At 72.2% G+C, this 57,455-nt stretch carries 52 protein-coding genes and 1 pseudogene (2 of these 53 cut by a window edge); 20 read left to right on the top strand and 33 right to left on the bottom strand.

Translation table 11 applies throughout. The annotated features are described in order from the left end of the window. From ACERZO_RS46440 to ACERZO_RS46425, 4 genes and pseudogenes are all read right to left on the bottom strand, one after another. Positions 1-1,578 carry the 5' portion of an error-prone DNA polymerase gene (locus tag ACERZO_RS46440; RefSeq protein ID WP_372672381.1) on the bottom strand. It extends 1,728 nt beyond the left edge of the window, so the window shows 1,578 of its 3,306 coding nt (coding positions 1-1,578); it begins with the start codon at positions 1,576-1,578; its stop codon lies off the left edge, out of view. Next, on the bottom strand, positions 1,579-2,163 hold the full coding sequence (locus tag ACERZO_RS46435) for a hypothetical protein (protein ID WP_372672380.1): 585 nt from the start codon (positions 2,161-2,163) through the stop codon (positions 1,579-1,581). A gap of 2 nt (positions 2,164-2,165) precedes the next feature. Next, positions 2,166-3,728: a DNA polymerase Y family protein gene (locus ACERZO_RS46430; RefSeq protein ID WP_372672424.1), complete on the bottom strand. Its 1,563-nt coding sequence runs from the start codon at positions 3,726-3,728 to the stop codon at positions 2,166-2,168. 358 nt (positions 3,729-4,086) lie between these two features. Next, a pseudogene (locus tag ACERZO_RS46425) lies at positions 4,087-4,731 on the bottom strand (hypothetical protein); the annotation flags it as partial. A gap of 229 nt (positions 4,732-4,960) precedes the next feature. Between ACERZO_RS46425 and ACERZO_RS46420 the strand changes: the two are divergent. Next, positions 4,961-5,428, top strand: a complete 468-nt coding sequence (locus ACERZO_RS46420) for a GNAT family N-acetyltransferase (protein ID WP_372672379.1) — start codon at positions 4,961-4,963, stop codon at positions 5,426-5,428. 68 nt (positions 5,429-5,496) lie between these two features. Further along, positions 5,497-6,246: a hypothetical protein gene (locus ACERZO_RS46415; RefSeq protein WP_372672378.1), complete on the top strand. Its 750-nt coding sequence runs from the start codon at positions 5,497-5,499 to the stop codon at positions 6,244-6,246. On the opposite strand, the gene ACERZO_RS46410 is transcribed toward ACERZO_RS46415, so the two are convergent. From ACERZO_RS46410 to ACERZO_RS46370, 9 genes are all read right to left on the bottom strand, one after another. Then, the gene (locus ACERZO_RS46410) at positions 6,243-6,971 is read right to left on the bottom strand and encodes a hypothetical protein (protein ID WP_372672377.1); all 729 of its coding nucleotides are present in this window, start codon (positions 6,969-6,971) and stop codon (positions 6,243-6,245) included. The genes ACERZO_RS46415 and ACERZO_RS46410 overlap by 4 nt on opposite strands. 28 nt (positions 6,972-6,999) lie before the next feature. Continuing rightward, entirely contained in the window at positions 7,000-8,562 is a 1,563-nt protein-coding gene (purH, locus tag ACERZO_RS46405) for a bifunctional phosphoribosylaminoimidazolecarboxamide formyltransferase/IMP cyclohydrolase (RefSeq protein WP_372672376.1), read from the bottom strand. Next, entirely contained in the window at positions 8,552-9,169 is a 618-nt protein-coding gene (purN, locus tag ACERZO_RS46400) for a phosphoribosylglycinamide formyltransferase (RefSeq protein ID WP_086682300.1), read from the bottom strand. Before purN ends, purH begins: the two co-directional genes overlap by 11 nt. Before the next feature lie 77 nt (positions 9,170-9,246). Further along, positions 9,247-10,701 carry a cell division protein PerM gene (locus ACERZO_RS46395; protein ID WP_372672375.1) on the bottom strand — a complete coding sequence of 485 codons (1,455 nt, stop codon included), beginning with the start codon at positions 10,699-10,701 and terminating at the stop codon, positions 9,247-9,249. A 144-nt stretch (positions 10,702-10,845) separates the two neighbouring features. Beyond that, complete coding sequence (locus tag ACERZO_RS46390) at positions 10,846-11,628, bottom strand: DUF5336 domain-containing protein (protein ID WP_372672374.1); 783 nt, start codon at positions 11,626-11,628, stop codon at positions 10,846-10,848. Positions 11,629-11,835: 207 nt separating this feature from the next. Further along, complete coding sequence (gene sucD, locus ACERZO_RS46385; protein WP_372672373.1) at positions 11,836-12,726, bottom strand: succinate--CoA ligase subunit alpha; 891 nt, start codon at positions 12,724-12,726, stop codon at positions 11,836-11,838. 1 nt (position 12,727) lies between these two features. Next, entirely contained in the window at positions 12,728-13,897 is a 1,170-nt protein-coding gene (sucC, locus tag ACERZO_RS46380) for an ADP-forming succinate--CoA ligase subunit beta (protein WP_372672372.1), read from the bottom strand. A gap of 117 nt (positions 13,898-14,014) precedes the next feature. Further along, entirely contained in the window at positions 14,015-14,347 is a 333-nt protein-coding gene (locus tag ACERZO_RS46375) for a hypothetical protein (RefSeq protein WP_372672371.1), read from the bottom strand. Further along, on the bottom strand, positions 14,337-16,097 hold the full coding sequence (locus ACERZO_RS46370) for a hypothetical protein (RefSeq protein WP_372672370.1): 1,761 nt from the start codon (positions 16,095-16,097) through the stop codon (positions 14,337-14,339). Before ACERZO_RS46370 ends, ACERZO_RS46375 begins: the two co-directional genes overlap by 11 nt. Before the next feature lie 1,424 nt (positions 16,098-17,521). Between ACERZO_RS46370 and ACERZO_RS46365 the strand changes: the two genes are divergently transcribed. After that, complete coding sequence (locus tag ACERZO_RS46365; RefSeq protein WP_372672369.1) at positions 17,522-18,202, top strand: M23 family metallopeptidase; 681 nt, start codon at positions 17,522-17,524, stop codon at positions 18,200-18,202. Between the two features lie 815 nt (positions 18,203-19,017). Here ACERZO_RS46365 and pcrA read toward each other — a convergent pair. Then, complete coding sequence (gene pcrA, locus ACERZO_RS46360; protein WP_372672368.1) at positions 19,018-21,435, bottom strand: DNA helicase PcrA; 2,418 nt, start codon at positions 21,433-21,435, stop codon at positions 19,018-19,020. 253 nt (positions 21,436-21,688) lie between these two features. Here pcrA and ACERZO_RS46355 point away from each other — a divergent pair, with 253 nt between their 5' ends. The 7 genes from ACERZO_RS46355 to ACERZO_RS46325 all read left to right on the top strand — a co-directional run bounded on the left by ACERZO_RS46355 (position 21,689) and on the right by ACERZO_RS46325 (position 28,825). After that, positions 21,689-22,105 (top strand): DUF1707 SHOCT-like domain-containing protein, encoded by a 417-nt coding sequence (locus tag ACERZO_RS46355; protein ID WP_372672367.1) that lies wholly within the window; start codon positions 21,689-21,691, stop codon positions 22,103-22,105. 161 nt (positions 22,106-22,266) lie between these two features. Next, positions 22,267-22,563, top strand: coding sequence for a chorismate mutase (locus tag ACERZO_RS46350; protein ID WP_372672366.1), 297 nt, complete (start codon positions 22,267-22,269; stop codon positions 22,561-22,563). Between the two features lie 64 nt (positions 22,564-22,627). Next, the gene (locus tag ACERZO_RS46345; protein WP_364462394.1) at positions 22,628-22,942 is read left to right on the top strand and encodes a hypothetical protein; all 315 of its coding nucleotides are present in this window, start codon (positions 22,628-22,630) and stop codon (positions 22,940-22,942) included. A gap of 334 nt (positions 22,943-23,276) precedes the next feature. After that, positions 23,277-24,752 (top strand): hypothetical protein, encoded by a 1,476-nt coding sequence (locus ACERZO_RS46340; RefSeq protein ID WP_372672365.1) that lies wholly within the window; start codon positions 23,277-23,279, stop codon positions 24,750-24,752. 260 nt (positions 24,753-25,012) lie between these two features. Next, complete coding sequence (locus tag ACERZO_RS46335; protein WP_372672364.1) at positions 25,013-25,873, top strand: hypothetical protein; 861 nt, start codon at positions 25,013-25,015, stop codon at positions 25,871-25,873. A gap of 215 nt (positions 25,874-26,088) precedes the next feature. Beyond that, positions 26,089-27,717, top strand: a complete 1,629-nt coding sequence (locus tag ACERZO_RS46330) for a serine/threonine-protein kinase (protein ID WP_372672363.1) — start codon at positions 26,089-26,091, stop codon at positions 27,715-27,717. Between the two features lie 13 nt (positions 27,718-27,730). Then, positions 27,731-28,825, top strand: coding sequence for a serine/threonine-protein kinase (locus ACERZO_RS46325; protein WP_372672362.1), 1,095 nt, complete (start codon positions 27,731-27,733; stop codon positions 28,823-28,825). A 4-nt stretch (positions 28,826-28,829) separates the two neighbouring features. On the opposite strand, the gene ACERZO_RS46320 is transcribed toward ACERZO_RS46325, so the two are convergent. Both ACERZO_RS46320 and ACERZO_RS46315 read right to left on the bottom strand, forming a co-directional pair. Continuing rightward, on the bottom strand, positions 28,830-30,404 hold the full coding sequence (locus tag ACERZO_RS46320) for a prealbumin-like fold domain-containing protein (protein ID WP_372672361.1): 1,575 nt from the start codon (positions 30,402-30,404) through the stop codon (positions 28,830-28,832). A gap of 224 nt (positions 30,405-30,628) precedes the next feature. Then, positions 30,629-31,531, bottom strand: a complete 903-nt coding sequence (locus tag ACERZO_RS46315; RefSeq protein ID WP_372672360.1) for a LysR family transcriptional regulator — start codon at positions 31,529-31,531, stop codon at positions 30,629-30,631. A gap of 104 nt (positions 31,532-31,635) precedes the next feature. Here ACERZO_RS46315 and ACERZO_RS46310 point away from each other — a divergent pair, with 104 nt between their 5' ends. Next, a complete protein-coding gene (locus ACERZO_RS46310; RefSeq protein WP_372672359.1) occupies positions 31,636-32,604 on the top strand; it encodes a DMT family transporter in 969 nt (322 codons plus the stop codon). A gap of 4 nt (positions 32,605-32,608) precedes the next feature. On the opposite strand, the gene ACERZO_RS46305 is transcribed toward ACERZO_RS46310, so the two are convergent. Continuing rightward, positions 32,609-33,289, bottom strand: coding sequence for a response regulator (locus ACERZO_RS46305; RefSeq protein WP_372672358.1), 681 nt, complete (start codon positions 33,287-33,289; stop codon positions 32,609-32,611). A gap of 7 nt (positions 33,290-33,296) precedes the next feature. Next, a complete protein-coding gene (locus tag ACERZO_RS46300) occupies positions 33,297-34,592 on the bottom strand; it encodes an ATP-binding protein (RefSeq protein ID WP_372672357.1) in 1,296 nt (431 codons plus the stop codon). Between the two features lie 122 nt (positions 34,593-34,714). On the opposite strand from ACERZO_RS46300, the gene ACERZO_RS46295 reads away from it, so the two are divergent. Both ACERZO_RS46295 and ACERZO_RS46290 read left to right on the top strand, forming a co-directional pair. Then, entirely contained in the window at positions 34,715-36,004 is a 1,290-nt protein-coding gene (locus tag ACERZO_RS46295) for a PspC domain-containing protein (protein WP_372672356.1), read from the top strand. After that, entirely contained in the window at positions 35,997-36,236 is a 240-nt protein-coding gene (locus ACERZO_RS46290) for a hypothetical protein (RefSeq protein ID WP_372672355.1), read from the top strand. Before ACERZO_RS46295 ends, ACERZO_RS46290 begins: the two co-directional genes overlap by 8 nt. A 62-nt stretch (positions 36,237-36,298) precedes the next feature. Here ACERZO_RS46290 and guaA read toward each other — a convergent pair whose 3' ends face one another. Beyond that, complete coding sequence (gene guaA, locus ACERZO_RS46285; RefSeq protein ID WP_372672354.1) at positions 36,299-37,855, bottom strand: glutamine-hydrolyzing GMP synthase; 1,557 nt, start codon at positions 37,853-37,855, stop codon at positions 36,299-36,301. Between the two features lie 109 nt (positions 37,856-37,964). Here guaA and ACERZO_RS46280 point away from each other — a divergent pair, with 109 nt between their 5' ends. Continuing rightward, positions 37,965-38,510: a DinB family protein gene (locus ACERZO_RS46280; RefSeq protein ID WP_372672353.1), complete on the top strand. Its 546-nt coding sequence runs from the start codon at positions 37,965-37,967 to the stop codon at positions 38,508-38,510. 69 nt (positions 38,511-38,579) lie between these two features. Further along, complete coding sequence (locus ACERZO_RS46275) at positions 38,580-38,996, top strand: hypothetical protein (RefSeq protein WP_372672352.1); 417 nt, start codon at positions 38,580-38,582, stop codon at positions 38,994-38,996. Here ACERZO_RS46275 and ACERZO_RS46270 read toward each other — a convergent pair. Continuing rightward, complete coding sequence (locus ACERZO_RS46270) at positions 38,984-39,583, bottom strand: rhomboid family intramembrane serine protease (protein ID WP_372672351.1); 600 nt, start codon at positions 39,581-39,583, stop codon at positions 38,984-38,986. The genes ACERZO_RS46275 and ACERZO_RS46270 overlap by 13 nt on opposite strands. Before the next feature lie 74 nt (positions 39,584-39,657). Between ACERZO_RS46270 and ACERZO_RS46265 the strand changes: the two genes are divergently transcribed. Continuing rightward, positions 39,658-40,692: a zinc-dependent alcohol dehydrogenase family protein gene (locus tag ACERZO_RS46265; RefSeq protein WP_372672350.1), complete on the top strand. Its 1,035-nt coding sequence runs from the start codon at positions 39,658-39,660 to the stop codon at positions 40,690-40,692. A 55-nt stretch (positions 40,693-40,747) separates the two neighbouring features. Beyond that, on the top strand, positions 40,748-42,193 hold the full coding sequence (locus tag ACERZO_RS46260; protein WP_372672349.1) for an aldehyde dehydrogenase family protein: 1,446 nt from the start codon (positions 40,748-40,750) through the stop codon (positions 42,191-42,193). Here the strand turns inward: ACERZO_RS46260 and ACERZO_RS46255 are convergent. The 3 genes from ACERZO_RS46255 to ACERZO_RS46245 all read right to left on the bottom strand — a co-directional run bounded on the left by ACERZO_RS46255 (position 42,190) and on the right by ACERZO_RS46245 (position 46,370). Then, a complete protein-coding gene (locus ACERZO_RS46255; protein ID WP_372672348.1) occupies positions 42,190-43,716 on the bottom strand; it encodes an FAD-binding oxidoreductase in 1,527 nt (508 codons plus the stop codon). The genes ACERZO_RS46260 and ACERZO_RS46255 overlap by 4 nt on opposite strands. A gap of 47 nt (positions 43,717-43,763) precedes the next feature. Beyond that, positions 43,764-44,474, bottom strand: a complete 711-nt coding sequence (locus ACERZO_RS46250) for a maleylpyruvate isomerase family mycothiol-dependent enzyme (RefSeq protein ID WP_372672347.1) — start codon at positions 44,472-44,474, stop codon at positions 43,764-43,766. A 186-nt stretch (positions 44,475-44,660) separates the two neighbouring features. Next, the gene (locus tag ACERZO_RS46245; protein ID WP_372672346.1) at positions 44,661-46,370 is read right to left on the bottom strand and encodes an FAD-dependent oxidoreductase; all 1,710 of its coding nucleotides are present in this window, start codon (positions 46,368-46,370) and stop codon (positions 44,661-44,663) included. A gap of 163 nt (positions 46,371-46,533) precedes the next feature. On the opposite strand from ACERZO_RS46245, the gene ACERZO_RS46240 reads away from it, so the two are divergent. Beyond that, positions 46,534-46,728: a DUF397 domain-containing protein gene (locus ACERZO_RS46240; protein ID WP_372672345.1), complete on the top strand. Its 195-nt coding sequence runs from the start codon at positions 46,534-46,536 to the stop codon at positions 46,726-46,728. Here ACERZO_RS46240 and ACERZO_RS46235 read toward each other — a convergent pair. From ACERZO_RS46235 to guaB, 4 genes are all read right to left on the bottom strand, one after another. Further along, positions 46,712-47,845 (bottom strand): GuaB3 family IMP dehydrogenase-related protein, encoded by a 1,134-nt coding sequence (locus ACERZO_RS46235; RefSeq protein ID WP_086672826.1) that lies wholly within the window; start codon positions 47,843-47,845, stop codon positions 46,712-46,714. The two genes, ACERZO_RS46240 and ACERZO_RS46235, sit on opposite strands and share 17 nt — an antisense overlap. A gap of 100 nt (positions 47,846-47,945) precedes the next feature. Beyond that, on the bottom strand, positions 47,946-48,473 hold the full coding sequence (locus ACERZO_RS46230) for a hypothetical protein (RefSeq protein WP_372672344.1): 528 nt from the start codon (positions 48,471-48,473) through the stop codon (positions 47,946-47,948). Between the two features lie 74 nt (positions 48,474-48,547). Then, positions 48,548-48,994, bottom strand: coding sequence for a DUF3574 domain-containing protein (locus ACERZO_RS46225; protein ID WP_372672343.1), 447 nt, complete (start codon positions 48,992-48,994; stop codon positions 48,548-48,550). A gap of 51 nt (positions 48,995-49,045) precedes the next feature. Next, positions 49,046-50,557, bottom strand: a complete 1,512-nt coding sequence (gene guaB, locus ACERZO_RS46220; RefSeq protein ID WP_372672342.1) for an IMP dehydrogenase — start codon at positions 50,555-50,557, stop codon at positions 49,046-49,048. A gap of 129 nt (positions 50,558-50,686) precedes the next feature. On the opposite strand from guaB, the gene ACERZO_RS46215 reads away from it, so the two are divergent. Then, the gene (locus tag ACERZO_RS46215) at positions 50,687-51,082 is read left to right on the top strand and encodes a DUF5319 domain-containing protein (protein WP_003073549.1); all 396 of its coding nucleotides are present in this window, start codon (positions 50,687-50,689) and stop codon (positions 51,080-51,082) included. A 54-nt stretch (positions 51,083-51,136) separates the two neighbouring features. On the opposite strand, the gene ACERZO_RS46210 is transcribed toward ACERZO_RS46215, so the two are convergent. The 5 genes from ACERZO_RS46210 to ACERZO_RS46190 form a co-directional block, all read right to left on the bottom strand. Beyond that, the gene (locus tag ACERZO_RS46210; RefSeq protein WP_372672341.1) at positions 51,137-52,075 is read right to left on the bottom strand and encodes an anti-sigma-D factor RsdA; all 939 of its coding nucleotides are present in this window, start codon (positions 52,073-52,075) and stop codon (positions 51,137-51,139) included. Continuing rightward, positions 52,076-52,648: a sigma-70 family RNA polymerase sigma factor gene (locus tag ACERZO_RS46205; RefSeq protein ID WP_026468912.1), complete on the bottom strand. Its 573-nt coding sequence runs from the start codon at positions 52,646-52,648 to the stop codon at positions 52,076-52,078. Positions 52,649-53,035: 387 nt separating this feature from the next. After that, positions 53,036-53,632 (bottom strand): response regulator transcription factor, encoded by a 597-nt coding sequence (locus tag ACERZO_RS46200; RefSeq protein ID WP_003073605.1) that lies wholly within the window; start codon positions 53,630-53,632, stop codon positions 53,036-53,038. 131 nt (positions 53,633-53,763) lie between these two features. Next, on the bottom strand, positions 53,764-54,618 hold the full coding sequence (locus ACERZO_RS46195) for a hypothetical protein (protein ID WP_372672340.1): 855 nt from the start codon (positions 54,616-54,618) through the stop codon (positions 53,764-53,766). Between the two features lie 50 nt (positions 54,619-54,668). Further along, positions 54,669-55,574, bottom strand: coding sequence for a MerR family transcriptional regulator (locus ACERZO_RS46190; RefSeq protein WP_372672423.1), 906 nt, complete (start codon positions 55,572-55,574; stop codon positions 54,669-54,671). A 248-nt stretch (positions 55,575-55,822) separates the two neighbouring features. On the opposite strand from ACERZO_RS46190, the gene ACERZO_RS46185 reads away from it, so the two are divergent. Beyond that, the gene (locus tag ACERZO_RS46185) at positions 55,823-56,125 is read left to right on the top strand and encodes a WhiB family transcriptional regulator (protein WP_043792619.1); all 303 of its coding nucleotides are present in this window, start codon (positions 55,823-55,825) and stop codon (positions 56,123-56,125) included. A gap of 108 nt (positions 56,126-56,233) precedes the next feature. Here the strand turns inward: ACERZO_RS46185 and groL are convergent, their stop codons facing one another. After that, on the bottom strand, positions 56,234-57,455 hold the 3' portion of the coding sequence (gene groL / locus ACERZO_RS46180) for a chaperonin GroEL (protein WP_372672339.1). It continues 392 nt past the right edge of the window; the window shows 1,222 of its 1,614 coding nt (coding positions 393-1,614); the start codon falls outside the window, past its right edge — the gene reads right to left on this strand; the stop codon is at positions 56,234-56,236.

Below are 57,455 nucleotides of genomic sequence, written 5' to 3'. Positions count from 1 at the left end.
GCTGCGCAAGGAACCCCAGCGGTCGATCTGCTTGCTCCAGGCGTCCTGCTGACCCGGCGAGTAGCCCAGCGCGCGGGCGGCGTCGCGGACAGCGGACCGGGCGCGGTAGGTGATGACGTTCGCGACCTGCGCGGTTCTGAGCCGGCCGTGCTTCTTGAATACGTACTGGATGGCTTCCTCGCGGCGGTCGGATTCGATGTCGAGGTCGATGTCCGGGTAGCCGTCGCGGTCCGGGGCGAGGAAGCGCTCGAAGAGCAGCTTGTTGGCCACCGAGTCGACCTTCGTGATGCCCAGCGCGTAGCAGACGGCGGAGTTCGCGGCCGAGCCGCGGCCCTGGCAGAGGATTTTGTTTTCGTTGCAGAACCGGACGATGTCCCAGACGATCAGGAAGTACCCCGGGAAGCCGAGCTGCTCGATGATCGCGAGTTCGTGCTCGATCTGTTCTTGCGCTTTTTCTTCGTGTTCCTTGCCTCCGAAACGCTCCTTCGCACCTTCCCGCGTGAGGTGGCGGAGGTAGGTCGTCTCGGTGTGGCCGTCGGGGACGTCGAAGGGCGGCAGCTCCGGGGCGATCAGCTTGAGCGGGAACGCGCATTCCATGCCGAGGAGGGCCGAGCGGCGGACGGCGCCGGGGTAGCGCCGGAAGAGGACGTCCATTTCGGCGCCGCTGCGCAGGAAAGCGGTCCCGGCCGCGGGGAGCCAGCCTTCCAGCTCGTCGATGCCGCGCCGGGCGCGGATCGCGGCGAGGGCGTCGGCGAGCGGGGCGCGTTCCGGACGGGCGTAGTGCGCGGCGGTGGTGGCGACGGTGGGGAGTTTCAGTTCTTCGGCGAGTTTCGTGAGGACGTCGTTGTGGGTGCTGTCGAGCGGCTGACGGTGGTCGGTGAGCTCGACGTAGACGTTGTCGTGGCCGAAGCGGTCTATGAGGTGTCTCAGTTGTTCGGCGGCGGCGCTCGGGCCGTCCGTGACGAGGGCCGAGCGCACGGCGCCCTTGCGGCAGCCGGTGAGGACAACGCACTGCCCGGCAACCTCTTCGGCGACGGCGCCGAGGTCGTAGATCGGCCGGCCCTTTTCGGCTTTTTCGTGGATCTGCCCGGCGGTGATGGCCCGGCAGAGGGCCCGGTAGCCCTGGTCCCCACGGGCGAGGAGCAGGAGGTGCTCGCCTTCGGGGTCGGCGACGCCGTTCTGCGGATTGGTGAGGCCGAAGCTGAGCTCGGTGCCGAAGACGGTGTTGACGCCGAGTTCCCGCGCGGCTTCGGCGAAGCGCACGACGCCGTACATGCCGTCGTGGTCGGTGAGGGCGATGGCGTCGAGCTGCAGGCGAGCGGCTTCTTCGACGAGCTCTTCGGGGTGGCTGGCGCCGTCGAGGAAGCTGAAGTTGGAGTGGCAGTGCAGTTCGGCGTAGGGGACGCGGACGGTTTCGCCGCCATCGTCGTTGCGCCGGGTGGGGAGGTCCCCGGGCCGCCGGTAGGCCTCCCGGCGGCGGCCCCAGGCGGGGCTGTCGCCGTGATCACCGGGAGGGACCCCGCCGGCGAGGGTGCGGGCGAGGTCCTTCCAGGGGACGGGTGGGTTGTTCCAGCCCATTCAGTGGCTCCCGGGCTGGTCGGGTCGTTGTCCCTCGGCCCGGCGGCGGCGGTGCCAGTTGCTGGGGTGGTTCCAGCGGCTTCGCGCTTCGGCTTCACTCATGCCGGGCGGGCTGGCGGGCAAGCGGCGGGTTTGGGACCGCTCGGCGGTTTCGTTCGCGCCGAGCTGGTCGGCGGCCGGTTGGCCGGGCAGGCGCCGGGACCGCTCGGCAGTTTCGCTCGCGCCGGACTGGTCGGCGGACAGGCGTCGGGCCCGCTCATCGGCCTCGCTCGCGCCGAGCCGGCCGCCGGGCAAGCGGCGGTTTCGGGAGCGCCGCTCGTCGGCGCCGCTCATTCTGCAGCCGTTCTCCTCCGATGCTCGCGGGACCGGGAGCGCGGTGACCGGGCACACCCACTCCTCCTCGAGTTCCTCGAGTTCCGCGGCCGGCTCGCGCGGTAGCCGGCCGCGGACCGTCCACCGGTCCGGGTCCGCCTGCGGTGCCGGTACTTCGCGCAGCCACTCGCGCTCTTCCTCCGCGCCGCGCGGGGTTGCCTCCGGCTCGGCGCTCAACCAGGCGCGGAGCTTGCGTGCGTAGTCCTCGTCCATGCTCAGTCGTACACTCCCTCGACCGTCCACAGTGGATTTTCCGTGCCCGCGCAGTGCAGCAGCACCGCCTCGGGCGGGTCGTCCGGTTCGCCCGCGAGCAGCAGCTGCAGCCGCGCCCGGTGCGGGCCCGGTCTTCGGCGGTCGCCCGCCAGGGGCCACGGCCCCGCCCACCCCACGATCGCCCGCCGCGGACCGCCGGTGATGCTCAGCCCGTGCGGGACCGCCGTCAGCTGGTCGCGCGCCGTGATGCCGACCGGCGTGCCCTCGGCGTCGAACACCTGGGCCGGGACCGGGCGGTCGAGGACCGTCGCCGGGGACGGGGCCGGTAACCGTCCGGGCCACGTCGCTCCCGCCGGCGTCGACGGCTCGCGCGGGTCGCCCCACGGCACCAGCCGGACGCGGCCCGCCGGGTCGCGGCCGCCGTCGAGCAGCGGCGTCACCACGCCCTCCGGCCCGAGCAGGCCCTGGACGCGCACGAACGCCCGCGCCGCGCGCTCGTCCTCCTCTTCGGACCCGCCGTTCTGCCACAGGTCGAGCTGCAGCGACCGCCCCTCGACGACCTCCTCGGGCTCCAGCCGCAGCCGCACCACGCCGGACGTCGGGCGCTGCCCCGGTGCCGCGCGCAGCCAGCCTTCGAACTGCCAGCGCACGCGGTCGGCGACGCCGGCGGGCGTCAGCGGCTCCGCGCACCGCCACGCGCGGCCGAGGTGTTCGCCCTCTTCGGTGACCGCGTAGATGCCGAGCCGGGTGCAGGCCAGGCCGTGGCCGGCGAGCGCGGCGCAGAACCGCGTCGCGAGGCCCTTGGCGAGGAACGCGGCGACGTCCACCCGCTCGACGACCGGGTCGAACTCCTCGGTCAGCGTCAGCTCGGGTGGCGGGCTCCGGCGCAGCGGCGGCCGTTCGGACCGGCCCCGCGCCAGCCGGTGGGCCAGCACGCCGGCAGCGCCGAACCGGTTGACGACGTCGCGTTCCGGCAGCTCCGCGAACGCGCCGAGGGTGCGCAACCCGAGGCGCCGCAGCAGGTCGACGAGCTCCGCGCGGTCGGCACCGGGCTGGTCGAGCTCGGTGACGGGCAGCGGGGCGAGGAACTCGGCGACGCGCCCCGGCTCGACGAACTCCCCGCACCGCGCGGCGAGCGTCGCGGCGAAGAGCCCTTCGGCGACGCCGACCTGGCATTCGACGCCGGCTGCGGCGGACACCTCGTCGACGAGCCGTTCGACGAGCGCGTGCTCGCCGCCGAAGTACCCGGCGGCGCCGTCGACGGGGACGGCGACGAGCCCGGGCCGCACGACCTCGACCCCGACGACGAGCCCTTCGACCGCCCGCGCAACGGCTTCGAAGAGCCGCGCGTCCCGGCCGTCGTCGGCGGCGAAGACGGCGAGGTCCGGGCAGTTCGACTGCGCTTCCCGCCGCCGCATCCCCCGCCGGACGCCGTTGCGCCGGGCGCCGGCGTTGCTCGCGACGACGCGGTTCGCGCTGAAGACGGCGGCGGGCGCGGTGACGGGCACGCCACCGACGGCCGCCGCGGCGACGACGGGCCAGTCCGGGCACCAGAGGACGAGCATCCGGGTGGCGAGCTCGGCGGACCGCCGTTGCTCGGGGACGGTCACGCGGCCTCCCCGCGAGGAGTGCGGGAACGGCTCGCCAAGCCGGGTGATTGGGCAGTACACAGTGGACCGGCGGTGATCATGCAGTCGCCTCCTCGCGGAGGGGGATGGGAAGCGAATCCGCGGGGGACCCGGAAGCCGTGGCCGCGCGGCCGGAAAGCGGCGAGCCGGCGGCCGCGGGGACCGAACCGGGAGCAGCAGCCGAACCGGCACGGCCAGGAACCAAGCCCTTGGCACCGAGCGAGCCGGTAGCGGCGGAAGCAAGTCCGGCAGCCGCACCAGCGCTGCCCGCAATCCCGCCGGAAACACCCCGCCCACCGCCCGGACCGGGCAGCGCCAACGACGCCGTCACCGGGCGAGCCGCGGCCCCCCGGCCGCGGGCCCGCACTGTCACCTCCCGCTCGCGCAGGTGCCCGTAGCCGTCCTCAAGCCCAGCCCACGCCGAATACCGGCACGACAGCTCGACGTCGGCCCCCGGCCACGCGCCGAACGACAGCAGCACCGCCCCTCGGTGCCGGGCCCGGGCAGACAACCGCCGCGCCACGGCTGCCTGGACCGTCTCCGAGTGGACCGCCACCAGGTCGACCCCGTCGAGCAGCGCTGCCACCACCGCCGGGAGTTCCGCCCCCGGCCGCGGGACCAGCGCCACCCGGCCGAGGTCCACGCCGTACTCGGCCGCCGCCGCCAGCCCCAGCGACGGCATGCCGACCACGGCCGCCCACGACCCGGTGGCGGTCGCCTCGGCGAGCAACGCGAGCAGCAGCGACGTCCCCCCGTGGACCGCGACCGTGCTCCCGCGCCGGAGCCCGGCGGCCGGCAGCAGCCCGGCCAGCGCGGGGGCGACCGGGAGCACCCTTCCCGTCACCCGCGCACGCTCGGCCTGGGCCGCGACCCGGCTCGCCGTGCTGACCCCGGGCAGGGCCGCCAGCCGGGCCACCGGCGGCTCCACCACAGCGGTCACCGCACGCACCTCCCCACCACGGACTAGGCCGGCGGTCGGGCCTCTCCCAAAAACACGACCGACGGCACTGGTTCGCCGCGGGGAAGGCGGCGGTTCCACGTCGAACACTTGTTCGACGTGGACAAGTCAACCGCGAACCACCCGAGGTGTCAAGTCACCCACTAGTGGCTTCCCGCCCGGGAAACAAAGCAGTTGCCCACGCCGAACCCCGCTCGCTAGACACACTCCCGTGGAGCTCACCGAAGCCGGGCCCGAAGACTGCCCGGAACTGCTCGTCCTGCAACGCTGCTGCTGGGTCCAGGAGGCCGTCCTCAACGACACCCTCGACATCCCCGCGCTGCACGAAACCCTCGAAGACGTCCGCGACTGGACGAAGACCTGGTCGGTGTGGGTGCTGCGCGAGGACCACCGGCTGGTCGGCGCGGTGCGGGCCCGGCTCGAAGGCGACCGCTGGGAGCTGGGCCGCCTGATGGTCGCGCCGGACCTCGCCGGGCGCGGGCTCGGGAGGCGGCTGCTGGAGCACGCCGAAGCGCACGCGCCCGCCGAAGCGCGCCGGTTCGCGCTGTTCACCGGGGCCCGCAGCACCCGGAACATCACGCTCTACCAGCGGGCGGGTTACCGGCTCACCGACGCGCCCGAAGCCGACGGGCACATCAGCGGCGCGGTGTACTTGGAGAAGGACGTCACACTGCGCTAAAAACCCGGTCCGCCCGCCTGACGCTGCGGCGTCGGCTAGATTGCCCGGTGGACTTCTGGGGGTGGGCGATGACCAAACGGCCGGTTCTGTGGGTCGCCGGAGCGCTGGTCGCGGCGGGTGCGGTGGCGGCCGTCGTGCTGAGTGCGGGCGGCGGGGTGCCCGGCGCCAAAGCCGCCGCGCCCGGGCCGACGACGATGGGCGCCGAATGGCGCTCGTTCCGCGCCGACGTCACCGGGATCCGCCCCGGCCAGGACGACGTCAGCCTGTTCGTGCAGGTCGCGCTGCCCGGCAAGGATCCCGGCTGCGTCCGCGAGCCGCGCATCGAACAGGTCGTGGAGACCAAAACCGACGTGCGCGCCGACGTCGTCTATTCGACGCGGCCCGCGTCGGGCGGCTGCCAGGACAAGGTGCCCGCGGAGCTGCGGCTGACGACGTCGTCGCCGGTCGCGGACCGCACGGTGGTCCTCAACGGCGACAACGGCAACGCCTGGCACAAGCTCGGCGCCGGCTGGGGCCACTGCGCGCCCCAGGGCACCTGCGCCCCGCCCGCCGACCACTGCGACCCGGCGTGGATCGGCGCCGCGGTGTCCGCGACGGGCGCCGAGAGCGCGGGCACCACCCGCGCCTGCGACCCGGGCTGGCTGGTCCTCGACCTCCTGCTGCGCCAGACCGACCCGCCCGCCCGCGCGGTGTTCCGCTGGAGCGACACCGGCTGGACGTCGTTCGCGCAGGTCAAGACGGCCGGCTGCGCGGACATCCGGGCGGCGGACCCGAAGTTCCCGGTCGCGCTCTGCAAGACGCTGCCCGCGCCCGCCTAGCGCCCCAGCTTCTTGAGGACCTCCGCGCCGACCGCCTTCACCGCGTCGTCGGTCTCCTGCTGCGGCATCGGCGAGTTCGAGAAGAAGCCCTTGTCCCAGCCGGACACCTCGACGATGACGACCGTCGTGCCCTTCAGGATGTGCAGTTCCGACCCGCTGAACGCGCTCTGCGTCACGAGCCGGACCAGCGTCGCCTTGTCGCCGAGGCCCTTGACCTCCGTCGGCGGGACCGCCGGGGCGATCGGCTGGTACAGGTGGTTCGCCGAATCCCGCGCGTTCTCCCCGGAGTACGCCGTGAGCCGGACGCTCAACGTCGCGTCGCGGACGTTCTCATCCGGGCCGGGCTTCCAGCTGCAGTTGACCTGCTTCAGTCCGGGCACGTTCGCGGTGCCCGGGCCGCCCAGCGCGAAGCTCGGGAAACCCGCCTTCTCCAGGGTCTGGGCCGGCACCTGGCACTCGGCGGGCACCGGCGACGACGACGGTGCCGCGCCGGTGCTCTTGAAGTAGTCGCTCGCGAAGATCGCGCCCGGGATGCCCACGCCGAGCAGCACCACCACCGCGCCGACGATCCCGAGGACCAGCCCGGTCCGCTTCTTCTTCGGCGGCGGCATCGGCGCGCCGTAGCCGTAAGCGGGATAGCCCTGCGGCGGGTAGCCGGGCTGCTGGGGATAGTGCTGCCCGTAGCCCGGCTGTCCCTGCCCGTACGGCGGTGGTGGTTGCTGCATCGAGCCCTCCCTCTCGAAGCGCGCGGGATCAGTGCGCGAAGTGGCGCGTTCCCGTCAGGTACATCGTGACGCCCGCCTTCTCCGCGGCCGCGATCACCTCGGGGTCGCGGACCGAGCCGCCGGGCTGCACGACCGCGCGGACGCCCGCCTCGACCAGCACCTCCAGGCCGTCCGGGAACGGGAAGAACGCGTCCGACGCGCCGACCGAGCCCTTCGCCCGGTCGCCCGCCCGCGAGACTGCCAGCCGCGACGAGTCGACGCGGTTGACCTGGCCCATGCCGACGCCGACGGTCGCGCCGTCCGCGGCGAGCAGGATCGCGTTCGACTTCACCGCGCGCAGCGAGCGCCACGCGAACTCGAGGTCGCGCAGGGTCTGCTCGTCGGCCGGGGTGCCGGTGGCCAGCGTCCACGACGCCGGGTCGTCGCCGGGCGCGTTGATCGCGTCGACGGTCTGCACGAGCACGCCGCCGGAGATCTGGCGGAACTCGATCGGGGCCGGGCGCGCGATCTCCGGCAGCTTGAGCAGGCGGATGTTCTTCTTGCGCTGCAGGATCTCCAGCGCTTCGGCGTCGAAGTCCGGCGCCAGCACGACCTCGGTGAAGACCTCGGCGATCTGCTCCGCGGCCTCGCGGCTGACCGGCCGGTTCGTAGCGATGACGCCGCCGTAGGCCGAAACCGGGTCGCACGCGTGCGCCTTGCGGTGCGCCTCGGCGATGTCCGTGCCGACCGCGATGCCGCACGGGTTGGCGTGCTTGATGATCGCGACGGCGGGCTCGGCGAAGTCGAACGCGGCGCGGCGGGCGGCGTCGGTGTCGACGTAGTTGTTGTAGGACATGGCCTTGCCGTGCAGTTGCTCGGCGTGCGCGAGGCCGGCCCGGTGTCCCTTGTACAGCGCGGCCTTCTGGTGCGGGTTTTCGCCGTAGCGCAGCACTTCGCCGCGTTCCCAGCTGATGCCCGAAAACTCGGGGAAGCCGGAGTCGTCCGCAGGCGCGTACACGTTGGAGAACCAGGAAGCGACGGCGATGTCGTACGACGCCGTGTGCGCGTACGCCTGGGCCGCGAGGCGCTTGCGGTCGTTCAGGTCGAAGCCGCCGTCGGCGACGCGCTCGAGCACCCAGCCGTAGCGGGCCGGGTCGACGACGACCGCGACGCTGCCGTGGTTCTTCGCCGCCGCGCGGACCATGGCCGGACCGCCGATGTCGATGTTCTCGACGCAGTCCTCGGGGCTCGCGCCGGACGCGACGGTCTGCTCGAACGGGTACAGGTTCACGACCAGCAGGTCGAACGCCGCGATGTCCAGCTTGCGCAGCTGCTCGACGTGGTCGGGGTTGCCCTGGTCGGCGAGCAGGCCGGCGTGCACGCGCGGGTGCAGCGTCTTGACGCGGCCGTCGAGCGACTCGGGGAAGCCGGTGACGTCTTCGACCGGCGTGACCGGGACACCGGCGTCGGCGATGACCTTCGCCGTGCCGCCCGTGGAGACGATCTCGACGCCGGCCGCGTGCAGGCCGGTCGCGAGGTCCAGCAGGCCCGCCTTGTCCGAGACGCCGATCAGCGCCCGGCGGACCGGGCGCCGTCCCAGGTCAGTGCTCACGAAATGTCACCTTTCGTCCGTCCACGGTGCAGCCACCGCGGCCGAGTCGCTCGATCGTTTCCACCAAAAGCCTGCGCTCGACGGCCTTGATCCGTTCGTGCAGGACGTCTTCGGTGTCGTCGTGCTCCACGACGACGGCCTCCTGGGCGATGATCGGCCCGGTGTCGACCCCGGCGTCCGCGAAGTGCACGGTCGAGCCGGTGACCTTGACGCCGGCTTCGAGGGCGTCGCGGACCGCGTGCATCCCCGGGAACGACGGGAGCAGCGCCGGGTGCGTGTTGACCACGGTGAACCGGCCGAGGAACTGCTCGCCGAGGATCTTCATGAACCCGGCGGAGACGACCAGGTCGGGCTGGTAGGCCGCGACGGCTTCGGTCAGCGCCTTGTCCCAGGCGGCGCGGTCGGGGTGGTCGGCGACGCGGACCGTGAACGACGGGATGCTCACGCGTTCGGCGCGGGTCAGCGCTTCGATGCCGGTGCGGTCGGCGCCGACGGCGACGACCTTGGCCGGGAAGCCGGACCGCGCGGTGGCGTCCAGCACCGCCTGCAGGAGGGTGCCGGAGCCCGACGCGAGCACGACGAGCTTCACCGGGGTGGGCAGCTCCAACCGTTGAGACAGAGCGGGCTCCTTGCCGCGGGCGGTGCGCAGCCGGGCGCACGGCGCTTCACCAGGTCACGTCAACCCTAACGGTCGGTCTCGTCCGGCTCGACGTCGCCGCAGGTCTCGGTGCCTCCGGTCACAGCTTCGTCCTCGGCCGGGACGTCTTCGAGGCCGAGTTCGGCGTCGGCGTCGGCGTCGAACTCCGTGTCCTCGCCGGGTTCCTCGGTCTCTTCGGCTTCTTCGTCCTCTTCGGACGCTTCGGACGCTTCGAGTTCCTCGACGGCCTCGGCCGCTTCTTCGGCGTCGACCTCGTCGGCGTCTTCGAAGGCTTCGTTGTCCTCGAGGGCCTCCGGCGGCGCCGGCGGCTCGTGCTCGCCGGTGAAGAACGCGACGAACGAGCCCGGGATGACGATCCAGCAGAACGCGACCACCGACGCGACCCCGACCGGCACGCTCACCGGGTCGAACGGACCGTCGCCCAGCCGGCCGCCGGACAGCGTGCCCAGCAGGACGCAGCCGAGCGCGACCACCGCGCCGGCGACCGCGACCGCGCGGATGCGCTGCGCCGGGTCGGCGTCCACCTTGCGCAGCGACCAGCCGACCAGCGCGCCGGTCGCCGCGGGCAGCACCAGCAGCGCGGGCCACCACGCCGCGTGGTGTTCCGGCAGGCCGCCGAGCAGGGGGACGCCGGGTACGGCGCCGCCGCGGTAGCCGAACATCCCGACGGTCAGGTCGCCGATCGAGAACCCCGGGCCGGTGACGAACGAGAGCGTGGCCGCGACGGCGTTGGGCAGGTAGAGGACGGAAAGCAGGAACATCCCGAAGCTGCTGCCGAACCCGGGCTCGTACATGTCGGCCACCGTCCGCCAGGACAGCGCGGTCGCGACGGTGAACACGACGCCGCCGCAGGCCACCAGCACCGCGAGCCCGAGCGCGCCGGCCCGGACCCCGCGCACGGCGAGGGGGTCGACGCGCTCGGCGACGACCTCCGGCAACCCGCAGCACCAGACGATGCCCGCGCCCGCGGCCAGCGCGGCCAGCAGGCCGGGCACGGCGAACGCGACCAGCGGGTCGGCCGTCACCGGCGAGCCCTGCGCGCCGAGCGCGACGGCCAGCCCGAACAGCGCGTGCGCGCTCGCGATCGTGCCGAACACCGGCAGCGCTTCGCGGGGCGACCGGCAGCCGAGGCGCGTGGCGGCGCCGGCCGCCGTCCGCGCGGCCAGCGCGAGCGCGCCCAGTGTCGGCAGCAGCGGCAGCACCCCGATCGGGTGACCACCGAGGTCGAGGCGCACCTGGTGCGCGGCGAGCCAGCCGGGGCCGGCGGCCAGCAGCACGCCGGTGCCGGAGAAGACGGTGCGCTCGGCGGTGAGGGTGACCAGCGTCAGCACGGTCGCGACGGCGGCGTAGCCGGTGACCAGCGGGCCGAGGGCGGCGGCGAGCAACACCCGCACCCGCGCCGCCCGGGAGAGTTCGACGTCGGGTCCGAGGTCGCCCACCGGCTCCTCGCGGGAGTCGGTGAGCAGGTCCATGATCCGCACCCTGACATCCGCGCTGGTCCGACCGGGTGAGCCACGCCGCCGCCGGAGGGAGTGGGGAAGCTAACCCACCCGGTCGAGTAACCCCCGGAGTGCAAAACACCCGCTGTGACACTCAGCGTCACAGCGGGTGTTTCCGGAGGTGCGTCAGTTCGACTTGCCGAACCCGCCGGGCGGCGTGCCCGGGTTGTCCGACGGCGGCTGCTGGAAGAACGAGCCCTGCTGCGGGGCGTACGTCGTGGCCTGCTGCCCCGGCGGCGGCGTGGTCGACGGCGGGTTCGGCGAGCCGTACTGACCCTGCCCGAACGGGGCGTCCCCACCCGGGGTGACCGGCCCGTGCCCCGGCTGGCCGAACTGCTGGCCCTGCGGGCCCGGCTGCCCCTGCTGGCCGTACTGCTGCTGGCCGGGCTGGCCGAACTGGCCGCTGTAGGGCGCGGCGGCGGGCTTCGGCGCCGGCGGCTTGAGCACGTCGTAGTCGATCAGCAGCGCGGCGACCGCGGCGGCCATCTGCAGGATGCCCAGGATCAGGATGACGGTGACGATGCCGGGCGACGTCTGCATCCCGATCAGCTGGTCCAGGACGTAGAGCGCGCCGAGGACGCTGAACAGCGCCGCGAACGGCAGCGTCTTCGGGCCCTTCGGCAGCGCGTACATGGCGGCGAGCAGGCCGCCGCCCAGCAGGAACACGCCGCCGAGGCCGACGTCACCGGAGTCGGAGAAGCCGAGGAAGTACTGGACGACGCCGAACACCGCGACGCCGAGCGCGAGCATCAGCGGCAGGTTGTGCGTCAGGTTCGCGACACCCCCCGACTGCGCCTGGTGCGAGTGGGGCGGCTGCTGCTGCGCCGGGAAGCCACTGGACGGCGGTCCGGGGGGCTGCTGGCCGCCACCCTGCTGGGGGTAGCCGGGCCCACCGCTGGGGAAGGTCATCGGATGCACTCCTGTCGGTTCGACCGGCACTCCGGGGTACCAGGACACCCGGGGAAGACAAGGCGGCTCGTGTGCGCAGAACGCTAGCGCACTCCGAAGCCACCGACCCATCAGACGCGTGAATACCTCAGGAGGTTTCATCCCCAAACGAGGGAAGGCCGGGCACCCGTGTGGGTGCCCGGCCTCACCAGGAGTGATGCGTCAACCTCAGCCGAGGTTGTTGTACAGCTCACGCGCGAGGACGGCGGTCTCGCTCGGGGTCTTGCCGACCTTGACGCCGGCGGCCTCGAGGGCCTCCTTCTTCGCGGCGGCCGTGCCGGAGGAGCCCGACACGATGGCGCCCGCGTGGCCCATGGTCTTGCCCTCGGGCGCGGTGAAGCCCGCGACGTAGCCGACGACCGGCTTCGTCACGTTCTCCTTGATGTACGCCGCGGCGCGCTCTTCGGCGTCGCCGCCGATCTCGCCGATCATCACGATGACCTTGGTCTCGGGGTCCTGCTCGAACGCCGCGAGGGCGTCGATGTGGGTGGTCCCGATGATGGGGTCACCGCCGATGCCGACGGCGGTGGAGAAGCCGATGTCACGCAGCTCGTACATCATCTGGTAGGTCAGCGTGCCCGACTTCGACACGAGGCCGATGGCGCCGGCCTCGGTGATGTCGGCCGGGATGATGCCGGCGTTCGACTTGCCCGGGCTGATCACGCCGGGGCAGTTCGGGCCGATGATCCGGGTCTTGTTGCCCTTCGCGACGGCGTGCGCCCAGAAGTAGGCCGAGTCGTGCACCGGGATGCCCTCGGTGATGACGACGGCCAGCGGGATCTCGGCGTCGATCGCCTCGAGGACGGCGTCCTTGGCGAACTTCGGCGGCACGAAGATGACCGAGACGTCGGCGCCGGTCTCCTTGATGGCCTCCTCGACCGTGCCGAACACGGTGAGGTCCTTGCCCTCGATGGTGACGGTCTGGCCGGCCTTGCGGGCGTTGACGCCACCCACGATGTTCGTGCCGGACTTCAGCATCTTGGTCGCGTGCTTCGTGCCCTCGGAGCCGGTGAGCCCCTGGACGATGACCTTGCTGTTCTCGTTGATGAAGATCGACATCTCACGCACCTGCCGCGGCGAGCTCGGCAGCCTTGTCGGCCGCGTTGTCCATTGTGTCCACCACGGTGACCAGCGGGTGGTTCGCGTCCGCCAGGATCTTGCGACCCTCCACGACGTTGTTGCCGTCCAGGCGGACGACCAGCGGCTTGCTGGCCTCGTCGCCCAGGATCTTCAGGGCCTCGACGATGCCGTTCGCCACCGCGTCGCAGGCGGTGATGCCGCCGAAGACGTTGACGAAGACGCTCTTCACGTCGGTGTCGTTGAGGATGACGTCCAGCCCGGCCGCCATGACCTCGGCCGACGCGCCGCCGCCGATGTCGAGGAAGTTCGCCGGCTTCACGCCGCCGTGCTTCTCGCCCGCGTACGCCACGACGTCCAAAGTGGACATGACGAGGCCCGCGCCGTTGCCGATGATGCCGACCTGGCCGTCGAGCTTGACGTAGTTGAGGTTCTTGGCCTTGGCCTTCGCCTCGAGCGGGTTCTCCGCGTCCTTGTCCACCAGGGCCTCGTGGCCCGGCTGGCGGAAGTCGGCGTTCTCGTCGAGGGTGACCTTGCCGTCGAGGGCGATGATCTTGTCCTGCGGGTCGCGGACCAGCGGGTTGACCTCGACGAGGGTGGCGTCCTCGGAGACGAAGGTCTCCCAGAGCTTCACGACGACGTCGGCGGCTTCGTCGATGATCTCGGCCGGGAAGTTGCCGGCCTTCAGGATCTCGAGTGCCTTCGCCTTGTCGACCCCGGCGATCGCGTCGACCGGGATCTTCGCGAGCGCGTCGGGCCGCTCGACGGCGAGCTGCTCGATCTCCATGCCGCCCTCGGAGGACGCCATCGCCAGGAACGTGCGGTTCGCGCGGTCCAGCAGGAAGGAGAAGTAGTACTCGGACGCGATGTCCGAAGCTTCGGCCACGAGCACGCGACGCGTGATGTGGCCCTTGATGTCGAGGCCGAGGATGGCTTCCGCCTTCTCCTTCGCCTCGTCGGGCGTCTGGGCCAGCTTGACGCCGCCCGCCTTCCCGCGGCCGCCGACCTTCACCTGCGCCTTGACGACGACCTGGTTGCCGATCTGCTCCGCGGCGGTCTTGGCTTCTTCGGGGGTGCTAGCCACCGAGCCCGGCAGAACCGGTACTCCGTGGGCGGCGAAGAGATCCCTCGCCTGGTACTCGTAGAGGTCCACTACTCCAGTCTCCTGACGACACGCCACTGTGGTGGTCCGTTGCCGAACCGCGCTGTCGGACCAGTCGAGGTTAGCGACCTGCGCAGACGCCGGGGACTCCGCACCTGGTGAAGTCGGTCACCGTGCGCGGTCAGACGGTACGTCCACGGTGTGAGACCGCCCACCGCGCAACCATTCCACGGTCTTTTCGAGGTCTCCGCCGGCTTCGACGGTGAAGACGCGAACGCCGTTCAACGCTTCGGCGAGCCCGGGCGGCGGCCCGTCGCCGAGCACGCCGACGGCGTCCGGGTCCTCCTGTTCGGCGGTGCTCCGGAGCTGCTCGAGGGTGTCCAACGGACCGGCGTGGACGACTTCCATGCCTTCGTCGCGCAGGACGCGGCCCAGCGCGACGGCGGCCGGGTCGGGCTTCCCGAACTCGACGAGAAGCACCCGGAGGCGCTCACGGCTCACGGCGTCCCCCCGCTGCGGACAGGCCCGCCGCGACGAGCAGCGTCGCCACGGCGGCGAGGGTGACCCAGAAGCCGGTCGACGGGCTCGCGTCGCCGAGGGCGCCGCCGACGAGCGGCAGTTCGGCGGCGTGCAGCGCGGCGAGCAGGGCGGCCCCGGTCAGCAGGGCGGCCGCGGGCCCGGGCCGCGACCGCAGCGCGAGCGCCGCGGCACCGACGACGACCACGACGGTGGTCCACAGCCCCCACGAAGGCGTGTCGAGGTTCGACCAGAGGCCGGGTGCGACGTAGCCAGGCACGCTGAAGACGGGCAGCCCGAACCCCGCGACGGCCAGTACCGCGCCGGCGACGACCGGGGTGAGTACGCCCGCGTTGGGGGTGCCATCCCCGGCGGCGTCCTCGCGTTCGACGACCCCGGTCCCGACGGCGGCGAGCGCGGTCAGGGCGGCGAGCACGAGCGCGGCGAACGTCCAGGCGGCGCCGGCACCGAGGTCGTAGGTGAAGACGGGGGTGGCGCCGACGTCCGCCCCGCCGAAGCCGGCGAGGTTGCCGGCCTGGGTGGCGGTGAGCGCGGTGTTCAGGACGGCGGTGCCGGCCAGGACGATCCCGGCCCAGGCGACGCCGAGCACGGGCCGCGCTTTCGCGGCGGTCACCGGGACGAGCGTGAGCGCGGCGGTCACGGCGACGAGCAGGGCGGCGACGAGCAGGAACCACCGAGCGGGACTTTCGGCGGCGGCGGTGCTGGGAGCGGTGGCCCCGGGGTTGAGGGCGCTGACGGCGACCTGCGGCGCGAAGGTCCCGATCAGGGCGGCGACGGCGGTGGCGAGGCCGAGCGCGCCGGTCGTCAAGCGCCACCAGAAGACGCCGGGGATGGTGACGTCGCGTTCGGTGTTTTGGAGTTTTTCATTGAGCCGGGTGAAGGCGAGGCCGCCGACGAGGGCGGTGGCGACGAGCGCGAGGACGGGTCCCCAGGTGACGTGCAGATCTTGTCTCATCAGGCCGCCGAGGACGGGCGGCACGGCGACGGCTGCGGCACCGGCGGCGAGGCCGAGCAGCATGCCGCGGGCGGTGCTTTCGGAGGGAGCGGCGAGCGCGAGAGCGGCCCCGAGCGGCAGGGCGGCGGCGAGGAGGAGGTAGCCGCCGAGGGCGGGCCAGGGCCCTTCGAAGGCGGCGCGGGCGAGGAGGAAGCCGTTGTCGGAGGAAACGGGCGCGGTGAGCAGGCCGACCGACGCGGTGACGGCGAGCAGGGGGGCGAGCAGCCGCCAGCGCCGCCGTTCGGGTTCGTCGTCGTTCCGGCTGGCCCGCGCGGCGGCGATCCCGGCGGCCGCGGTGAGCACGTGCCCGGCGACAAGCAGCCAGAACCCGGCGCCGACGGCCGAGCCGCCGATGAAGCGGTCCGGGAAGTAGAGCTCCGGCCGGATGGCGAGGGGGGCGTTGACGGCGAACTGGAGGTCGAGGACCAACCGGCCGGGGGCCAGCGCGGCGAGGCCGAGGATGAGGCCGTTGGCGAGGGCGGGTCTTTTGCCGGCGAGCCCGGCGGCGGCCACGGCGGGGGCGAGAGCGAGGAGGGCGAGCCAGGGCCAACTGGCGAACCCGGGGGCGGCGGCCGGGGAGACGTGGGCGATGGCCGCGGCGGTGAGAGCTACGGCGCCGAGGGTGGCGAGGGTTACGGGGATGGTTGGTTTGGGGGGTTCGTCCTCGGCCCAGGTGGGGGTGGGGTCGGGCGCGGTGTTTTTGGGCCGGGGGGTGGTCACCGGGGCGGCCCCTGCGGGGCGAGGTGCGGCGGTGGCCGAGTCGGCGCCCGCAGTGCGGCCCGCGGAGGCCGGCTCGTTGCCTGCAGTGCGGGCTGGGGTCGGCTCGGTACCTGCCGGGCCGGGAGTGGCCGCCGAGTCGGCACCTGCTGGGCGGCTTCCAGCGGACGCCGGCCGCGCGCCCGCGGTGCGGGCTGCAGCGGTGGTCGAGTCGGTGCCCGCGGTGGTCGCGCGGTCGGCACCAGCGGCACGGCCCTCGGCGGAGGCCGACTGCTCGCCTGCGGAGCGGGCCGCAGCAGTGGCCGAGTCGGCGCCCGCAGTGCGGCCCGCGGTGGTCGCGGGGTCGGCACCAGCGGCGCGGCCATCGGCGGAGGCCGGCTGCGTGCCTGCAGGGCGGGCCGCGGTGGGGGCCGAGTCGGTGCGATCCGGGGCGGCCTGCACGTCTGGTGGACCTGAGGTTTCGGAGGAGGCCTGCCGGGAAGTCTGTGCGCGAGAGGGCTTCCGCTTGCCGGTGGGACGGGTGGCCGCGGGGTCCTGCGGGGAGGCCGGGGTGCCGGGGGTGTCCCCGGCCGGGGGCTCTGAGCGTGGGGGCATTGCCCGCGACGCTAGCAAGCCCGGGCGGTGAGGGACGTCCCAGCGGGGCGCGAGTCGTCGAGTGGCCTCGGCGAGCGGCGGGTGCGGGGTCGCGGAGGCCTGGCGCATCTAGGCGCCGACCGTCGCCGCGGGCCGCAGGTTGCGGGCGCGAAGTTCTGCGAAGCCGCGTGGCAGGCTGAGTCAAGAGGCGGAAATTCGGACAAATCTGGCGTCGGCGGGCCGCTTACACATGCGAGTCGGTGAACGGTTCGCGTGCGTCGATGAACGGTCGACTTCGGGCATGGCCCGCGTCGTCCAGAGCCGCTTGCTTGAGGGGCGCGAAACCCCACTGAGGCCGATCTACGCGTCGGAGATGCTTAAACATCCCCTGGCAAACCCTTATTCCGACCCTCTCCGCCCCCTCGCCCCTCAGTAGGTCCATAACCGCCCGCAAGACCTGTAAGGCAAGTCACAACCAAAGCAGTAAACCCTCTCTAACTTTGGGTAATTGCCACAGGTGAACGCAAGATCTCGTCCACCCGAACGGCCGACGCCGGGGGCAGATCTTGCTTACAGCGGTGCCCCTTCGTTACTGTCCCCCCGGTCCCCATTACAGTCAGGTCACGAAGTAGGACGACGAGCGAACCACCCCCGAGGTTGGCTCACCGGGTTCCCCCGCCCGCAGTCCTCGACCCGGCTCCCCGACGATGGAAGGCCCTGTCTTGGCTTCACACCGCTCCCCCGGCGGCCAAGCTCCTTCCCCGGCACTGAAGGACGCGCTCGAAGGCGCGGTCGTCCGTGTCCGGGGTGCGCACCGCATCGCCCCGCCCTCTTCGGCCCTTCGCGGCCGTGTCGTGGTTGCCGCTGTTGCGGCTGGTGCGTTCGCCGCCGCCGCTGCGGGCTCGACCCTCAAGACGGTCACCGACTCGAACACCGCCGTCACCCCCCTGGCCAACAGCCAGGACGCCAGCGCGTCGCTCACCGCGGGAGGTGCGGGCACCGGGGGCGCCCCCGAGCTCCTGCCCACCGGGCACGCCGTCGACGCCTCCGCCGAAGCCGCGAAGCTCTCCGACAGCGCCTCTGTCACCCAGGCCCGTGAGCAGCGCGAAGCCGACGCCGCCAAGAAGGCCGCCGAAGAAGCCGCTCGCCCCAAGACCTGCCTCCCGGCCCACGGGACCTTCACCTCGGGCTTCGGTGCCCGGTGGGGCACGAGCCACCTCGGCATCGACATCGCCAACTCGATCGGCACCCCGATCTACGCCGCCTCCGACGGCACCGTGATCGAGGCCGGCCCGGCCAGCGGCTTCGGCCTCTGGGTCCGGATCCAGCTCGACGACGGCACGATCCAGGTCTACGGCCACATGAACAGCTTCTCCGTCAAGGAGGGCCAGAAGGTCAAGTGCGGCCAGCAGATCGCCGAGATCGGCAACCGCGGCCAGAGCACCGGCCCGCACCTGCACTTCGAGGTCTGGCAGAACGGCACGAAGAAGATCGACCCCCGCCCGTGGCTCGCCGCGCGCGGCATCGTGCTCTGATCCACCCCTCGCGGACCTGAGCGGGATTCCCGCCGTAGCACCGTGATCCGCCCCTGAGGGCCGATGACGCCCCTCAGCCGGACGAACGGCCGGCGCACCGCGAAGCACGTCGGCGAACAACGCCAGCCGTGCTGCGACGCCGGGAGCCGACGCTCGCAAGCCGAAGTGGGCGAACCGCCCAATGGTCCAGGTCACCGCGGAGCGCGAACCGACTACGGGCGTAGCCGCACCAGGCCGCCCCGGCACCCGCCGGGTACCCGAGACCACCCTCAACGCCGCCGAAGCCGCCAGAAACGCCCTGAGCGCCCGGAAACGGCTACCGCTGCCCGCCCGGCAACCGCCGGATGAAGTACGCGACCGCGACCTGCCACACCGTGCACAGGTCCGCGCGCCGCCGCACCGGCAGCCAGCCGAAGACCACGCCCTCCCCGGCGCCCCCCGCGGAGCGGACACGCGCGGCACGCGTCGTCCAGCGGCGTCCCCGGCCGCAGGTGACACATCGGCCGTCGGCACCCAGCTCGTGCTGCCTGAGCAGCGCTCGCCAGGCGGCGGCCAGCCGGCACGCCTCCGCTCCCGCACGCGAAGGATTTCCTGAAGCCCCCGAAAGGCCCGGACCCCGATCCGGAACCCTCGACCCCAGGACTCCTCGCAGGTATTTCTGTACCCCTTCGGCCAGCAGGTGAAACAGCACCGCGTCCACACCGGTCTCCCCCTCCGTCGAACTCGTGTTCGATGACGGGGTCAGTTCTACCGGCGGGGTACGACAATTCCGGGGGCGATCGAAGGGATCGCCCCCGGGTTCACTCGGACGGGTGTTACAGCTTCACCATCGGGACGCTGCCGATCAGCATCAGCCGGACCTTGCCGGCCGCGCCGAAGTCGATCGTCGCCGTGGCGCGCGGGCCGACGCCGTCGCACGAGATCACCGTGCCCAGGCCGTACTTGTCGTGGCTGACGCGGTCGCCGACGTCCAGCTTCAGCGCCACCGTGTCCTTCCAGCCCTTGCCGAACGACGGCGTGCCGGAAGACGAAGGCGACGTGGTCCGCCGGCCGCCCCACGTGGTCGCCGCCCGCGGTGTCCCGCCGCCGCGCGAGCCGGAACCGAACCCGAACCCGGCGCTGGACGGCTCCAGCCGCCGCCAGTCGACGAGGTCGCCCGGCAGCTCGTCCAGGAACCGCGAAGCCGGGTTCATCGAAGGCTGGCCCCACGCCGAGCGCGTGATCGCGCGCGAGACGTACAGCCGCTGCCGCGCCCGCGTGATCGCGACGTACGCCAACCGCCGTTCTTCGGCCAGCTCGGTCGGGTCGCCCAGCGCGCGCATGTGCGGGAAAACGCCGTCCTCCCAACCGGTGCAGAACACCACCGGGTACTCCAGGCCCTTCGCGGTGTGCACGGTCATCAGCGTGACCACGCCCGCGCCGCCGTCGCCTTCCTCGCCACCGTCGGGCGAAGGGACCGAGTCGGCGTCCGCGACCAGCGACACGCGCTCGAGGAACGCGGGCAGCGAACCCGGCGCCGGGACCCCGGGTTCCACGACCAGCTCGGCGTTCTCGTCCGCGACGACCTCGGCCGTGATCTCGGTGAACTCGCGCGCGACCGTGACGAGCTCGTCCAGGTTCTCCACGCGCGTGTGGTCCTGCGGGTCGTCGGACTCCTCGAGCTCGACGCGGTAGCCGGTCTTGTCCAGCACGGCTTCGAGGACGTCGTGCACCTCGGCGCCTTCGGAAACCAGCGTGCCCAGCTCGTCGAGCATCGCGACGAACCCCTTGATCGCCTTGACCGAGCGCGGGTTCAGCAGCGCCACCTTGTCTTCGGTGACGTCCCGGAGCGCCGCGGCGAACGAGATCCGCTCGCGCTCGGCGTGCGTCGCCACGACGGCTTCGGCGCGGTCGCCGATGCCGCGCTTGGGCACGTTCAGCACGCGCCGCAGGCTGACCGTGTCGTCCGGGTTCGCCAGCACGCGCAGGTACGCGATCATGTCGCGGACTTCGCGCCGCTCGTAGAACCGCACGCCGCCGACGACCTTGTACGGCAGGCCGAGCCGGATGAAGATCTCTTCGAAGACGCGGGACTGGTTGTTGGTGCGGTAGAAGACGGCGACGTCGGAGTAGTCGGCTTCGCCTTTCTCCGCCAGCGAATCGATTTCGCCCGCGACGAACGCGGCTTCGTCGTGGTCGTTGTCCGCGACGTAGCCGACGATCTTCTCGCCGTCACCCGAATCCGTCCACAGCCGCTTGGCGCGGCGGTTCGGGTTCCGCTCGATCACGGCGTTGGCCGCGGACAGGATCGTCTGCGTGGAACGGTAGTTCTGCTCCAGCAGGATGGTGTGCGCGTTGGGGAAGTCCCGCTCGAACTCTTCGATGTTGCGGATCGTCGCGCCGCGGAAGGCGTAGATCGACTGGTCCGCGTCACCGACGACGACCAGCTCGGCCGGGTCGACGCCCGCCTCGTTCGGCGCGGTCCCGGCGAGTTCGCGCACCAGCGTGTACTGCGCGTGGTTCGTGTCCTGGTACTCGTCGACCAGCACGTGGCGGAACCGCCGCCGGTAGTACTCGGCGACGTCCGGGAACGCCTGCAGCAGCGACACCGTGCGCATGATGAGGTCGTCGAAGTCGAACGCGTTGGCCAGCGACAGCCGCCGCTGGTACTCGACGTAGACCTCGGCGACGCGCCGCTCGAGGTCGTTGGCCGCGTTCGCCGCCGCGGTCTCCGGGTCGGTCAGCTCGTTCTTCAGGTTCGAGATGTGCACGGCGAGCGTGCGGGCCGCGTAGCGCTTCGGGTCGATGTCGAGGTCCCGCGCCACGAGCGTGATGAGCCGCTTGGTGTCGTCGGAGTCGTAGATGGAGAAGTTCGACGACATGTCGAGGGTCTTGGCCTCGCGGCGCAGGATCCGCACGCACATCGAGTGGAACGTCGACACCCACATGGCGTTCGCGCGGCGCCCGACGAGCGCCGCGACGCGCTCGCGCATTTCGGCGGCGGCCTTGTTGGTGAACGTGATCGCCATGATTTCGCCCGGGTGCACGCGGCGTTGCCCGAGCAGGTAGGCGATCCGGCGGGTCAGCACCCGGGTCTTGCCCGATCCCGCGCCCGCCACCACCAGCAGCGGGCCACCGGCGTGGGTGACGGCTTCGCGCTGGGCGGGGTTCAGGTCGTCGAGCAGATCGGCCTGCCCGCCGGAAGCGGGCTTGCGCGCGGGGGTCTCGGCGGGGAGATCGAAGAGGGTGTCCATCGTCTGTCCACGCTACCCCGGGCGGGTGGGAGGGCGGCAGAGCGTGCCGACGCGGCGGGTCCGGCGGTTCGTGGGCGGCGGCGGGCAGCGGTCTTGAATGAGTCATTCAGGTCTCCGGAGGTCCTGAATGACTCATTCAAGACGCTGGGGAGGCCGGAATGCGTTGCCGGGCCTGCTACCGCGCCGGGCGTAGCGGGAGGTGTCGCCTGGCGCCCGACGCGCCGCGGGCCGTCCGCGCGGAGCATCGGTGCACATGGAAGACACCCGCATCCGCGCCGCCGACGCCGATCGTGACCGCGTCGCCGCCACCGTCCAGACCGCCGGCTCCGAAGGCCGGCTCACCCTCGAAGAGGTCGAAGAGCGCCTCACCCGCGTCTACGCCGCCAAGTTCACCGACGAACTGGCCGCGCTCACCACCGACCTGCCGCGGCCCGCGCCGGCGCCGCCCGGTTTCCCGCTCACCCGCGCCGCGCTGCGGCGGCACCCCGCGCTGCGCCTGCACCTCGCCGTCGTGGTGGCGATCGCCGTGCTGGTGGTCGTCCGGTGGGCGGTGCTGGGCGCCGGCTTCTTCTGGCCCGCCTTCCCGATGTTCTGGCTGGCGGTCAGTCTCTTCGTCCATGCCCGGGTGCGCTCGGTCCGGGAGCGCCCCGGCACCGCTGTGCCATACTGAAGCCATGCGGCACCACGCAGAGCGATTTTTCTACGGGACCCGGACTCCGGCTCCCGTGATCGCGTAGTGCCCGAACCGCCATCACGCCAGCCCCGGAGTCCACGGACCCGGGGCTGTCGCCGTCCCAGGGGCCGGATCCGGGTCCCGAGGGAGAGGTCCCGATGAACGCACAAGCGACGAACGCCGACGGCCAGCCCGCCGAGCACACCCCCGCCGGGGACGACATCGCGTCGCTCCGGGAGGAGATCGACTGGCTGGACAAGGAGATCCTGCGGCTGGTGAAGCGCCGGGTCGAGGTGTCCAAGACGATCGGGGCCGCGCGGATGGCCGCCGGCGGGACGCGGATCGTCTACAACCGCGAGATGGACGTGCTCGCGCGCTACCGCGAACTGGGTCCGGAGGGCCGTCAGCTCGCCATGGCGCTGCTGGAGCTGGGCCGGGGGAAGCTCGGCCGGTAACAGTTGGCCGAATTCCGGGTCTTCCCGGAGGCACCGGCGGCCCGGCTACGGGCAGACTGGGGCCATGGACTGGCTCGTGAACCTCATCGCCGTCATCGTCGCGCTCGCGAGCGTGCTGGCCGCGCTGGGCCATGTGGGGTATCTGGCGCTGCTGAACAACGCGGCGGGTAAGCGGGCCGGCGGCGCGCCGGTCGCGCAGTACGTCCGCAGCCGGTGGGCCGTTGCCGGCGGTACCACCGCCGCGTCGCTGTTCGCCTGGTTGCTCACGGCCGGGGGACCGACGCTCGACATCGTGGCGATCCTCGTCGCGGCCGGTAGCGGTGTGGTGGCGACGAAGGCGCTGCAATCCACGCGCGACCGTTACCGCACGGGAGGCTGAATTCCCTGAGCTGGGCCGATGGCGCTGCGTGAAACTCCGCAGCGTCACCCTCGCCCGATCGGTCGCGCCCGACCGAGTGAAACCTGTGCAACTTGCAGGTTTGGACGGGACTTTCTACGCCGGATGCTCCTAGGGTTGACGCCGTGAGGACCCTTGCGTTCGGGTCGGGCGGAGCCCGGAGGACGCGCGGGGGCATTGGCCCCGCGCGCCCGGTCTCGCATGCGCGTGCATTTGCGCAGGATTCGGAACGCGAACCCGCGCGTGAGGATGCTCCGATCGGGTTCTGTTGCCCCCCAACGGCATCAGAGACGAGCCGCCGGGTGGTCGAACCGACATGACCCACGGCACGGAGTTCCACGGACGCGGCGGCGCGCCCGCGCATCCCGGGCGGCACCGGCTCGGCGGCACGGAGAGCTGGACGCCCCCGCTGCCCCCGAACCGCGCGGGACGGCGCCACGCGGCCGGCCAAGCGCCGGTCGACCCGCCCGTGTCCGGGTCGCTCCCCCTCGCGCAGCCGGGCGCGGGTCCCCTGCCGCCGTCGTACTCGAGGTCCGGGACGCTCCCCCGGCCGGCGCCGGGGTCGTTGCCCTACGCGCAGCCGGGCTCCGGGGCGTTCCCCCGGCAGGCGGCGGAGTCGCTTCCCGCCGAGCAGCCGGGCGCGCTCCACCGGCCGATCCCGGCGGCGTTCCCCTACGCGCAGCCGGGCACTCTGCCTCAGCAGGGGTCCGGGTCCGTGTCCCAGCCGGGCGCCCTGGCCCAGCAGGTGTCCGGGTCCCTGCCCGTCGAGCAGCCGGTGTCCGGCACGCTGCCCCAGCCGTCGCTGCCGCAGCCGCGCGACCGGCGGCCCGCGGCCCCGCTCTTCCCCGCTTCGCACGGCGACCTCCCCCTCGACCCCCTCGACGACGAGGCCGAGCCGGTCGCCGAGTCCCGCGCCGACCAGGCCGCGCGGCGCACCCGCGTCTCGCTGGCCTCGCCGCAGCCGCGCCGCGCGGACACCGAAGACGACGACGTCCTCATCTACGCCGCGCCGCCGATCGACGGGCTCGGCGGCTTCACCATCGGCTCGGTGCCCGCGTCCGTGACCCCGCCCAAGACTTGGAAGAAGGCGGCCTGGTTCGCCACCGGCGCGTCCGGTGCCGTGGTCGTCGGGCTGCTCTTCGCCGGGTCCTACATGGTCGGGAAGCCACCGGTGGACCAGGCCGTGCAGGGCGCTTGGCCGGGCTACCAGGGCGCGCCCACCGTCATCGACCCCACCGGCGAGACCGGGCCGACGTCCCGGCAGGGCGGCTCCGCACCGGGCCCGGAGACGTCGTCCCGGCCGGACCAGCCCGCCGGGCGGACCAGCGGCGGTGGCGCCGGCCCCGTCGACGGCACCGTCCCGCCGCCCGCCGACGACAGCAGCGCCGTGCCGGGCACGACCGGGACCACGACGCCGAGCGCGCGGCCGCAGAAGCCCCCCGTCACGCCCGCCCAGCGCGAAACCCCGGTCAAGCCGCCGTGGTGGTACTCCTTCCCGCCGGACGCCCAGACCATGGGCGACAACTCGGAGAAGTTCTTCAACACCGTCACCACCGACCCCGCCGCGGCGGCCGCGGTGACGACCGGCGAGCTGCACGACCAGGGCCCGCAGGCGCTCGCCGACCGCTACGCCGGCATCGCCTACTTCGAGGTCCGCAAGATCAGCATCGACCAGCAGCGCGGCGTCACGGTGAACACCGTCGAGATCACCCACACCGACGGTTCCAAGACGATCGAGGAGCGCACGCTGACGTTCGGGGACGGCGACAAGATCGCGGCTGACGGCCAGTAATCGACCCTGCACGTGCGGTTCGCCCGTTCCGATGCACGTGCGGTGCGCCGAACGGTTACCCCTGGTCCGGGTGGGTGACATATGCTGCCGCTCGTCGTATCGCGACGGCATTCCGGCGACAGAGCCTGGTGATGCCCGTCCGCACAGGGTTACCTGACGACAGCGGATCCGGAACCGGCCACGAGTCGGCCGACCGGACCAACGGAAACCCGGCCGAACGGCCGAGTGGCCGTCCCCGGAACCCCAGAGCGAGGACATTCGTGCTTGATCGGCAGCGCACACGGCGTGAGGTACCCAACGCCGTCCGCGTCGAGGACGTGATCCCGGCCGAGATACTCGACGGCGTCGGCGACGCCGACCGCGACTATCTCGAGCAGGTCTTCCGCGATCCGCAGAAGTTCCTGCCGCCGCGCCCGGAACCCGTCCGCGAGCCGGAGCGGGCCGAGGACGACGGCGATCCCGAGAGCCGGTTCGTCCGCCGTGCCAAGCTGGCCGGGCTCGTCGCCGCCGGTGCGCTCGTCGCCGGCGCGGTGGTCGCCGCGCCGATGCTGACCAGCGCGCACCGCGCCGTCTCCGAAGGCGGCCAGTCCACGCCCGCCGGCTTCAGCGGCGCCGCGGAGCTCGGCGGCCTCGCCGTCCCGCAGCACCAGGCCGGCGGCGGCGCGCCCGAGCAGCCCAGCGCCCCCGCCCAGGGCACGCACTCCGGTGGCGCGCCCTCGGCGTCGGAGTCGACCGGCGGGACCCCGCGGACCGAAGCCGCCGCGGCTCCGGTGCAGGCGGTGCCGGACACGGCCGCCGACGCCCGCAGCGCCGCCCGGAAGATCCAGGCCGTCAAGGACTTCTACGCCGCCATCGCGAAGGACTCGACGGGCGCGCTGGCGCTGCTGAGCCCGACGCTGGCCGACGGCGCGGCCGGCGAGCTGGTGCGCACCTGGAGCTCGATGGACGCCATCGACGTCCAGGAGGCCGACACGCAGATCAAGCCGGACGGCTCGATCCTCGCGGTCGCGACCCTGCACCGGCCCGACGGCGCCCTCGTCCGCGTGACCCAGCTGTTCCGGGTGGCCGACACCGGCGGGCTGATCACCGAAGCCGAGCTCGTCTCGGCCCAGTACATGTAGCCCTCGGCGATCACCCCTTCACCCGTGGTTCAAGTGCCCGTACCGGATTCGTGTGCGCAGAGTGAGCGCCTAGCCTTGTCACGGGCCGGTCTCAGTGAAGCCGGCACACAGCCCACGACATGTGCATACGCTCCAGCGAAGCGGCGTGCGCGTGGCCGCGTCACCAGGCACCGATCCTCACGCCCTGGTGAAGTCGGAGCCCAAAGGGAGGTCGCGTGAGCGACGAGGGTCGTCTGGTCGCCGGTCGGTACCGCATCGTCGGCCGGATCGGCACGGGCGCGATGGGGGCCGTCTGGCAGGCGCACGACGAGGTCCTGGGCCGCACGGTCGCCATCAAGCAGCTGCTCCTGCAGCCGCACCTGGACGAGCACGACGCCGAGGACGCGCGCCAGCGGACGATGCGCGAGGGCCGGATCGCCGCCCGCCTGCACCACCCGAACGCGATCTCCGTGTTCGACGTCGTCACCGACGACAGCGGGCAGCCGTGCCTGATCATGGAGTACCTCAACTCCACCAGCCTGGCCGCCGTGCTGCAGGAACGCCGCACGCTGCCGCCGACCGAGGTGGCGCGCATCGGCGCCCAGGTCGCCGCGGCGCTGCGCGAGGCGCACGCGGTCGGCATCGTGCACCGCGACATCAAGCCGGGCAACATCCTGCTCGCCCCCAACGGCACCGTGAAGATCACCGACTTCGGCATCTCACGCGCCAAGGACGACGTCACGGTCACCAAGACCGGGATGATCGCCGGCACCCCCGCCTACCTGGCCCCCGAGGTCGCGATCGGCGGCGACCCCGGGCCGGAGTCCGACGTCTTCTCGCTTGGCTCGACGCTCTACGCCGCCTGCGAGGGCCAGCCGCCGTTCGGGCTGTCGGAGAACACGCTGAGCCTGCTGCACGCGGTCGCGGCCGGGCAGATCATCCCGCCGCGCCAGTCCGGGCCGCTGGCGAGCGTGCTGGCCGTGCTGCTGCACCCGGACGTCCAGCACCGGCCGACCGCCGAGGAGTGCGAGGAGCTGCTGGCGGCCGTCGCCCGCGGCGAGACGCCGCTCGGCGCCCCGGCGGACGAGACCATGATGGCGCCGGCCGCGGGCGTGCTCGGCGCGGCGGCCGTCGCCGACCCGAACGCCACCCAGATGTTCGACGAGGTCCCGGCGGGCCACTCCGGCAGCCTGCTCGACGGCGGCGCGGCGCCCACGCAGGCCGTGCCGTACTACGACGAGGACGACTACCCCGAGGGCACCGGCTACCCCGAGGACGACTACGACGGGTACGACCGCTACCCCGACGAGCGCCAGCAGTACGTCGGCGGCGTCCCGCCCGGCCTCGCCGCGACCCGCGCGGTGCCGGTGCCCCCGCACGAGCAGGGCGCGTACGCGGACGACCCGTACGACGACTACGAAGACGAGCCGGCCCCGCCGCCCCCGCCGCGGCGCCCGCAGGCCAGCCCGGTCGATGACGACGACGAGAAGCCCGGCGCCTGGAAGCGGCCGGCGATCATCGGCGGCGTCGTGGTCGTGGGCCTGGTCGCGCTCGCCGTGTGGCTGCTGAGCCCGAACAACCCGGAGGCGCCCGCGTCGCCGGTGTCGAGCAGCAAGCCGGCGCCGGTCGCGACGTCGGAGTCGCTGCCGTCGACGACGGAGGAGCCGACCACCACGGTGGATCTGACGTCCCCGTCGGAGACGCCGACGACGTCCTCGCGGCGCACGACTTCGCGGCAGACCGAGCCGCAGCAGACCACGACACCGAAGCCGACTTCTTCGAGGCCGACTACTTCCAGCCCGGAACCGCCGACGAGCAGCGACCCCCCGTCCAGTTCGACCTCGCAGCCGCCGGCTGGTGGATGATCAAGGATTTCGCTTGAGTTCTGAAGGAACCATCGTCGGCGGCCGGTTCCGGCTGGACCAGCCGATCGGCCGTGGCCGCGCGGGCATCGTGTGGCTGGCGTTCGACACGCGGCTGTTCCGCACCGTCGCGATGAAGCGGATGTACCTCCCGGTCGGCGCCGGCGACCGCGCCGAACAGGCGCGCGCGGGCGCCATGCAGGAGGGCAAGGACGCGGCCCGGATCGAGCACCCCAGCGCGATCAAGGTGTTCGACGTGCTGCCCGACGGCCAGGACGTCTGGCTGGTGATGGAGTACATCCCGTCGCGCAGCATGGCGACGTTCCTCGCCGAGCACGGCCGGCTCACCCCCGACCAGGCCGCGCACCTGGGCATCCAGCTCGGCAACGCGCTCATCGCGATCCACGCGGCCGGGTTCGTGCACCGCACGCTCGAGCCGGGCACGGTCCTGCTGGCCGACGACGGCGGCGTCAAGCTCACCGACATCGGCATCAGCGGCGGCGGGCCGCACGCGGCGTACGTGGCACCCGAGGTCGCGCGCGGGCTGCCGCCGACGCCGGCCGCCGACGTCTTCTCGCTCGGCGCGACGCTGTACACGTCCGTGGAGGGCGTGCCGCCGTTCGGGGAGGACGGGCAGTCGTCCGAGCGGCCGGCGCAGAACGCGGGCGTCCTGACCGCCGCGTTGCGCAAGATGCTGCGCGCGGACCCGACGACGCGGCCGACGATGGCCGACACCGTCCGTTCGCTGAACGCGATCACCGAAGGCCGCGAGACGGCGTTCATCCCGCCGACCAACCCCGGGATCCCGCCGCCCCCGCCGCCGCCGTTCAACCCGGGGCTGGCGCCCGCGGCGCCGCCGATGCCGCCGTCGGGACCGCAGTTCCAGCAGCAGATCCCGGTCGCCGCGCCCGGCTACTCCCCGGCGGAGGAGACCCAGCGGATGCAGCCGGTCCCGGCCCCGACGCAGTACGTGCCGGGACCGGGCCCCCAGCCTCAGCCGCAGGCCGGGACGTGGAACCTGCCCGTCTCGAAGAAGACGCTGATCACCGTGGCCGCGATCCTCGCGGCGGTGCTGGTCGGCATCCTCGTCTCGGAGCTGTTCTTCGTCTGACCTCTCAGGGGTCGACCACGATCACGCAGGTGTAGGTGCCCGGCTCCAGGTTCTGCGCGGTGACGGAACCGTCGCCGCCGGTGCCGGTGGACCCGCTCGCGACCGTGCAGTCGATCGTCGACGCGGTCCCGCCGTCGACCTGCGAGTTCACGCTGACTGTGAGGTCGGTGAGCGGCGTGTTGTGGAAGGACACGTTCTCACCGACGTACGGCGTGGCACCGCAGGTGGCGGTGTTGTCGACCGTCACGGACTTGTCGTTGCCGTCGACGTGATAGCCCGCCGGCACGGTCTCGTGCACGGTATAGCTGCCGAAGGTCAGGCCGTCGAAGCAGGCGACGCCGGTGCTGTCGGTCGCCTTGGTGACGCCGTTGACGGTGAAGTTCACCCCGGCGTGCGGGTGGTCGCCCGTGCCGTCGGCGGCGTGCTTGCGCGTCTTGGTCACCTTGACCGCCCCGAGCTGCAGGGTGTTGGTGAAGGTGCAGGTGACCGTTTCGCCGACGCTGACGTCGATGTTGGTCACCGGGCTCCCGTCGTCACAGGTGGCGCTGGTGAGCGTCCAGTTCGCCGGCACCGTCTCGGCGGCGTTGTAGCCGGAGCCCGCGAGGACGTTGCTCGTCGTGTCGGACTCGCCGTTCTTCAGGGAGAACGCCTTGTTCAACGCCGACGGCCCGCCGGTCAGGCTGAACGCGAAGGACGTGCCCGTCGGGTCCGGGGACGGCACGGTCACCTTCTGGATGACGATCTTGCCGCAGTTGGAAATGTTCACCGGGATCGGCGCGATGAAGTCCTTGAGCGCCGCGGTGAACGAGTCCGACGACCGGCTCTTGAGGTAGGCCCGCCCGAAGCCGGAGCAGCTGTTCGCGGGCAGGATCCCGGAGTCGGTCAGGTTGATCGCCGCTTCGCCGAAGGTGCGCGTGGACAACGTCCGCGGCGCGTTCGGCGCGATGGGGTCGGTGACCGGCGCCGAGTTGATCGAGCCTTCGAAGTTGCCGCTCAGCGTGTGCACCTTGTCCCAGCACGGGAGCGCGTTGCTGGCTTCGCAGACCGTCGCCGCGTTGCCCGTGGTGGCCCACAGGTGGTAGCCGAGCACCGGGTTGACGCCGCCCTGGGAGAGGTCGTACTTGATCAGGACGTCGCCCGCGGTGCGGACCGGTGTCACGCCGTTGCCGCTCAGCTGCGTGGACTGGTTGAACTCGAAGTCCATGTTCGTCGTGCCGGTCGGCTCCTGGACCCGTTCCCAGGCCAGGTACAGGAACTCCTTGCCGGCCACGCGTTGGTTCGCGACGTACAGCCGGGTGAGGTCGCTCTTGTTGTTCGGGATCGACCCGTCGACGACGGTCGGGACGGCGGTGTCCTCCTTGGTGCCCTGGCCGAAGGAGTCGTCGGTCTGGCCGGTCGGCTTGTCGAGGCCCTTGGCGAAGTTGGGCGCGTTCACCCAGTCCTGGGTTTCGTCGTTGAGGACGAGGTTGCCGTCGGCGGCGTCGAACGGGCTGCCGGGCAGGTTCGCTTCGGCGGAAGTCAGCACACCGAAGGTGAGGCCGATGGCACCCAGCAGTGCGATGCCGGCACGGCGCCGCACGCGTCTTGTCGTTTTATTGCTCATGGTGGTTTCTCTCTGCCGAAAAGGGAATAACGAAACGCCCTTCCACGGCTGCGCCGAAAGCCGCGGAGTCCACTGATCGCGCACCCACCGTACGCGGCGATCAGGCCCTTGAGCAGGGCCGATTGGCCCTGCTTCGGCAACAAAACGCATTCATTTAACCGACGTAAAACCTTGAAAAGAATGGGACGGCAGTTTTTCAGTCAGGCAACTTTCACCGTCGCCGCGCGCATGGCTTCCAGGAACGTCCGGACGGCCGGCTGTCCCCACGCGCGGGAGGCGACCGCCGCGTGGATCGCGCGGACCGGCTCCGGGTTGCGGATGCGGCGGACGACCACGCCGGGGTGCTGGGCGCCGAGCCCCAGCTCCGGGATGAGGCCGACGCCGATGCCGGCGGCGACGAACCCCTGCGCCGTCTGGTAGTCCTCGGACTCGACCACGACGTTCGGCGCGAACCCGGCGGACGCGCACGCGCTGTCGAGGATGTCGCGGCAGATGCCGGGCAGGCCGTCGACGCCCACCCACGGCTCCTCGGCGAACTCCGTCAGGTCGAGCACGCGCTTGCGGGCCAGCGGGTGGGTCTTCGGCAGCACCGCGCGGTAGGGGTCGTCGAGCAGGTGCACCAGCTCGACCCCCTTGCCGGGCGGCTTCTTGCGCGGGAAGACGGTGATCGCGACGTCGGCGTCGCCCGCTTCGACGTCGGCCATCGGGTCGTCCGGCTCGACCAGCTTGAGGTCGAGGCGGACGCCAGGGTGCTCGCGGCGGACCGCGGCGATGGCGGGCGGGACCAGGGACGCGCCGGCGGTCGCGAAGTAGCGGATGGCGACGCGGCCGGTGCGGCCCTCCTTGAGCTCGGTCAGCGCCGCTTCGGCCTTCGCGAGCTCGGTGCTCAGCTTCTCGGCGTGCTCGGACAGCAGCGAGCCCGCCGGGGTCGCCCGGACGCCGCGGCCGACGCGTTCGAGCAGCTCGGTGCCGGCCTCGCGTTCCAGGGCCGACAGCTGCTGGCTGATCGCGGACGGCGTGTAGCCGAGGTTGCGGGCGGCGGCGGTGATCGACCCGCTGGTGATGACGGCGCGGAGGACCTGCATGCGGCGGACGTCGAGCATGGTCCCGATCGTACAGCTGAGCTTAAGCGTCCCTGCAGTTATTTTCGCTTGTCCTTACGTCTCGGCGGCGCGAAGCTGGCGCTTGATCGGAGAAGGAGGACTGGGTGGGCGAGACGAAAACCCTGCTGAGGATCGGCGCGCTGGCGTTGATGTGGGGGTCGAGCTTCTTCTGGATCAAGCTGGGGCTGGGGATGTTCTCGCCGGTGCAGCTGGTGCTGGCGCGGCTCGTGCTCGGCGCGGCGATGCTGCTGGTGCTGTGCCGGCTGCAGCGCGCCCGCCTGCCGCGCGACCGGCGGATGTGGGGTCACCTGGCGGTCGCGGCGTTCTTCCACAACGCGCTGCCCTTCCTGCTGTTCGCGATCGGCGAGACGACGGTCGACTCGGGGATCACCGGGGTGCTGAACTCGACGACGCCGCTGTGGGTGCTGCTGGCGGCGCCGCTGATGGGGACGTCGTCGCGGATGACGGGGACGCGGCTGGCGGGCCTGCTGGTCGGCCTCGGCGGGATCCTGCTGATCTTCGCGCCGTGGCAGGCGTCGGGCCTGCTCAGCTGGGGCGCGCTGGCGTGCCTCGCGGCGGCGGCGAGCTACGGCTTCGCGTTCGTCTACGAGGGCAAGTACCTGTCGGATTCGACGTCGTCGCCGTACGCGGTCGCGGCCGGGCAGATGCTGCTGGCCAGCGGGATGCTGGTGCTGGCGCTGCCGGTGGGTGGCTTGACGCCGGTGCACGTCTCCGCCGGGCCGCTGCTGGCCGTGCTGGTGCTGGGGCTCGGGTCGACGGGGATCGCGTTCGCGCTGAACTACCAGCTACTGGCGAGCGAAGGCGCGGTGGCGGCTTCGATGGTCGGGTATCTGCTGCCGGTGGTTTCGGTGCTGCTGGGCGCGGTGTTCCTGGGCGAGCAGCTGAACGCGCGGGTGATCGCGGGGATGGTGGTCGTCCTCGGCGGGGTCGCGCTGACCCGCCTCCAGAAGCCGGAGCGAGGGGCTTCGGACGTGTCCGGTGACCAAGCGGATGGGCTTGGTGACGACACCGCCGGACGCGCGCCCCGGCCTCTCGCTCCCCTGGCGGACTGAGCGGTTACACCAGGCGGCGGTCGGACGCCCAGCGGGAGAGCTCGTAGCGGTTCGAGAGCTGGGTCTTCCGCAGGACGCTCGACACGTGCGTCTCGACCGTCTTCACCGAGATGAACAGCTCCGACGCGATTTCCTTGTACGCGTACCCGCGCGCCAGCAGCCGCAGGACGTCCCGCTCCCGGGGTGTCAGCAGGTCCAGCTCGGGGTCGTTGATCGGCGCCGAACCGGGGCGGTCGGCGAACGCGTCCAGCACGAACCCCGCCAGCCGCGGCGAAAACACCGCGTCGCCGTCGGCCACGCGGACCACCGCGCGGACCAGCTCCTTCGACGAGATCGTCTTCGTGACATAGCCGCGCGCGCCGGCGCGGATGACCGCGATGACGTCCTCCGCCGCGTCCGACACCGACAGTGCCAGGAACACCACGTCCGGCAGCTCCGGCCGGACCCGGCGCAGGACCTCGGCGCCGCCGCCGTCGGGCATGTGGACGTCGAGCAGCACCACCTGGGGCTTGGTCCGGGCGATCCCGGCCACCGCCTCCGCCACCGAGCCGGCCTCGCCGACCACGCGGACCTCGTCGGTGATCGAGTCGAGCTCGGTGCGGACCCCCGCGCGGAACAGCGCGTGGTCGTCGACGAGGAACACCTTCACCGGTTCGCGCTGGGTGTCAGTCACGAGTTCGAGCATAGCCGCCTCACGCTGCCCCCTTGCCCGCTTTCACCGGCATGGCGAGCTGCACTTCGGTGCCCTCCCCCGGCGCGGTGCGCACCTTGCACGTGCCGCCGTGGCGGGTCATCCGGCCGCGGATCGAGTCGGCGAGGCCGTGGCGGTCGTCCGGGACGAGGTCGGGGTCGAAGCCCTTGCCGCGGTCGCGGACGAACACCGTCACCGCCGTCGGCTCGACCTCGGCGAAGACGCTGACCTCCTCGACGCCCGCGTGCTTCGCCGCGTTGACGATCGCTTCGCGCGCGGCCTGGACCAGCGCCACGAGCGAGTCGTCCAGCTCGGCGTCGCCGACGACCACCTGGCCGACGGAGATCGCGAAGGTGTCCTCGACCTCGCCGCACGCCGTCGCGAGGGCTTCGGAAAGCTGGCCGCTCGCCTCTTCGGCGGTCTCGACGGGCTTGCCGTAGCCGTTCGGGCCGTAGAGCCAGCCGCGCAGCTCGCGTTCCTGGCTGCGCGCCAGCCGGGCCACCTCGCGGGGCTGCTCGCTCTGCTTCTGGATCAGGGCCAGCGTCTGCAGGACGGAGTCGTGCAGGTGGGCGGCGATCTCGGCGCGTTCGTCGGTGCGGATGCGGGCCTTGCGCTCGTCGGACAGGTCGCGGACCAGCCGCAGCCAGAACGGGATGGTCAGGACGGCGACCCCGATGAGCGTCGCGAGAACCGCGATCAGGGCGAACTGGACCTGGTCGAGCGTGCCGCTGCGCAGGACGACCACGGTGATGCCGGTGATGACCAGCGCGACGCCGGCGACGATCCGGATCGCGGCCGACCAGCCACCCCCGCCGAGGAAGGCGCCCGCGAAACCGTCCTTGGCCCCGACCCGCCAGCGGCGGCGCTGCGACTCGTCGGCCTCCCGCCAGACGACCGCGAGACCGATCATGGCGACGGCGAGCGGCACGGCGACCCAGCCGCTGATGAACCCGGTGAGCGTCCCGCTGGCGACGGCGAGGCCGACCCCCAGCGCGATCAGGCCGAACGCCTGCTGGCGTTCCTTCGACGTCGGCGCCTTCGCGGTTTCTTCGGTTTGCTGCTGGACGAAGACCCAGAGGAGGCCGTAGGCGAGCAGGCCGGCCCCGTTGAGGGCGGCGAGCAGCGCGAAGGCGGTCCGCACCCAGACGACGGGGACCCCGAGGTGATCGGCGAGCCCACCGGCAACCCCGGCGATCGCCCGCCCGGACCGGCGCCGGAACATCTTGGGCTTGTCCGGAACGGTCACCTGATCGGTGGCGACGTGGTCGAGGGCTTCTTGCACGTCGTCCATGGTCACACGCGCGGGCGTGCGCTTCCATCAGGGAAGCCCCTGATCCGCTCCCGGAGCCCCGCGCCTCCGGGAAACCTCAGGGACCATCCCGGATGTCCGCCGGCCACGGATCGCGCATGCTCTTCGGTATGAGTGGTGCGAGTGAGACGCGGGCACCGAAGCCGAGTCCGTTGAACGGCTTCGAGGAGACCGTGAAGGACTTCTGGGTCAGCCGGCCGCGGCGGCCGCACGCCGGGCGGAAGGTGGCCGGCGTTGCCGCGGCCATCGGGTACCGGTACGGGATCGATCCCGTTGTCGTGCGGGTCGCCCTGGTGGTCGCCACGATCTTCGGGGGCTTCGGGGTTCCCTTCTACCTGCTGGGGTGGCTGTTCCTGCCCGGGGAGAGCGACGAGGTCTCCGGCTTCGAAAGCCTGATCGGGCGCGGCCGGTCGTCGGTGTCGCCCGCCTTCGCCGTCGTTCTCTGCGTGCTCACCGTTGTCAGCGTCGGGGGCTCCTTCAGCGGCTCGTGGTTCGACGGTGGGGCCCTCATCTCCTTCGCGCTCATCGCCATCGCGCTCTACCTGCTGCACCGCAACCGCGGCCAGGAGAACCGGCCCGCACCGGTCGTCCCGCGGACTCGAGCCTTCACCGGGAACGGAGCCTTCACCATGACCGACACGGCCACGGCCGCCCCCGAGGCGAAGCCGGGCTGGGACCCGCTCGCCGCGGACCCGGCCGGCTGGGACCTGCCCGACCCGCCGTCGACGCAGCCACCGCCTCCGCCCACGCCGCCGATGCACCACCGCGACCGGCGGCCCGAACGGCGCCGCAACTCCAAGGTGGGCTCGGCGACCTTCGCGCTCGCCGTGCTGACCGCCGGTGGTGGCGTGCTGGCCAACCTCAACGGCGCGAGCTGGTTCTCCGCGCAGCACATCGTCGGCCTGGTGCTCGGCGTCGTCGGGATCGGGCTGGTCACCGGCGCCTTCGCCCGGGGTGGGCGCGGCCTGATCGGCCTCGCCGTGCCGCTGGCGATCGCCGGGATGGTGCTGACGACCGTGCCGTTCGAGAACTTCGACTTCCGCGGCGGGGCGGGCGACCTCCGGGAGACCCCGCACGCCGTAACCGACGTGAAGCCGCTCTACCAGCACGCCGCCGGCAACATCGACCTCGACCTGACCGAGCTGCCCGCCGGCTCGCCGATCACCACCAGCGTGATCAACGGCGCGGGCGACACCACCGTCACCGTGCCGGACACCGCGGACGTCACCTACGACTGCCGCACCGGTGCCGGCAACGCGGAGTGCTTCAACCGCGAGACCGACGGCATCAGCCAGGACGCGCTGACCGGCGTCGACTACGGCACCGACGGCCCGGGCGGCCAGCAGATCACCCTGCACGTCAAGAACAGCGTGGGCAGCGTGGAGGTGCGCCGTGGCTGAACAGAACCCCTACGCCTACGACAACGCCACGGAAACCCAGCCGCCCGCGAAGCGCGGCGTGGACGTCTTCACCCTGATCGTCGGGATCGCGACGCTGCTGATCTCCGCCTACGTCCTCTCGGACGGCGCGAGCTGGCTGCCGCAGTTCGACTTCCGCTGGGTGGTCGCCGGCGGCGCGGTGCTCGTGGGGCTGCTGCTCCTCGGCGCGTCGTTCGGCAAACGCCGCCGCTAGCACCGAAATCCCTCGAGGCCCCGGATCCCACGCCGGGGCCTCGAGCCTTGTCTACAGTGGACTCATTCCCACTCGATGGTGCCCGGCGGCTTGGACGTCACGTCCAGGACCACCCGGTTGACCTCCGCGACCTCGTTGGTGATGCGCGTGGAGATCCGCTCGAGGACGTCGTAGGGCAGGCGCGTCCAGTCCGCGGTCATCGCGTCCTCCGACGACACCGGCCGCAGCACCACCGGGTGCCCGTAGGTCCGGCCGTCGCCCTGGACGCCGACGCTGCGGACGTCGGCGAGCAGCACCACCGGGCACTGCCAGATGCTGCGGTCCAGCCCGGCCGCGGTCAGCTCCTCGCGGGCAATGAGGTCGGCCGCGCGGAGGGTGTCGAGGCGTTCCTGGTCGACCGCGCCGATGATGCGGATGCCCAGGCCGGGGCCGGGGAACGGCTGCCGCTGGACGATCGTCTCGGGCAGGCCCAGCTCCAGGCCGACGCGGCGGACCTCGTCCTTGAACAGCAGCCGCAGCGGCTCGACCAGCTCGAACTCGAGGTCGTCCGGCAGGCCGCCGACGTTGTGGTGGCTCTTGATGTTGGCCGTGCCCTCGCCGCCGCCGGACTCGACGACGTCCGGGTACAGCGTGCCCTGGACCAGGAACTTGTAGTCGCCTTGCGCCTTGAGGTCGCGCTCGGCCTGCTCGAAGACGCGGATGAACTCGCGGCCGATGATCTTGCGCTTCTGCTCCGGGTCGGTGACGCCGGCCAGCGCGTCCAGGAAGCGCTCGCGCGCGTCCACGGTCACCAGGTTGACGCCGGTGGCGGCGACAAAGTCGCGCTCGACCTGGGTGCGCTCCCCCGCCCGCAGCAGGCCGTGGTCGACGAACACGCAGGTCAGCCGGTCGCCGATGGCGCGCTGGACCAACGCGGCCGCGACCGCGGAGTCGACGCCGCCGGACAGGCCGCAGATCGCGCGGCCGTCGCCGATCTGGTCGCTGATCCGCTGGATCTGCTCCTCGACGATCGACGACGTCGTCCACTGCGGCTTGATGCCGGCGATGTCGTGCAGGAACCGGCGCAGCACCTCCTGGCCGTGCGGCGAGTGCGCGACCTCCGGGTGGTACTGGACGCCGGCGAAGCGCCGCTCGACGTCCTCGAAGCCGGCGACCTCGGCGCCGTCCGAAGACGCGGTGACGACCGAGCCCTCCGGAGCCTTGGTGACGCTGTCGTTGTGGCTCATCCACGCCGGCTGGTGCGCGGGCAGGCCGGCGTGCAGAACGCCGCCGTCGCCGGCGACGCGGACCTCGGTGCGGCCGAACTCGCGCACCCCGGTCGGCTCGACGACGCCGCCGAGCGCGCTGGCCAGCAGCTGGTGGCCGTAGCAGATGCCGAACATCGGCACGCCCGCTTCGGTGAGCTTCGGGTCCATGCCCGGCGCGCCTTCGGCGTACACGCTCGACGGACCGCCGGAAAGGATGATGGCCGCGGGGTTCTTCGCGAGGATCTCTTCGGTCGACGCGCTGTGCGGGACGACCTCGGAGTAGATCTGCGCCTCGCGCACGCGCCGGGCGATCAGCTGCGCGTACTGCGCCCCGAAGTCCACGACGAGAACCGGACCGGTGGGGTTGGGCACCTGGCGACCTCCTGGCGAGAAGCGGGATTCCCCACCATCGTCCCAGGTGGGCCCGGTCACTCCCGATTCAGGGCCGCCCCTGTCCGCGATCGGGCCTACGGTCCCCGGTATGGCTGTGAACTGGACCAAGGAACTGACCGACCAGCTCGACTTCCACTGGAACATCCACACGCGACCGAAGCTCGAGGGCCTCACCGACGACGAGTACTTCTGGGAGCCCGTCGCGGACTGCTGGACCGTGCGGCCGCGCAAGTCCGACGACGAGCCTGGCACGGGCCCGTTCACCATCGACTTCGCGTTCCCCGAGCCGACGCCGCCGCCGGTCACGACGATCGCGTGGCGCCTCAACCACGTCCTGGTCGGGGTGCTGGGCATGCGGTCGGCGTCGCACTTCGGCGGCCCGCCGATGACGTACGACGACTACCCGTACCCCGGGACGGCCGCCGAGGCGATTTCGCTGCTCGACGAGTACTACGCCCGGTGGGTCGAAGGCGTGAAGTCCCTCGACGAAGAAGCCCTGGCGCGGCCGTGCGGCCCGGCGGAAGGCCCGTACGCGGAGTACCCGATGGCGACGCTGGTGCTGCACATCCACCGCGAGATGATCCACCACTGCGCCGAAGTCCTGCTGCTGCGCGATCTCCACCGCAACCGGTGAGCTGTAACGCGGAGTCATCATCGGCCCGATTCACCGGGTATCGAGGACAGCTCCGAGGGGGACTCGCGCATGCTCTACCGACTCCGTCCGACCGGCGTCGTGACCTGGTGTGACGTGCCGGGGTACGTGGTCTGCCGCGCCGACGACCAGCCGCCGCCCGACTGGGAGCGGCTGTCGTGGGTGCCCGCCGAGACACGCGCGTTCAGCAACGACCTCCTGCGGATCGCCGTCCGCTACGGCGCGCGCTCGGGCAGCGGGATCGTCCTCGACGCCCGGCACACCGAGGACCTGGGCAAGGCCGACGAGCTGCGGTGCGACCGGATCGCCGCCGCGGAACAGCGCGACGGTGTCGACGACGGCGACTGGGAGCGCACCGAGGAAGCGGCCCGCCAGGCCGAAGCGGATCTCGCCGCCCTCCTCGCGGTGCCGCCGCAGCCGCACCTGGTCGCGCACTGGTGCCGGCTCGGCGGCCGCTACCCGGACTGACCGGGCCGCGGGAGGAGCAGGAAGCCCAGCGCCATCCCCAGCAGCAGCGGCAGGCCGTGGTTGTCGTGGACGACCGTGTCGACCACGGCCAGCACCGGCAACGCGAACGCCAGCACCCGGAACTGGACCGGCAGCACCACGCCGTAGCGGCGCGAAGCCACCATGACGACCGCCGCCAGCCCACCGAGCAGGCCCGCCACGCACATCGAGTTGCCCGCCCCGGCCGGGTTGAGCCACAGGTAGCTCACGACCTGGCCGAACAGGCCGCAGCCGAAGTACAGGACGAGCCAGCGGCCGCGGCCGAAGACGCGCTCGGCGAGCGTGCCGAACACCGCCAGCCAGACCAGGTTCGACGTCAGGCCGAACGCCCAGCCGTCCTGGAAGAACATGCCCGTCACCAGGCGGTACCACTCGCCCGCGTCGATGCGCGCCGCGTCGCGGTGCATCGCGTCGTAGAGCGGCGGGTGCACCAGTTGCGCGATCCCGCACGCCAGCGTCACCGCGAAGACCACAGCCGTCAGGTACGGGCGGCGGCGCACCGGGGCGAGGGCCGCGAACGGGTTGCGGGATGCGGTGCGCGTGGTCATGGACGAAAATCTAGGCGCGCCACCGCCGTCGCACCCCCGACGTTTGTCACGAACCACCACGGGAAGGCCCCAGCATGCGAGCGACAGTCATCTACGGCGCCGGCGACGTCCGGGTCGAGACCGTCCCGGACCCGAAGCTGGCCGAGCCGACCGACGTCGTCCTGCGCGTCGTGCGGTCCTGCATCTGCGGCAGCGACCTCTGGCCCTACGCCGACATGCCGCCGCGCGAGCACGGGCGCCGGATCGGGCACGAGTTCCTCGGGATCGTCGAGGAGGCCGGCGCCGACGTCACCACGCTGAAGAAGGGCGATCTCGCCATCGCCCCCTTCGTCTGGTCCGACAACACCTGCGAGTTCTGCCGCGAAGGCCTCCAGACGTCCTGCCTGCACGGTGGCGGCTGGGGCGCGAAGGGCGTCGACGGCGGCCAGGGCGAGGCCGTGCGCGTCCCGCAGGCCGACGGCACCCTGGTCAAGGTCCCGCACACCGAGGACGACGACCTGCTCGCGTCCCTGCTGACGCTCTCGGACGTCTTCTCCACCGGTCACCACGCCGCGGTGAAGGCGCGCGTGAGCCAGGGCCAGAACGTCACGGTCATCGGCGACGGCGCCGTCGGGCTCTCCGCCGTCCTCGCGGCGAAGCGGCTTGGGGCCGACCGGATCATCCTGATGGGCCGGCACCGGGCCCGCACCGACCTCGGGCGCGAGTTCGGCGCGACCGACGTCGTCGCCGAGCGCGGCGACGAGGGCGTCGAGAAGGTGCGCGAGCTGACGAACGGCCGCGGCACGCACGCCGTCCTCGAGTGCGTCGGCACGCTGGGCGCGTTCGAGATGGGCGTCGGGGCCGTGCGCGCGGGCGGCGCGGTCAGCCGGGTCGGGCTGCCGCAGTACGAGGACGCCCCCGCCGGCGTGGGCGTGTTCCGCCGCAACGTCACGATCACCGGCGGCGTCGCGCCCGCGCGGCACTACATCCCCGAGCTGCTGCCGGACGTCCTCGACGGCAAGTACCAGCCGGGTCGCGTCTTCGACCGCACGATCGACGTCGAAGGGGTGCCGGACGGCTACCGCGCGATGGCGGACCGCGAAGCGCTGAAGGTGCTCATCAAGCCGTGACCCGTCCGGGTGGGGGTCCGGCGGCGAGTCCCCCGCTCGGATTACGTTGGTACGCATGGACATGATCACCCCCGAGCCGCGCCCCGCCTGGATCGCCGGCCGCCCGGAGCCGGGCGCCACCACCCTCGTCGTGCACCACCCGTACGACGGCAGCGAGGTCGCCACGGTCGCCGTCCCGGGGCCGGAGCAGGTCGACCGCGCGGTCACCGCCGCCGTGTCGGTCGCTCGCGAGTTCCGCGCCACCCCCGCGCACGTCCGCGCCGGCGCGCTCGAGCACGTGTCCCGCGTGCTCGCCGCCCGCGCCGAGGAGATCGCCGAGGTCATCACCGCCGAGAACGGCAAGCCGCTCAAGTGGGCCGAGGCCGAGGTGAAGCGCGCGGTGTCGGTGTTCCGGATCGCCGCCGAGGAGGCCCGCCGGTTCAGCGGCGACGTCCAGCGCCTCGACACCGACCCGGCGGGCGAGGCGCGGCTGGCGCTGACCCGCCGCGTCCCGCGCGGGCCGGTGCTCGGCATCGCGCCGTTCAACTTCCCGCTCAACCTGGTGGCGCACAAGGTCGCGCCGGCACTGGCGATCGGCGCGCCGATCATCGTCAAGCCCGCGCCGCGGACGCCGTTGTCGTCGCTGATCCTCGGTGAGATCCTGGCCGAGACGGACCTGCCGGAAGGCGCGTTTTCCGTGCTGCCGCTGGGGAACGAGGAGACGCAGAAGCTCGTCGCCGACCCGCGGCTGCCCGTCGTCTCGTTCACCGGCTCCGGCCCGGTCGGCTGGTCGTTGAAGGACGCGGCGCCGCGCAAGCACGTCGTGCTGGAGCTCGGCGGCAACGCGGCGGCCGTCGTGCTGCGCGACTGGCCCGACCCCGAGGGCGCCGCGCAGCGCATCGCCACCTTCGGCAACTACCAGGCCGGGCAGTCCTGCATCGCCGTGCAGCGGGTGATCGTCGACGCCGCCGTCGCGGACGAGTTCGTGCCCGCGCTCGTGGAAGCCGTCGAGGCCCAGCGGACGGGCGACCCGTACGACCGCAACACCGACGTCGGCCCGGTGGTCGACGAAGCCGCGGCCGAGCGGATCGTCGCGTGGATCGACGAGGCCGTCGCGGCGGGCGCGAAGGTGCTCACCGGCGGCACCCGCGACGGCGCGACCGTCGCCCCGACCCTGCTCACCGACGTCCCGCCGGACACGAAGGCGTGGGCCGAGGAGATCTTCGGGCCGGTGCTCGCGGTGTCCGTTGTGGACGGTGTGGACGCGGCCTTCCGCTCGGTCAACGAATCCGCGTACGGCCTGCAGGCCGGCGTCTTCACCACCGACGTCCAGCTGGCGTTCCACGCGTCGGCCGAGCTGGAGGTGGGCGGGGTGATCATCGGCGACGTCCCGTCCTACCGCGCCGACCAGATGCCCTACGGCGGCGTCAAGGGCTCCGGCGTCGGCCGCGAAGGCGTCCTCGCGGCGATGCACGACCTGACCGAGGAGCGCGTCACGGTCTTCACCGGCATCGACCTCTAGGCGATCACACCCTGCCCGAACCGGAAGACGTTGTTGGGGTCGTACTTCTTGGCGACGTCTCCCAGCCGCTTGGAGTTGTCGCCGTAGTAGGCAGCTCGCCAGTCGGGCAGGGTGGGGTCGATGTAGTTGACGTACCCGCCGCCCGCGCCGGCCGCCGCGAGGCCCGCGACGACCTCGCCCACCGAGTCCGCCACCTTCGCCCGGGTCTTCCCCGTCGCCGGCGCGTAGATCTGGACGCTCGCCAGCGCGTCGCGGTGCCAGAACGCCGTCGCGTCCTTCGCCGGCTCGGCGACCTTGCCGCCGAGGCCGTCGATGAGCAGGTCCATGCCCGCGCGGCCGTCGGCGAGGGCGACGACCTTCGCCGGGTCGACCGGGTTGGTGATGATCCGCGACGACGCGACGAACGACTGCCGGGCCGAGCTGCCGGAGAAGTAGTTCATCGCGCCGAGGTAGTCGAGGGCCTTGACCGTGCGCTGGGTCGGCCGCGCGCCGGCGTTGGCGGTGAGGTTGTTGAGCAGGGTGTTGAGCCCGGAGGGCGCGCCGACGTAGCAGCCGCCGACACGGCACTGCACCGGCGAGCCACCGGAGAGGACGATGTTGGCCCACAGCTCCGGCGGCATCGCGGCGATCCACTGCTGCCACGCGCCGAGCACGCCGGTCGCGGAACCGGCCGGGAAGTGCAGCGAGAACACCGTCAGGTTCGGCGCGGGATCGGTGTCGAAGGTGAACTCGGTGACGATGCCGAAGTTGCCGCCGCCCCCGCCGCGCAGCGCCCAGAACAGGTCGGGCTCGGAGCTCGCGGACGCCGTCACCAGCTTGCCGTCGGCGGTGACGACCTGCGCGGAGCTCAGGTGGTCGCAGGTCAGGCCGTACTTGCGGGCGAGCACGCCGATGCCGCCGCCGAGGGTCAGCCCGGCGATCCCGACCGTCGGGCAGGAGCCGGCGGGCAGCGCGCGCCCGGCCCGTGCGAGGCCGGCGTAGACGTCCTTCAGCTTCGCGCCGGCGCCGATCACCGCCTGGGTGCCCTGGACGTCCACCTTGTTCATCGCGGAGACGTCGATGACCAGGCCGCTCTCGGGGACGGAGTAGCCGGCGTAGCTGTGGCCGCCGCTGCGCGCGGCGAGCGTGAGGCGCCCGGCGGCGGCCTGGACGCAGGTCTGCACGTCCTTGGCGTTCGCCGCCGACGCCACGGCGACGGGGTTGTTGCCGTCGAAGAGCGGGTTGAAGGCGCGCTTGGCGGTGTCGTAGCCGTCGGCGCCCGGGCGCAGCAGGGCACCGGTCAGCTTGCCGCGCAGGTCGTCCCAGTTCGGCGGGCCGGTGGGCAGCCGCGTGGCGGGCGGCCCGGACGTCACGGGGGCGGCGGGCGTGCTCGACGCGACCGGCGTCGAGGGCGTGCCCGGCCCGCAGGCGGCGGCGACGGCACCGGCCGCCGAGACGCCCGTGATCCGGAGGAACGTCCTGCGGTTCACGCTGTCCACATCGGACTCCTCGCTGCCGGGGACGCCCAGTTTAGGGCCGGACACCGGCCTCCGCGCCCCTGATCACTACACGGAGGACGGCCGAAGTCAGTTCAGCCCCAGGCGGGGATGCGAGGAACGTCCCCGTCGAGGTCAGCGCCGTCGGAGCGGCCGCTGAGCCACGCGAGCAGCTGCCCGCTGGTACCGCGGACCGTCGCGCCGGGGGCGGCGCCCATCGTCCACTCGGAGCCGTCCGCGACCAGGCGCAACGCGGGGAGGTGCGCGGCCCGGGAGGTGATCGCGTGCTGGACGACGTCGTCGGCGAGCGGGCCGAGCAGGCCGAGCACGCGGTCGAGGTCGTAGCCGAGGTCGAGATCGGCGAGGTGGATGGCGAGCTCGGACAGCCGCATCCGCGCGACGACGGCCCCGGTGACGGGCTGGCCCTGCCGGTTGCGGGCTTCGCGCGCCCAGGCGTCGTCCGGCATGGCGGCGGCGTACTGCTCGAAGCGCCCGGCGGAGGCGACGAAGTCGGCGAGCAGGTCGGCGGCGGGGTGCTCGGAGCCGGCTTCGATGTCGGCGTCGCGGGCTTCGGGGCTGGCGTACATCGGCGTCTCGACCCCGGTGTTCGCCCAGGTCAGCAGGTTCTGCAGCCCATCGGCGTTGCGCGCGAGGTGCGCGAGGACGTGCGCCCGCGACCACCCGGGCAACGCGCTGGGGGCACGCAGTTCGGGCTCGCCGAGGCCACCGATGGCCTTGGCCCATTCGTCGTCGAGCTTCCGGATGCCCTCGAGGAGCGCGTGCGCCTTTTCCGATGCCGTCGTCACGGCCCCGATCTTAGGACCGCCGCAGGGCCGCCGGGGCGTCCGCGGGTACCGGGGTCGGTAGCCGGCTCGCGCGCGGGTCGCGCATCGCCGGCCGGGTGCCGCGTCTTGAATGACTCATTCAGGTCTTCTGAGGTCTTGAATGACTCATTCAAGACCTCAGCGGACCTGAGCGCCGGAACGCCGCGACTACGAGGACCGCAGGGCCGCCGGGGCGTCCGCGGGTACCGCCGGGTTCTTCGGTGCCACCGGCTCCAGCCGGACGTACGACGAGTCCTGCGCCGGGCGCTGGTCCGCCTCGCCCTTGTTCGGCCAGAACGAGAACGCCCGCTCTGCCTGGGCCGTGATCGTCAGGGACGGGTTCACGCCGAGGTTGGCCGTGATCGCCGCACCGTCGACCACCGACAGGCCCGGGTAGCCGAACACCCGGTGGTACGGGTCGATCACGCCCTCGTCCGCCGTGGCGCCGATCGGGACGCCGCCGATGAAGTGGGCGGTCAGCGGGATGTCGAAGATCTCGCCCCACGTGCCGCCCGCGATGCCGCCGATGCGCTCGGCCGTGCGCTCGTTGGCCTCGTGGCCCGCCGGGATGAAGCTCGGGTTCGGCTCGCCGTGGCCCTGCTTCGACGTGTACTTGCGGCGGCCGAACAGCCCGGGCCGCGTGTACGTCGTGATCGAGTTGTCCAGGCTCTGCATCACCAGCAGGATCACCGTGCGCTCGCTCCAGCGGTAGCCGTTGAGCAGCTTCGCCGCCTGGATCGGGTGCTTGACCATGAAGCTCACGGCTTGCCGCCAGCGCGGGACCGGCGAGGCGCCGTCGGTCGCGATCGTCTGCAGCAGGCTCATCGCGTTGCTGCCCTTGCCGTACCGCACCGGCTCGATGTGGGTGTTCTCGTCCGGGTGGATCGACGACGTGATCGCGACCCCGCGGCTGAAGTTGCGGCTCTCGTCGACGTCGGTCCGGGCCGCGCCGATGATCGCCTCGGAGTTCGTCCGGGTCAGCTCGCCCAGCCGGTGCGACAGCTTGGGCAGCGTGCCCGTGTCCTTCATCTTGTGCAGCAGGTTCTGCGTGCCCCACGTCCCCGCGGCGAAGACGACCTTCTCGGCCGTGATCGTCGTCCGGAACCGGCGGGACGTCGTCCCGGTCTTCTTCAGGCTGACTTCGTAGCCGCCGTCGATCGGCTTGACCGACGTCACGGTCGTCAGCGGGATGACCTTCGCGCCGTCCTGCTCGGCCAAGTACAGGTAGTTCTTGACCAGCGTGTTCTTCGCCCCGACGCGGCAGCCGGTCATGCACGCGCCGCACTCGGTGCAGCCGACGCGCTCGGGGCCGGCCCCGCCGAAGTACGGATCCGCCGCCTTCGAACCAGGCTTGCCGAAGTACACGCCGACCGGTGTCGGGTGGAACGAATCGGCGACGCCCATGTCCTTCGCGACGTCGCGCATCACGACGTCCGACGGCGTGATCGAGGGGTTCGTGACGACGCCCAGCATCCGGCTCGCCTGGTCGTAGTGCGGCGCGAGCTCGGCTTCCCAGTCGGTGATGTGGGACCACTGCCGGTCGCGGTAGAACGGCTTGAGCGGCCGGTACAGCGTGTTCGCGTAGACCAGCGAGCCGCCGCCGACACCGGCCCCGGCCAGCACCATGACGTCGTTGAGCATGTGGATGCGCTGGATCCCGTAGCAGCCGACCTGCGGTGCCCACAGGTAGCGCTTCAGGTCCCACGACGTCTTCGCGAACTCGTCGTCGGCGAACCTGCGTCCGGCCTCGACGACGGCTACGCGGTAGCCCTTCTCGGTGAGCCGCAGCGCCGCGACGCTGCCGCCGAACCCCGACCCCACCACGACGACGTCGTAGTCGGGGCCACCCGCACTGGTGGTGGTGTTACTGGCAGTCACACCTGGAGCGTAACCCGGGGTCCAGGTTCTGACCAGAGGTAAGTTACCGGCCAGTCACCCGTTTTGGCGCATCGCCGGAGATGATCGTGGGTAATCATCAAGGTGCTCGATGTCCACGTCGGCGAGACCCGTCGGCGGGACACGATTTCCGGGAGGGACCACGATGATCCCCCAGCAGCTCACCGGTTGGCGCAAGTCGAGCCACAGCCACTTCGAGGAGAACGCCTGCGTCGAGATCGGCGCCGGGCCCGGCGTGGTCGGCGTGCGGGACACCAAGCACCCGGTGCCCCGGCCGATCCTCGTCTACTCCGCGACCGCGTTCGCCGCGTTCCTCGAGCACCTCACCGCCGGACGGTGAGGCCCACCCGCTGGAACTCCTTGAGGTCCGAGTAGCCCGTCTTCGCCATCGCCCGGCGAAGCGCCCCGAAGAGGTTCACCACACCTTCCGCGTCGGACGACGGCCCGAACAGCAGGGTCTTGAGGTCGACGGCGTAGTCCGGCCCGGCCGCCACGCGCGAGCGCGGCAGCGACGGGTGCGCGGCCGCCGCCGTCCAGTAGAGGCCCTGCCCGGGCGCGTCCGACGCGGCGGCCAGCGGGGAGCCGAGCATGACGGCGTCCGCGCCGCACGCGATGGCCTTCGCGATGTCACCCGACACCGTCATGCCGCCGTCGGCGAGCACGTGCACGTACCGGCCGCCGGTCTCGTCGAGGTAGTCGCGGCGGGCGGCCGCGGCGTCGATGATCGCCGTGGCCATCGGGACGCCGATGCCGAGGACGCGGTCGGTGCTGGTGACGCCGGGCGTGTAGCCGTGCCCGACGATGACGCCGGCGGCGCCGGTGCGCATGAGGTGCATCGCCGTGCGGTAGTCGCTGACGCCGCCGGCGATCACCGGCACGTCCAGGCGGCCGATGAACTCCTTGAGGTTCAACGGCTCGGCGTCGCGCTGCACGTGCTCGGCGGAGATGATCGTGCCCTGCACGACGAGGATCTCGACGCCGGCCGCGATCAGGTCCGGGGTCAGCTCGGCGGCGTGCTGCGGGCTGACGCGGGCGGCGACCGTGACGCCGGACTCGCGGACGGTCTTGATGGCCTCGCTCAGCAGGTCGAGCCGGATCGGCGCGGCGTGCAGCTCCTGCAGCACGCGGCCGACCGCGGTCGGGTCCTCGAGGTCTTCGGCCGCGCGGACCAGCTGGAAGATGGCGTCCTCGACGTTGGCGTGCCGTGCCCAGAGGCCCTCGGCGTTGAGCACGCCCAGGCCGCCCAGCTCGCCCACGGCGACCGCGGTGCCGGGCGAGACGATCGCGTCCGTCGGGTGCGTGACGAGCGGCAGGTCGAAGCGGTAGGCGTCGATCTGCCAGGAGGTGGACACCACCGAAGACGACCGGGTCCGCCGCGACGGCACGATCTCGACGTCGTCGAGGTCATACGCCCGCCGCGCGGTGCGGCCCATCCCGATCTCGACCAGGTCCCGCACGTGAAGCCTCCTCCGACGACGACAATCTGCCGTGCCCCATTGTCGCTAGTCCGCGTGGGTGACCTGCGCACGGGGGTTGAAACCCGCGCGGAACCGGGCGCTACACCCGCACGAACACGGCGACCGGCGCCAGCAGGGCGCCCAGCGCCAGGGCCAGCCAGGTCGCGACCGGTGGGTAGACGTGCAGCCGGACCGCGCCGAAGTAGACCGCGCCCAGCGCGAGCAGGGCCGCGCAGATCAGCAGCACCGGCCGCACCACGCCGGGCCGCAGGTCGATCACGGCGCCGCCGGCGAGCAGGTAGGCGATGCTGCCGTCCGCGGTCGAGACGTCGAGCGCGACCGGCTGCCCGGCGGGCAGGTCCAGGCCGGGGCCGACGGCCGTGATCCGGTAGAGCCGGTTCCCGGCGTCGACCGCGATGGTGTGGCTGACGGCGTCTTCGTCACCGCCGACCGGGAGCGCGCCCCGCTCGTGGGACACGACGTGCCCTTCGGCGCGGTAGGTGGGCGCGTCGCGGCCGGCCAGCACCTGGCACATGAGGCAGACGACGCCGCCGAGGAACAGCGACACGAGCGCGACGGCCGTGAAGAAGACCTTGCGCAGCACCTGCGTGAAGCGGCCGACCGTCATGCCCTTCAGTGCACACTACGACGGGCACGCAAGGCGATAGACCGATTACCGTAAGCACGCTAGGTCACGAGAACTCAGAAGGAGACCTTCTCCACGGAGTCCGAACGCAGTACCGACTCCTGCTGGAACTGCTTTTCGTAGTCGGCGCGCAGGCCTTCGATCTCCCGCTCGGCATCCCGGTCGGCGAACGGGTAGAGCAATACGACCACGTGGGTGTGCTCCCGCACGATCGCGCCGGACGCGCCGCGCCACTGGCCGCTGCCGTCGAGGCGGGTGAAGCCGTCCGGGAAGGCCGGGGTGATCTCGGCGTCGGAGAAGGCCGCGAACTCCTTGTCGGTCACCTCGGTGCCGTCCGGCTTGCCGGTGCCGAAGTACAGCTCGGTGCGCTTCCACAGCTCGCCCGGCGACTGCGCCTGGGCCTGAGGAGGGGCTGAATCCGCCGACGCGGCCACGCCACCACCGACGCCGAGCAAGGCAGCCGTCGCGACCGCCACCATGGTCCGCCGTGAAGTCCTGGTCATGGGCCGAGTTTCGCGGCCCATGACCAGGAGCGGAATGATCGAAAGGGCGGACTACCGGGTGGTGTAGTTCGGTGCCTCGACGGTCATCGTGATGTCGTGCGGGTGGCTCTCCTTGAGGCCGGCCGCGGTGATCCGGACCAGCTGGGCCTCCTGCAGCTCCGCGATCGTGTTCGCGCCCGCGTAGCCCATGCCCGAGCGCAGGCCGCCGACGAGCTGGTGCACGACGTTGGCCAGCGGCCCGCGGAACGGGATCCGGCCTTCGATGCCCTCGGGGACCAGCTTGTCCTCGCTCAGCACGTCGTCCTGGGCGTAGCGGTCCTTCGAGTACGACTTCGCCTGGCCCCGCGACTGCATCGCGCCGAGCGAGCCCATGCCGCGGTAGACCTTGAACTGCTTGCCGTTGACCAGGATCAGGTCGCCGGGCGACTCGGCGGTGCCGGCCAGCAGGCTGCCCAGCATCACCGTGGACGCGCCGGACGCGATCGCCTTCGCGATGTCGCCGGAGTACTGGATGCCGCCGTCGCCGATCACCGGGACGCCGGCCGGGCGGCACGCCTGGTCGGCCTCGAAGATCGCGGAGATCTGCGGGACGCCGACGCCCGCGACGATCCGGGTGGTGCAGATCGAGCCCGGGCCGACGCCGACCTTGACGCCGTCCGCGCCCGCGTCGACCAGCGCCTGCGCGCCCGCCCGCGTCGCGACGTTGCCGCCGACGATGTCGACCGCGTCGCCCAGCTCCTTCTTCAGCAGCGCGACCGTGTCGACGACCGCCCGGGAGTGGCCGTGCGCGGTGTCGACCATCAGGACGTCGACACCCGCGTCGGCCAGCGCCATCGCGCGCTTGTGGCCGTCCGGGCCGACGCCGACCGCGGCACCGACGATGAGGCGGCCGTCCGGGTCCTTCGTCGCCTTCGGGTACTGCTCGGTCTTCACGAAGTCCTTGACCGTGATCAGGCCGCGCAGCTTCCCCGCGCCGTCGACGATCGGCAGCTTCTCGATCTTGTGCCGGCGCAGCAGGCCCAGCGCGGCGTCCGCGGAGACGCCGACCTGCGCGGTGACCAGCGGCGCCTTCGTCATGACCTCGGACACCGGGCGGCTGTGGTCGACCTCGAACCGCATGTCGCGGTTGGTGATGATGCCCACCAGCGCGCCGGAGGCGTCGGTGACCGGGACACCGGAGATGCGGAACTTGGCGCACAGCGCGTCGACCTCGGCCAGCGTGGCGTCGGGCGCGCAGGTGACCGGGTCGGTGACCATGCCGGCCTCGGACCGCTTGACCACCTCGACCGCGGCGGCCTGCTCGTCGATCGGCAGGTTGCGCTGGAGCACGCCGATGCCGCCCTGGCGGGCCATGGCGATCGCCATCCGCGCCTCGGTGACGGTGTCCATCGCGGCGGACACGAGCGGGATGCCGAGGGTGATGTTCCGGGTCAGCCGGGTGCTCGTGTCCACCGCGCTGGGGACCACGTCCGATTCCGCCGGCAGCAGCAGCACGTCGTCGAAGGTCAGGCCGAGCATGGCGAACTTGGCCGGAACGGGGGCGGTGATGCCGTCGCTGGTCATAGCGGGTGAAGGGCCTTCCTGGCGCGGGATGAGCGGGGTCGCTGTGGCGACTCGGAGCCTTCCCCTCATGATATCCGGCTCGCGCCCCCGCCCCGGGTGGTGGGCGAGCCGCCGGGGCCGCCCGGTACCGTGCAGGCCGTGGCGCACGATGTCCTGCCTCCAGACCCGTTCGCGGACGACCCGGACGACCCGGCCCGCGCTTTCGGAGACCCCGAGGACCGGCTGGACGAGCCGATCAGCGATTCCGAACGCACCGAGCTGCTGGCCGACCTCTCCGATCTGGCCGTCTACCAGGCGCTCCTCGAGCCCCGCGGGGTCCGCGGGATCGTCGTCGACTGCGGCGAGTGCGACGAACCGCACTACCACGACTGGCACCTGCTGCGAGCCAGCCTGGAGCAGCTGCTGGCCGACGGGCGGATGCGCCCGCACGAGCCGGCCTACGACCCGAACCCCGGCGACTACGTGAGCTGGGACTACTGCCGGGGCTTCGCCGACGGCGTGACGGCCAACGAAAGCGCCTACTGAACCCTTGAAAAAGGCCCTGGTGAGTTTCCTCACCAGGGCCTTTTCGCTGTGGTCCTACTGGCCTTCGCCGACGCTCTGGCTGCCGGCTGACGCCTCGCTGCGCCCGGTGTTCGTGCCCGGGTCGTTGCCGCTCGCGGCCGTCGTGGTCGGCGGGACCTCGGTGGTCGGCGGCGGCGGGGTGGTGGTCGGCGGCGGGGGCGTCGGGGTCGGCGTCACGGTGCCCGGCAGGCTGGTGGTGCCGCTGCCGCTGCCCGGGATCGACGTCGCCGAGCCGGCCGGCGGCACCTGCACCGACGTGGCGCCGGGCGGCACCTGCGTCGGGGTGGTCTGGGTCGGGCCCTGGACCGGCGCGTCCGGGTTCTGGAGCTGGGCGGCGAGCTGCCGGTGCTGCTCCAGCAGCTGGTCGCGGTTGTCCTCGTCGCTGACCTGCGACAGCGCGGCCTGCGCGGCGTCGAGGGCTTCGCGGGCGGCGTCGAGGTTGCCGCCGGCGATGGCCAGGTTGGCCTTCTCGAGGTCGAGCTTCGCGTTCGCGGCGGCCTCGACCGAGCGGGTGTGATCGGAGTACAGGACCTTCGCCAGGCCCCAGAGGGTGTCGCCCGGTTGCGCGGAGCGCGCGGCCAGCCCGGTGCCGGTGAACGCGATCGCCAGCACGGCGGCGGCGACGGCGACCGGGACGAGCAGCCTGCGGCGGCGTCCGCTCGAGGCGTGCTGTTTCGCGAGACTCGCGGTGGTGACGGTCCGCACGGCGGTGTCGACGTCGACCAGCTCGGCCAGCGGCTCGCTGTCGATGTCTCTTCGCCACGCCACCAGCAACGCGTTGAGCTCCTGGTCGCCGAGGCCGTCGGCCAGGGCCGGATCGGACCCGCCGAGGGCGTCGAGCAGCGCGTCGTCCGCCTGGACGGCCGACAGGTCGGCGGCGAACTCCGCCTCCGACGAGGACAAGCCACTACCGAACACGTCGTCGGGCTCGTAACCCTTCTCGTGACCGGTCACTCAGATCACCTCCTCCGCGGCCAGGACCTTTCTCAGCCGCGCGAGGGCGCGGTGCTGGGCGACGCGGACGGCGCCGGGCGTGGAGCCGACCGCGTCCGCGGTCTCCTCCGCCGACAGGCCGACGACCACGCGCAACACCACGATCTCCCGCTGCTTGTCCGGCAGCACCTGCAACAACTGGGACATCCGCTCGTTCAGCTCACCTTGCAGCGCCCGCTGCTCGGGGCCTACCCCGCCTTCGACCTCATCGGGGATCTCGGCCACCGGCTCGGCTCGGTTGCGCGCCGCCGCGCGGTGCGCGTCGGCCACCTTGTGCTGGGCGATCCCGTAGACGAACGCCAGGAAAGGGCGGCCTTGGTCGCGGTACGAGGGCAATGCCGTTAGCACCGCGAGACACACCTCCTGCGCAACATCGTCCGCCGAAGCGAACGATCGCTCCTGCCTGCCAACCCGAGCGCGGCAATACCGCACTACCAGTGGACGGATAGCAGCCAGCAGCCGCTCCACTGCCTGGGGATCTCCCTCGACAGCAGCGGCGACCGGCTCATCCAGTCCATCCCCCACATTGGCCATCGCAGACAACAGTCCCAGTGTTACGTGTAGGTGAGCAAAGAACCCGGCCCGTGGTCGCCTCCACCGCGCACCGGAGACCGCTACCGTACCTGCGGCCCCCGGCGGAGCGGCGCGCGCGGTGCTCCCGGGCGTGCCGCGGCCCCGTGAGGCGCGGAAATACGGTTCGTCGTGCAGACCCGCGGTCTTCTTCGCCGATTCAACGAGCGAGCGGCGTCACGGGTACGAGATCCGTCGGAGGGACGGTGACCGGGGCGGCGATCCGCCCCGGGGGCTGCCCGAGTGGGCGCCGGAGTGTGATGGGGACCACACAGGTACGGGCCAGGGCGGTGCGCCCTGGCCCGTCGTCACCTGTAAACCGGCCGTGTCAGGAACGGGGAGAGCGACGGGTCAGCTGACCAGGCCGCGGCGGAAGCCGTGGGCCACGGCCTGCGCGCGGTCGCGCACGCCGAGCTTCCGGAACAGCCGCCGGGCGTGGGTCTTCACCGTGTCCTCGGACAGGTAGAGCTCGCGGCCGATCTGGCCGTTGCTCTTGCCCTGGCTCATCCCGCGGAGCACCTGAAGCTCGCGCTCGGTCAGCTGGACGCCCGGGTCGGACGGCTGACGGGGCGCGGGCACCGAGGTGCTCGCCAGGGTGTGGGCCAGCGCGGCGACCAGCTCCGGCCGGGACGCGTCCCAGCGGAGGTAGCCGCGGGCACCGCCGGCGATCGCGGCGGCGATGCTGCCCGCGTCGTCCGGGGCGCCGAAGACGATGACGTTCGCCTGGGGGTTGGCCGAGACGAGCCGCCGGGTGGCTTCGACACCTGTCGGGACCGCGCGTTGCGTCCCGACCAGCACGACGTCGACGGGCTGACGGGAGTACCGGGCCAGCAGCTCGTCACCGTGCGCTACGCAGTCGATGCGACTGACCCCAGGGACCGCGGACATCACTCGGGTGAGCCCTTCACGGACACTGCGTCGGTCGTCGCAGATCAAGACCGTCGTCACGGGGTTTCCTTCCTGCAGCCGGGTGACATTCCACTTCCCCTATCGGACGCTTTAGCCCGAACCTTGACACGATCCGGTGGCTTTTTTTGAAGTTTCTTAGCCCGGATGCCGGAACAGCCCATTCCGACGGCTCAACCACCCGGGGCGGGCACCCATGGCGATTCCCCCGCGATCCTCCTCCCGCAAGGATCTGCGCTTCGTAACACTGCGTGCAACACCTCTGCCACTCTGAATCGATACTCCTCGGCGTGTCCTGGGCGCAGATCGGCCATGACGAGCGCCGCCGGCCACAAAAGTGAAAGCAGTTCGCATTCCTCGGCGGTCGCCATTGCGTTTCCGACAAGACCGTCCGAAATCTTCCGGTGATCGGGACGACCGGCGGCCCCCAGTGCGACGGCCAGCACAATCCCGGATTTCACGGCGTGCCGCCGCGCACCCCGCGCGACGGCGGTTTCGAAAGCCCGCTCGGCGGGTGCCACGGCGGCGGCGCCCTGACCAGCGGCGAGCTCGATCTCGGCACCGACCCAGCCCCCGCGGACGCAGGCCCGCCACCCGGCGTGCTGCTCGGCGGCCCGGGCGGCCAGCCTCCGTGCGGCTCGCTGGCGGCCCAGGGCGAGGTTGTCGGCGGCCAGGCCGAGCAGGGCGTCGGCCCGCGCACCGGCGGCGTCGAGGCCATCGGGGTCGTGCCCGGTGTCCAGGGCGGCGGCCTTGGCGAGGGCCTCGCCGTCGAGGGCCCGGGCGTGGCGGTGGCCGCCGAGCTGCCGCCGGTGGGCGCCGAGGGTGCTGGCGGCGAGGGAGGCGAGGACGGGGTCTTTCTCGCGCCGGAGGCCGTCCAAGAGGGTGGCAGCGGCCGCGTACCGGCCCTGGGCGCCGAGCACGATGGCGGAGAGCAGCCGTTCCCGCGGGGTGCCGCGGCCGCGCGTGACGGCGGGATCGGGCAGCGGATCACTCCCGAACGCGGCGGCCCTCAGGGCGGGTTCGTGCACCCGTCCTTTCTAGCGGTTCCCACCGACAGAAACATGATCGAAGTGACGGATCACCGGGGCGCGCCGACCAGGACGTGCTCGATGCGGTCCGCCGCGCCCGGCAGGTCCGTCAGCAGCTCCACCTTGTCCGGCAGCCCCGTCGGGTCCCACCCCGGCCCGCACGCGAACAACCGGCTCCGCTGCCGGCCCCGCGACACCCGCGCGAACAACCGCGTGTCCGCCACGCCCCGCCGGTGCGCCCACAGCACCACCGCCGCCGGTGCGCTCCGGCGGACCGCCACCGCCAGCACCTCCGCCGGCAGCGGGACCCCGAACAGCTGGGCCCCGATCCGGCGGCCGGCCAGCGACGCCGCCAGCGCGTACATCGGCATCGTGTCGCGTTCCTCCGGGACGCAGCCCAGCAGGACCGGGCGGGTGTTGCGCGGCTCGTCGAGCACCGGCGTCGCCCGGACCAGCGCCGCGAACACGCACTCCGCCAGCAGGTACTCGACCTCCGCCCCCGCGCTCGCGCCGCGCCAGCGCGCCCCCAGGGCCGACAGGACCGGCTCGATCACGCCCGTCCACGCCGGGAGGACGCCCAGCTCGGCGATCGTGTCCGCGAGCATGCGCTGGACCGCGCCGACGTCCATCGCCAGCGCCGCCGTGCTCAACCGGCGAGCCAGGCGGGAGCGGACCTCCAGGGCGTCGTCGGCCGCCGAGGAGTCGGTGGGCTCCGACGGCTCCGATGGCTGCGGCGGGCCGGTGCGCGGCATCTGCTCCAGCGCGTAGCGCGCCGCCTCGGCCGTCGACGCGCCGCTCAGCAACGCGCGCTGCATCAGTTCGAGCCGGCCGATGTCGGAGGTGCCGTAGCGGCGGTGGCGGCCGTCGGTGTGCCTGCTCGGGCCGAGCCCGTAGCGGCGGTCCCAGGTTCGGAGGGTGGACGGCGCGACCCCGAGCCGGCGGGCGACCGAGGCCACCGGCAGGGTGGGTTCTTCGGTGCCCGACCCAGCTCCCACGAGCCTCAATATCCAGGCAGACCGCGGGGTCGGCAACCGGAGGCGAAATCCCTGCTCACACATCCGGGGGATGCCTAACGGCTGAATCGGGCCGGATCGCTTGAACAACTATTGGCGCGCTTCTAACGTTACGGCCGTTGCACCGAATGGAGTATCGGCACCACAGCAGAGCAGCTAGCGGCATCGACCGATTGACGGAGGCGGTCAGGATGGCAGACACGCGCAGGCTCCCAGGACCCAACGCCGACATGTGGGACTGGCAGCTCGAAGGGTCGTGCCGGGGGATGGACAGCGCGTCCTTCTTTCACCCGGACGGCGAGCGCGGCCCGGCGCGGGCACGGCGGGAGGCCAGGGCGAAGGCGGTCTGCCTGAGCTGCCCCGTCCTGGAGATGTGCCGCAGCCACGCGCTGGCGGTGCACGAGCCCTACGGCATCTGGGGCGGGCTCTCGGAATCGGAACGCGAGCACCTCATCAAGTCCGACAAACGCGCGCTCAGCATGTCCGGCGGCTGAGCGCCCCACAGACATCGGAGGGCGGCACCGGGTGGGGTGCCGCCCTCCGTGCTGTTCCGGGCACGAAAAACGGGGCAGCACGAGTGCTGCCCCGTTTCGCGAACCACGTCAGTGCGAGTGGCCGTGGCCCGCCGCGGCGGGCTCTTCCTCGGCCGGCTTCTCGACGACCGACGACTCCGTCGTCAGCACGAGACGCGCGATCGAAGCGGCGTTCGCCACCGCGGACCGGGTCACCTTGACCGGGTCGACGATGCCGGCGGCCAGCAGGTCGGTGAGCTCGCCGGTGGCGGCGTTGAAGCCGTGGCCCCAGCTCTGCTCCTGCACCTTGTTGACGATGACCGCGCCCTCGTGGCCCGCGTTGGTCGCGATCCAGAACAGCGGGGCGGACAGCGCGTCGCGCACGATGCGGACACCGGTCGCTTCGTCGCCCTCGAGGCCGAGGCCGCCGTCGAGCTCCTTGACCGCGTGGACCAGCGCCGAACCGCCGCCGGGCAGGATGCCCTCCTCGACGGCCGCCTTGGTCGAAGCCACGGCGTCCTCGATGCGGTGCTTGCGCTCGTTCAGCTCGGTCTCGGTGGCCGCGCCGACCTTGATGACCGCGACGCCGCCGCCGAGCTTCGCGAGCCGCTCCTGCAGCTTCTCGCGGTCCCAGTCGGAGTCGGTCGTCTCGATCTCCTTGCGGATCTGCGCGACCCGCCCGGCGATGGCGTCCTTGGTGCCGGCGCCGTCGACGATCGTGGTGTCGTCCTTGGTGACGACGATCCGGCGGGCCTTGCCCAGCGCGCCGAGGTCGACGTCGGACAGCTTGCGGCCGATCTCCGCGGAGATGACCTCGCCGCCGGTGACGACCGCGAGGTCGTCCAGGAACGCCTTGCGGCGGTCGCCGAAGAACGGCGCCTTGACCGCGACGGCGGTGATCGTCTTGCGCAGCGAGTTCACCACGAGGGTGGACAGCGCTTCGCCGTCGACGTCCTCGGCGATGATCAGCAGCGGCTTCTTGGCCTCGACGACCTTCTCGAGCACCGGCAGCAGCTCGGCCAGCGACGAAACCTTCTCGCGGACGAGCAGGATGAGGGCGTCCTCGAGGATCGCCTTCTGCTCCTCCGGGTTGGTCGCGAAGTGCGCCGAGAGGAAGCCCTTGTCGAACTGGACGCCCTCGGTGATCACCAGCTCGGTCGCCAGGGTCGACGACTCCTCGATGGTGATGACGCCGTCCTCGCCGACCTTCTCGACGGCTTCGCCGAGCAGGGCGCCGATGTTGGCGTCGCGGGAGGTCACGGTGCCGACCTGGGCGATGTTCTCGCGGCCCTTGACCGGGGTGGCCTTGGCC

It is taken from the genome of Amycolatopsis kentuckyensis, from assembly GCF_041679295.1.
Taxonomy (GTDB): Bacteria; Actinomycetota; Actinomycetes; order Mycobacteriales; family Pseudonocardiaceae; genus Amycolatopsis; species Amycolatopsis kentuckyensis_A.
The sequence above is the reverse complement of the archived record's forward strand: the minus strand, read 5'-3'. Positions and strand labels throughout refer to the sequence as shown.

Bases quoted from the DNA above. Each gene is read 5' to 3' on its own strand.
- ACERZO_RS46205 (WP_026468912.1), bottom strand. From the start codon at position 52,648: ATGGCCAATGTGGGGGATGGACTGGATGAGCCGGTCGCCGCTGCTGTC.
- ACERZO_RS46230 (WP_372672344.1), bottom strand. From the start codon at position 48,473: ATGACGGTCGGCCGCTTCACGCAGGTGCTGCGCAAGGTCTTCTTCACG.
- ACERZO_RS46280 (WP_372672353.1), top strand. From the start codon at position 37,965: ATGGCTGTGAACTGGACCAAGGAACTGACCGACCAGCTCGACTTCCAC.
- ACERZO_RS46410 (WP_372672377.1), bottom strand. From the start codon at position 6,971: ATGCAGCAACCACCACCGCCGTACGGGCAGGGACAGCCGGGCTACGGG.
- ACERZO_RS46315 (WP_372672360.1), bottom strand. From the start codon at position 31,531: ATGCTCGACGTCCGCCGCATGCAGGTCCTCCGCGCCGTCATCACCAGC.
- ACERZO_RS46345 (WP_364462394.1), top strand. From the start codon at position 22,628: ATGGACTGGCTCGTGAACCTCATCGCCGTCATCGTCGCGCTCGCGAGC.
- ACERZO_RS46350 (WP_372672366.1), top strand. From the start codon at position 22,267: ATGAACGCACAAGCGACGAACGCCGACGGCCAGCCCGCCGAGCACACC.
- ACERZO_RS46295 (WP_372672356.1), top strand. From the start codon at position 34,715: ATGAGTGGTGCGAGTGAGACGCGGGCACCGAAGCCGAGTCCGTTGAAC.
- ACERZO_RS46265 (WP_372672350.1), top strand. From the start codon at position 39,658: ATGCGAGCGACAGTCATCTACGGCGCCGGCGACGTCCGGGTCGAGACC.
- ACERZO_RS46260 (WP_372672349.1), top strand. From the start codon at position 40,748: ATGGACATGATCACCCCCGAGCCGCGCCCCGCCTGGATCGCCGGCCGC.
- ACERZO_RS46270 (WP_372672351.1), bottom strand. From the start codon at position 39,583: ATGACCACGCGCACCGCATCCCGCAACCCGTTCGCGGCCCTCGCCCCG.
- pcrA (WP_372672368.1), bottom strand. From the start codon at position 21,435: ATGGACACCCTCTTCGATCTCCCCGCCGAGACCCCCGCGCGCAAGCCC.
- ACERZO_RS46415 (WP_372672378.1), top strand. From the start codon at position 5,497: ATGACCAAACGGCCGGTTCTGTGGGTCGCCGGAGCGCTGGTCGCGGCG.
- ACERZO_RS46430 (WP_372672424.1), bottom strand. From the start codon at position 3,728: ATGCTCGTCCTCTGGTGCCCGGACTGGCCCGTCGTCGCCGCGGCGGCC.
- ACERZO_RS46185 (WP_043792619.1), top strand. From the start codon at position 55,823: ATGGCAGACACGCGCAGGCTCCCAGGACCCAACGCCGACATGTGGGAC.
- ACERZO_RS46390 (WP_372672374.1), bottom strand. From the start codon at position 11,628: ATGACCTTCCCCAGCGGTGGGCCCGGCTACCCCCAGCAGGGTGGCGGC.
- guaB (WP_372672342.1), bottom strand. From the start codon at position 50,557: ATGACCAGCGACGGCATCACCGCCCCCGTTCCGGCCAAGTTCGCCATG.
- sucD (WP_372672373.1), bottom strand. From the start codon at position 12,726: ATGTCGATCTTCATCAACGAGAACAGCAAGGTCATCGTCCAGGGGCTC.
- ACERZO_RS46305 (WP_372672358.1), bottom strand. From the start codon at position 33,289: ATGCTCGAACTCGTGACTGACACCCAGCGCGAACCGGTGAAGGTGTTC.
- ACERZO_RS46340 (WP_372672365.1), top strand. From the start codon at position 23,277: ATGACCCACGGCACGGAGTTCCACGGACGCGGCGGCGCGCCCGCGCAT.
- ACERZO_RS46435 (WP_372672380.1), bottom strand. From the start codon at position 2,163: ATGGACGAGGACTACGCACGCAAGCTCCGCGCCTGGTTGAGCGCCGAG.
- ACERZO_RS46240 (WP_372672345.1), top strand. From the start codon at position 46,534: ATGATCCCCCAGCAGCTCACCGGTTGGCGCAAGTCGAGCCACAGCCAC.
- ACERZO_RS46355 (WP_372672367.1), top strand. From the start codon at position 21,689: ATGGAAGACACCCGCATCCGCGCCGCCGACGCCGATCGTGACCGCGTC.
- ACERZO_RS46275 (WP_372672352.1), top strand. From the start codon at position 38,580: ATGCTCTACCGACTCCGTCCGACCGGCGTCGTGACCTGGTGTGACGTG.
- ACERZO_RS46225 (WP_372672343.1), bottom strand. From the start codon at position 48,994: ATGACCAGGACTTCACGGCGGACCATGGTGGCGGTCGCGACGGCTGCC.